We start from the raw sequence: 56290 nt of genomic DNA, 5'->3' as shown, positions 1-56290 counted from the left end.
GAACCACATCCAGTCAGGCACCCGCCATGAGCTGTGCCGGGGAGTCCACGCAGAGCAGAACGCAGTCATCCAGGCCGCGTACTTCGGAGTCAGCATCAAGGACTCCGTCATCTACACCACGAACTTCCCCTGCGTGATGTGCGCCAAGATCCTAGTCAACGCCGGCATCCGGGAGATCGTATACAAGGACGATTACGTCGATGAGCTCTCCCGCAAGGTGCTCGACGAGAGCGGTGTGGTCGTACGGCGTTACGTTCCACCGGAAGGGACGGAATCGGCGACGGAGTAAACAGAGCTTAACCTGGCTCATTGTTAACCCTCATTTTTTACATCTACGTTATCAGGAAAAAATGGCCTGGCTGGACATAAGCCAGCAGGTGATTTCACAACACTTTAAATATCATGAGGCAATACTGAAGAAACCTTCCGGGGAGAGTTCTGTGGGCAAAGCTGAAACACTTCTCCAAGTAAAAGACGCTGAAGCCAAGGCTAAGCAGACGCTCGAGCAGGCAGACGAGAAGCAAAGGAGCATTATTGCTGCCGCTCGCAGGGAGGCCGTGGATAGGTCGCAGAAGGCCGAACAGGACCTTCGCGCCAAGACCGAATCCGCCCTCGCTCAAGAGAGAAAGGCGCTTTCCGCACAGCGGGAAGAGCTGCTCGCCAAGGGCAGGGACGAGGCCGCCAAGATCGACGCTAAAGCCAGCGATCGGATACCCAAAGCAAAGCTCATGATCAAAAAAAGCTTCGAGAGGACATTAGATGCTGCTGCCGGAGCCAATGAGTAAGATCTTGGTCGTAGGGACCAAGGACAGGTTGCCAGCCTCCATCGAACTCCTGTACGGGCTCGAGAACGTCCACGTGGTCGATTTCTCCCCTGACGAGGAAGGGTTCTCCCTAGGGTCACCCCTCCCCGCAGCGTCGGATGCATCCCACAAGCTCCTGAAGCTTCGCTCCATGGAGAAGGACCTCGAGGTCGATGAGGCCGAGTTCAAGGAGAAGGTGCCGATCAGCAAGATCGCACCGACCATCGACACCTCAATCGAGCAGATCGAGACCGAGATGCAGGGAACTGTCGCCTCCAAGGCCGCCAAGCAGGCCCGCCTCACCGAGGCCCAGTCCAAGAAGGCCCTTCTGGAGCCGTTCCGGGCGATCGACCTGGACCTGGCGTTGTACAAGGGCTACCAGAACATCGACGTCATGGCCGGTCACGTTCATACCAACCCTGAGGCCCAGCTCAACGAGGCCTTGGGCGGGGAGATGGAGCTGTTCAGCAACCCCGATGGTAATTTCATCGTCGCGTTCGTTCCCGTGGCCAAGGCCGACGAGGCCCAGCGCATCCTTGTTCAGAACGGTTTCACCGAGGTCCCGGTGCCTGAGGGAACGGGTAAGCCCGAGCAGCTCGCCTCCGCCCTGGAGACCGAGATCAGCGGTCTGGAGAAGGAGCTCGAGGCTGTCGAGAAGAACATCGAGCAGCTCCGGGAGAAGTACGCTAATACTATCCTAGCCTCAGATGAGCATCTGAGCATCGTGGTGGAGAAGGCCGAGCTGCCCCTTAGAATGGGGGCTTCCGAGCACGCCTTCGTCCTCGAGGCCTGGGTGCCAACGGCAGAGGTCGACAAGGTCAAGAAGGCCTTCTCCGACAAGTTCCAGGACAACATCTATATCGAGGTCTTGGAGGACAAGGCCAGAGTGGATGTCCACGAGTCTGAGGAAGAGATGAAGATGGAGGCTGGCTTGAGCACCGCCGAGGCGGTAGCCGTGCCCATGTCCGAGGAGACCCCTGTAAAGACGAGCCACAAACGTACCGTGGATCGTTTCACCTTCTTCACGAAATTACTTTCCACCCCTCGTTACAACGAGATCGATCCCACCATCACGGTGGCCATCTTCTTCCCCATGTTCTTTGGCCTCATGGTCGGGGACGTGGGATATGGAATTCCCTTCACCATCCTCGGCTTCCTCGGTTTGAAGAGGTGCACCAGCAAGGAGTGGAGGGGCATCGCCACCATGTTGTTCTACGGAGGTATTTGGTCCATCATCTTTGGGCTCTTCCTCTACGGTGACATGTTCGGTATCGAGTTCCACGCGGCCCATGCCACCGAGCTTTCATGGTCCGCCCTTCTGGGGATCGAGATTCCCAGGGTACTGTTCAACTTCGGGGACTTCGCACTGCAGCTGGGTTACTATACCAAGCTGGGTTCAGTGAAGATACTTCTCTACATCAGCCTGTGGATCGGAGTCGTCCACCTGCTCATCGGCCTATGCCTAGGGTTCTACAACCAGACCATCAGGCATGGGTTGAAGCATGCCATGGTGGAGAAGCTCTCGTGGATAATGATCATGGTCGGATTCGCCCTGGTGGCTCTGATATTCATGATCAACGTGCTCATCCGTGGATACGACCCGAACCTTACTGACCCCACATTTGTCGTTGGCATAGTGCTGATCGTCATCGGCCTGGTCATGGCGGTCAAGGGCGAGGGCGGGAAGGCCATTATCGAACTTCCCGAGGTCATGAGCAACGTGCTCTCATATACTAGGCTGATTGCTATCGGCATGTCCAAGGCGGGCATGGCGCTGGCTTTCAACTTTATCGCCATCGAGCTGATCGCGTCTTCGGGCGATGTCATTATGCTCGTGTTGGGACTTCTGGTGTTCGTCATCGGGCATCTGATGATCTTCATACTGGCGATACTCTCGGCCGGTCTGCACGCTATCAGGCTGCAGTACGTCGAGCTATTCAACAAATTTTACGAAGGAGGCGGGCTGGAGTTCAACCCCCTCAGGGTAATAAGAAAGCATACAACGGAGGAATAAGAAATGGTAGTATCTGAAGGCGCAGGATTGGTTGCGATTGGTGCGGGACTGGCCGTCGGACTGGCGGGTGTCGGCTCGGCTATTGCTGAGGCCAGCATCGGTGCGGCCGCGGTTGGTGCGATGGCCGAGGACGAGAAGCTGTTCGGTAAGGGCCTTATCCTGACCGTTATCCCCGAGACCATCGTTATCTTCGGTCTGGTCGTAGCTATCCTGCTCTGGCTCAACATGTCGGGATGAGCAGTCAGCGCAAAGAGGCTGGCTCATGGCACTGGATAAGGTAGCCAACGATATCCTGGATAACGCGCGGAAGGAAGCCGACCAGCGCGTCCAGGAGGCTGAGAAGGAGAGAGCGAAGATCCTCCAGGAAGCCGATCAAAGGATCGACAAGATGCGGAAGACAGAGGATAAGGAGCTCCAGGACGGCCTCATGCGCATGAGGAGGCAGGAACTCTCCAGTGCTGAACTGGAGGCTAAGAAGATCGTGCTGAACAAGAGGAAGGACATCCTGAACCGGACCTTCGAGGAGATGCTCAGGGAGCTGTCCACGATGGATTCCAAGGAAAAGTCTGCCCTCTACAAGAAGATCTTGGCCGATGGCAAGAAGGTCATCCATAAGCCCAAGGTCTTCATCCCCAAGGGGGAGGCCGACCTTCTGGCGGGACTTCGGGGATGCGATTCCCTGAACGAGACCGAAATGGGTTCCGGCCTGATCCTGGAGAACGAGGACGGTACCGTCCGCCTGGACTACCGTTTCAAGACCATCCTGGAGAGCATCTGGGACCGGGACATGAAGAACATATCGAACGTGCTGTTCGAGTGAGCGTTAGGTGAACAAATGTTAGGATCAGGCCGCAGAAAGGGTAACTACCCCTATGCCACGGCGAGGGTCAAGGCCAAGAAGGCCCAGCTGTTGACCAAGGACAACTACCCCAAGTTGATGATGATGGACCTCAACGAGATCGGGAGGTTCATGGGCGAGACGGAGTATAAAGCGGAGATGACCGAGCTAGGGTCCAAGTACTCGGGGGTCAACCTCATAGAGCTAGGCACCTCCATGAACCTGGCCCGCACCTACCGGACCATCATCAACTTCTGCGAGGGTGATCTCAAGACCATCCTGGCGGCCTACCTTCGCCGGTGGGATTACGTCAATATCAAGACCATCCTGCGCGGCAAGTTCTCTAACGCTAGCCTCGAGGAGATACAGGAGGACCTCGTCCCTGCGGGCAACCTCAGTGAGGAGTACCTCCTGTCCCTGGTGGCCATGGACGGACCCAAAGAGGTTCTGGACGCCGTCCACAAGAAGCAGGACATCGCCGTTCCCGACGAGGTCCTGACGAACTATGAGAAGACCGGGAACCTGGCGCCCATCGAGGATTACCTCGACAAGGACTACTACGAGAAGCTGCTGGAGGCCGTTCCCCCCAAGGGAAAGCCCCGCGCGCTTTTCCACAGGTACATCCGGAGGGAGATCGACATCGTCAACCTTCGCACTCTGCTCAAGCTCAAGCAGGCCGGGCTGAGCGCGGACAAGATCCGCCCCTACTTCATCGAGGGCGGGCATGACCTGGACATGAAGGAGCTTACCCGACTGTCCTCGGCCGAGAGCTTCGAGCAGATGCTCGACGAGCTGACCAAGCTGAAGTTCTATGAGGACATCAAGGAAGGACTGGAGGTGGCCAGGAAGACCGGCTCCCTCAACGACGTGATGCTAAGCCTGCAGGCTTACCAGGCCAAGCAGGCGGAGAGGTTCTCCCACCTCTATCCGTTGTCCGTTCTTCCCATCATCGACTATGTCATTAGAAAGAAGATCGAGGTCGACAACATCCGTATCGTGGCCCGCGGCAAGGCCACTGGGATGGACCCCGAAGCTATCAAGAAGTTGCTGGTGATCTGATGGAATTCGCGGTACTAGGAAGTGAAGAGTTCGTGCTGGGCTTCCGCCTAGCCGGCATCCGGCGGGTCTATGCCGTCCGGCCGGCGGAGTACGAGCAGAAGTTGCTAGACCTGGTGGCCGACCCGTCCATCGGCGTGCTGGCCATCAATGCCGCTGACCTGTCCAAGGCCTCTCCTAACTCCCGCAAGAGGGCGATGGAGAGCATTTCCCCGGTCGTTGTTCCGGTAGGCGGAGAGGAAGGCGACCTGAGAGAGAAGGTGAAGAGGGCAATTGGCGTTGACCTATACAAGACTGAGAGGGATTGAAAATGGCGAAGCAAGGTGAGATCTACAGGGTGGCCGGACCGGTGGTGACCGCGATCGGGATCTCCCCCAAGATGTATGACATCATGCAGGTGGGAGAAGAGGGCCTGATGGGCGAGGTCATCAAGATCGACGGCGACAAGACGATCATTCAGGTTTACGAGGAGACCTCCGGACTAAGGCCCGGCGAGAAGGTCATTGATACCGCGCAACCTCTGGTGGCCGAGCTGGGACCTGGCCTCCTGAGCAGTGTGTACGACGGTATCCAGAGGCCCCTTCCAGTCTTGATGAGCAGGATGGGCGACTACATCAAGAGGGGTGTCAGCGCCCCCGGGTTGGACCACACCAAGAAGTGGCACTTCACCCCTGTCGCCAAGAAGGGTGACAAGGTAGAGCCCGGAACTGTCCTGGGAACCGTTCAGGAGTACTACATCACTCATAAGATCATGGTGCCGCCCGGAGTGTCCGGAACGCTCAACAGCATCACCGAGGGCGACTTCACCGTCGATGAGACCGTCGCCATCGTCGGTCAGAAGAACCTGACTATGCTGCAGAAGTGGCCGGTCAGGAGCGGCAGGCCTTTCGGCAAGAAGCTCCTGCCGGATATCCCCCTGGTCACCGGGCAAAGAGTCCTGGACACCATGTTCCCCCTGCCCCAGGGAGGCACCGCAGCCATTCCCGGAGCGTTCGGTACGGGCAAGACCGTTACCCAGCAGCAGCTGGCCAAGTGGTCCGATGCCGAGATCGTCGTCTACATCGGATGTGGCGAGCGCGGGAACGAGATGACCGAGGTTCTGGCGACCTTCCCCGAGCTCGAGGACCCCAAGACCGGGGAGCCTCTGATGCAGAGGACCGTGCTCATCGCCAACACCTCCAACATGCCCGTGGCCGCCCGTGAGGCGTCCGTCTATACCGGCATGACCATCGCCGAGTACTACCGTGACATGGGCTACAACGTCTCCCTGATGGCCGACTCGACCTCGAGATGGGCCGAGGCCATGAGAGAGATCTCCTCCAGGCTGGAAGAGATGCCTGGTGAGGAAGGATACCCCGCTTACCTGGCGGCGAGGCTCTCGGAATTCTACGAGAGGTCCGGCCGTGTCGCCAACGCCAACGGGACCACCGGGTCGGTCTCTGTCGTCGGAGCGGTCTCTCCGCCCGGCGGTGACATGTCCGAGCCGGTCACGCAGAACACTCTGCGTATCGTCCGTGTGTTCTGGGCCCTGGACTCCAAGCTCCGTGAGCGCAGACACTTCCCGACCATCAACTGGCTTACCTCGTACTCGCTGTACACCGGCAACCTGGACGCCTGGTACCGGGCCAATGTGGCGGAGGACTTCCCCGCCCTCCGGCAGTGGGCCATGGAGGTCCTGCAGCGCGAGGCCGAACTGCAGGAGATCGTGCAGCTGGTCGGTTCCGACGCGCTGCCCGACGAGCAGAAGATGACCCTGGAGGTGGCGAGGATGATCCGTGAGATCTTCCTGCAGCAGAACGCTTACCACAAGGTCGACACCTACTGCCCGCTCCCGCGGCAGTACAAGGTCATGAAGCTGATCAAGCAGTTCTCCGACCTATCCAAGAAAGCCGTCGAGGCCGACGTCTCCGTCGACGCCATCGTCGAGCTTCCGGTCCGTAACCGGTTGGCCAAGGCCAAGTATGAGGAGAACATCGACCAGGAGCTGGACGCCGTCGGCAAGGAGATGAGCGGCCAGTTCGAAGCCCTGGGGGGTAAGGCATGAGCATCGTTTCCAAAGAGTACCGCACAATCTCGCAGATCGCCGGACCGCTGGTGTTCGTGGAGAAGACCGAGCCAGTCGGCTACAACGAGCTTGCCACCGTGACCATGCCCGATGGCACCCAGAAGAGGGGCCAAGTGCTGGACACCTCTGGCAAATATGTCGTCATCCAGGTGTTCGAGGGAACCGCTGGCGTAGAGCGGGCCGCAGGGGTCAAATTCCTCGGCGAGACCATGAGGATGCCGGTTTCCCGTGACATGCTGGGCAGGATCCTGAACGGGGCCGGTGACCCCATCGACGGGGGCCCCGCGATCACTCCCGAAGAGCGGCTGGACATCAACGGCGCGGCCATCAACCCGTGGGCCCGTGCCGAGCCCAAAGAGTTCATCCAGACCGGTATCTCGACCATCGACGGGATGAATACCCTGGTCCGTGGCCAGAAGCTGCCCATTTTCTCTGGGAGCGGTCTACCTCACAACGACATCGCTCTGCAGATCGCCAGGCAGGCCAAGGTGCGCGGCTCCGACGAGGAGTTCGCTGTGGTGTTCGCCGCCATGGGCATCACCGCCGAAGAGGCGCAGTTCTTCATGTCCGACTTCGAGCGGACCGGAGCGCTGAAGCGGGCGGTCGTATTCATGAACCTGGCCGACGACCCGGCCATCGAAAGGATCATCACTCCGAGGCTCGCGCTGACCACCGCCGAGTATCTGGCCTTCGAGCTGGACATGCACGTGCTGGTCATCCTGACCGACATCACCAACTACTGCGAGGCCCTCAGGCAGATCGGTGCGGCCCGTGAAGAGGTGCCCGGTCGCCGTGGCTACCCAGGGTACATGTATACCGACCTTGCGACCCTGTACGAGCGTGCAGGTAGGATCAAGGGGAAGAAGGGCTCCATCACCCAGATTCCCATCCTGACCATGCCCGGTGACGATATTACCCACCCCATCCCGGACCTGACCGGCTACATCACTGAGGGTCAGATCGTGACGTCCAAGGACCTTCACCGTGCCGGCATATATCCCCCCATCAACGTGGGGGCCTCGCTTTCGAGGCTCATGAACGCCGGTATCGGTCCGGGTCTGACCAGGGAGGACCACAAGGCCGTTTCCGACCAATGCTATGCCGCCTATGCTGAGGGCAGAGACCTCAGGGGCCTGGTGGCCATTGTCGGAAAGGAATCGCTGTCAGAGAGGGACCGCAAGTTCCTCGACTTCGCCGACGCCTTCGAGAACAAGTTCGTCAGACAGGGCCACGACGAGGACCGCGATATCGAGACCACCCTGGAGATCGCCTGGGAACTGGTGGCCATGCTGCCGGAGAACCAACTGTCCAGGATCGACCGGAAGTACATCGAGAAGTACCACCCCGCCCACAGAAAGAGTGAGTAAAGATGCCAAGGATGGAGGTCAAGCCAACCCGCTCGGAGCTGCTCGAGATCAAGAAGAGGATCAAGCTAACGAAGTCAGGCCACAAGATCCTCAAGATGAAGAGGGATGGCCTGATCATCGAGTTCTTCAAGATCCTGGAGCAGGCCAAGCAGGTCCGCTCGAAGATCGTTAAGGACTACGACGAGGCCATGGCCAAGATCGCCGTGGCCCAGGCCGTGGACGGTGCCATCGCTGTCCGCTCGGCCGCCTTCGCTCTCCGCCTCCATCCCGAGGTCGCTCTGCGCTCCAAGAACATCATGGGCATAGTGGTCCCGGAGATCGAGACCAACTCGCTGAAGAGCACCGTGGACCAGCGTGGTTACGGTGTGATTGGCACCTCGACCTACATCGATGAGGCGACCAGGGCGTTCGAGAACCTCGTGGAGACGCTGGTCCAAGCGGCCGAGATCGAGACGACGATGAAGAAGCTCCTCGATGAGATCGAGAAGACCAAGCGGCGTGTCAATGCGCTGGAGTTCAAGGTCATCCCCGAGCTCGAGGAGGCCAAGGCGTTCATCGAGCTGCGATTGCAGGAGATGGAGAGGGAGAACACCTTCCGTCTCAAGCGCATCAAAGACAAGGCCGAGGCCAAAGTTGAGACCGCTTAAAGATCTCATCAAACCCCTTTTCAATTTTCATGATCCCACGGCCCGGGCCCGTCTGCTCCGGCTATTCTGGATGATCAGCCTATTCATGCTCGTGCTGGGCTACGTGATCATCCTGTACATCCTGTTCTTCAATCCCTGAAAAGGTTTTTGACCGGCGGACGGAAATCTGACCGTCATGCTTCCGGCCCTGTCCCTCATCCTGCTCCTGGTGGGGGCCGTGGCCCTATACTTCGGGTCGCAGTGGCTGGTCAATGGCGCGACGGCCTTAGCCATGCGGTACGGGGTCCGGCCGCTGGTGATAGGGCTGACGGTCATCGCCCTGGGAACCTCCTCCCCCGAGGCTGTTCTCGCCATCGTCTCCTCCCTGGAGGGCAGCAGCTCGATCTCCCTGGGCAACGTCATCGGAGCCAACATCTCTAACGGTGCCCTGGTGTTGGGGATCGCCTGCCTGATGGCCCCCTTGGCGCTGCGGCTGAACGAGATGCGCTGGGAGTCGTTCTTCCTCCTTCTGTCGGGTCCCCTTCTCATCGCCCTGTCCTGGGACGGGCACCTGGGGCCGGTGGACGGTGCGATAATGCTCGCCGTCCTGGCCATATTCTCCTGCTCAATGTACCGCGGCGCTGATCGGGGAAAGGCCCGCACGGTGGTTAAGGAGGAGCTCGAGCTGGTCCAGGAGGTCAAGTCCATGACCGGCACCAAGATCGTCACGCTGATCGCGGCGGGCATCGTGCTGTTGTCCTTGGGCGCACAGATCATCGTGGAAGGAGCCTCCGGTTTGGCCATCGGCCTGGGGGTGAGCCCGGAGGTCGTGGGCCTGACCCTTGTTGCCGTCGGTACCTCGGTACCGGAGGTGGCCATCGCCATCACCGCTTCGAGGAAGGGGCAGTCGGAGGTAGTGCTCGGCAACGTCGTGGGCACCATAATCATCAACACCCTGTTCATCCTCAGCCTCGGCGCGCTGGTGGGGGGCTATGACACCACGGGGGCGGAGACGGCAGTGGGGATGGGCGTCATGACCGCGCTCTCGACGATGATCGTCCTCCTCCTCGCCTTGCTGGACCATGGCGGGCGGCGGACCGGGATGGGGTTCCTAGCCATCTACGCCGGATATCTTTTGCTGGTCATTCTCCTCGCCTGAAGCTCAATTGAAATCCATCATCCTGGTCTGCCCCGTCCCGAGGTGGGTGATGGGCATCTTGGCCGGGTCCGGATTGAAGTTATGCATCCTCTGGAAAGGGGTCTGGGATTGCCAGGTGGAGGCGCATATGAGCTTAACCCCACGGTACTCGCTGATGCCCGCCCCGTGCACGTGGCCGGTGATAAATATGTCCGGCACCTCGTCGATGACCAGGAAGTCCTCCTTCTCCGGCGCCAGAGGGGTCCTGCCTCCGTAGATGGGGGCCATGTGCCGGCGCTTGAGCATCTCCTTCATCGCCTCGATGGGATTGTTGTAGCTCAACCCCTGCACGCTTGCGATCCAGTCGTCCAGGCTTCTCCCGTGGTAGGAGAGGATCTTACGGCCCTCGATCTCCATGTAGCAAGGGTTGCCGACCAGGGTCAGGGACGAGTCGAAGAGCTTGGCGATGTCCTTGGGGAAGGTGGGCTGCGGCTCGGCAGGCCTAACAGCGTCGTGATTGCCGGGCTGGACGATCACCCGGATCCCGTCGGGAATGTCCTTCAGGTGGTTGACAAGGGCCTCATACTGAGCGAAGATGTCGTCGATCTCCAGCTCCTCCTCCTGCCCCGGGAACACCCCGATGCCGTCGACCACGTCCCCCGGCACCACCAGGTACTGAACCTCGTCCTTGCCCTCGGTCCGCAGCCAGTGGATCATCCGCTCCCAGGGCTTCTGGAGGAAGGTATTGGAGCCGATGTGCACGTCGGACATGAATGCCACCGAGGCCCACGAGTCAGAGGGCTGCATGGTCCTCCTCATGGGAAGGTCCGGCCGCACCAGCTCGTTCATGACCACCAGGTCGCCTTTGGTGCTTGTCTTCCCCACGATGCCGATGACCTCGTCGTTGACGATGCACTCGTTGATCAGCGGGCTGTCCTTGAGGATGAGGACCGGGCAGCGGCCCTCGTCGTCCTCCACCTCAAGCAGCTTGTGGCCGTTCTTGGTGGTGCGGACCTCGTTGACCATAGCGATCATCTTGACCTCGCGGTCGTACTTGGTGGCCTTGGGCACGGGGAGGCACCCAACCAGCTCCCGGCGGGCGGACAGGATCTTCTTGATCTTCTTGAACCGGTCGTTGAAATACCGGGCAAAGTCGATGATGTTTCCCTCGCAGGTCGAGTTGCCGGTGATGTCCCTTAGGATGCAAAAGTCCCCATCATCGCGGGGCAGGGGGGCCGGCGGCCCGTTCCTGACCTCCTCCAACGCCTTGGGGATGGTGCGGACCACCGGGGCGTCGGCGAACGGCCGGAGGTCATCGACGGTGAGGACCAGCGGCTGCTGCTGCATGGAAGCCAGGGCGGAGCGCACGAAGTCGATGGGGTCGGCGCGGGCCAGCACGAACTCGGCCGCGCTGGGCTCCAGGAGAATGCCCTCGTTGGCCAGGGTGTCTAGAACGCTGTCCCTCATCCCGGCGACCATTATGGTCATGAAGGTAAATATCTTTTCGAGAGACAACTCTTTTTTACGATTGGAGCGATGAGATGGGCATGCTGCAGATCACCGCCACGGCCGCCTGCCGCCCCACCGAGGACCGGGAGAAGGTGCGCCATGCCATTCTCAACCTGATCCCCGACGCCCAGCTCGAGGACGCCGAGGGGAGCCTCGTAGGCCGCTCCGACAGCGGGGAGGCCCTGCGCGAGGCTATCCTCAACCAGCACATCCGCGACACCGCCCGCTCGGTCATGCTGCAGGGGGTCCGGGGCAACGGCACGAGGTTCGCCCTGAACAAGCAGGCGGCGTTCATGGGTAAAGTGTCCTTCATCGAGGGGCCGGTAGCACTGGGAGGGATCGAGGTGACGGTGGAGAGCGACGACATCGCTCGTACCATCGACCACCTGGCCGAGAGCACGGTAGAGGACCGGATGGAGGAGCAGGAATGATCGCGGTGTCCTCCCCGGCGTTCTCGGCCATGCCCTTCGCCCAAGCCTTGGAGACCATCGCCTCCAGCTTCCGGGCGTGGGAGGTGGTGGCCGAAGGTCGGCACGATCTAAGGGAGATCGAGAAGGACTTTCTTGCCCTTACCCCGTCCTACGACCTCGAGTTCAGCGCCCACGCTCCCATGAGCGACATCAACATCGGCTCCCTCAACCCCCGGATGCTGGAGGCATCGGTGGGGGAGATCACCGCCTGCCTGGAGGGCTGCCATCGGCTGGGCATGGGGGTGTGCACTGTGCATCCCTCCTTCCTCACTCCCATCGGCATGGTGTGCAGGGAGAAGGTGATCGAGGTGGCCAAAGCTTCGTTGCGGCGCCTGGACCGCCTGTCCCGGGAGCTGGGGGTGAAGATAGGCCTGGAGAACATGCCCCGAAGCCTCTTCTCCATGGGCACGACCCCCGAAGCCCTCGTCCAGCTGGCCGAGGGCACCGAGATGGGGTTCTGCCTGGACGTGGGGCATGCCAATACCATGGGCCTCCTTCCTCAGTTCATGGATCTCAAGCCGAGGCTGGTAAACCTCCACGTGCATGACAACCAGGGCAAGTTCGACGAGCACCTGCCCATCGGCGACGGGACGGTGGACTTCGACCTCGTGGTCAGCAAGCTAGCCGATTACGGGGGACGGTTCGTCATCGAGTCGCGGGGCATCGCCGATGCGCTGGTCAGCAGGGACCGCCTGTCCGCCATGCTCTAGCGCTTGCTCCCGCACCGGGTGCATACCAACCTGCCATCGGTGTACACCGCCTCCCGGTTTCCGCAGTTCGGGCAGACGTAGGCGTGCCCCTGGTCGGCCTGCGGCAGGGGGGCGCTCTGGTACGGAGCAGGGGGAGCGGGCTGCGGAGCGGGATAGTACACCGGCGCCGGGGAGGCGTATACGGGGTAGTAGGGAACGAACACGGGGGGCTTGGGAACGGCCGGAGGAAGATCGGGCCAAATTCTCCTTCCCAGGAGCCAACCCGCTCCCTTGGAGAAGTACAGGACCATGTACGGCACCCCCACGAACAGCCACACCAGCACCAGCAGGCCGACCACCAGGGTCACTCCCGTGGCGTCTGGCCATACGCTCAGAGGCACGGTCATGAAGTCGGTGGCGAAGTGCAGCATGATCGAAGCGTACAGGCCGATCCTCAGGTACAGGTAAGCGAACGCCAGGCCCGCCACCGCCGCTCCCAGCACCTTGAAGGCGTCCCAAGCGAACACGTGGGCAGTGCCGAACATGAGGCTGGAGAAGACCATCAGCAGCGCTTCCTTGCGGCCGATGGTGAAGCCTCCACCCAGGATGTACCGTGGTACCCTCTTCATCTTGTAATCCGGGTTCTTCATCCGGAGGAGGGCATCGATTATCAGTAGGGGAACGCCGATGAGCAGGATGCGGGAAACGACCTCCTCCCACACGCTAGCCTCGGCGAAGCCGTAGATGAGCTGCCACAGCTCCCTTGTGTCGAACGAGGGGGTGGTGGCGGAGGCCCCCGTGGCTTCGATGAGGAAGTAGTAGATGACGTTGAACGACAGGACGGCGAAGAGCAGCGTGGCCATGGTGTAGAGGGGACTGTGGCCTTCCTGGGGGTACTTCACCTGCAGTTCGGAGGCCAGCGGCCGAAGGCTCTTGTACATCATCCACGCAAAGCAGGCAGTGATGACCGTCACCAGGAAGATGTAGTAGCCCATGAACGCCCCTCCCCCCAGCTCGGCGAAGTTGACGATGAATGGGGTGATGACGAACAGGTAGACGTGCTTGTCCATGTGCGGCCAGACCTGCCCAACGGCCCAGATGGCGATGACGACGTTGACCGCCATGAGGACGGCCAAGGCCGCCGCGCTGTAGCTCCCGAAGCCCATGATGACGTCGTGGGCGGTACTGTTCTTAGGGGGCGGAGGAACGTAAGGGCCGTAGGGCATAACCGGCTGCGGCGGGATCACATGGGCCTTCTGGGGCTTGCCGCAGGAGGTGCAGAAGTTCGAGTCCGGCAATAGTCGGGCCCCACAATTGGTGCAGTAATTGGGTCCACCAGGAGCGGCTGGCTCCGTCCCATCCGGGCACATGTCCGTTCAATGAGCGGCGGGATATTTCTACCTGTCGCACTCCCCAACGCCCATTGGTAGCCTCCCGCGGCCGGCGCTGGAGGCAGTGCAGGGGAAGGCAAAACCTTTATTGTGCTTGCGGGGGTTCCAAACTCCAGATAGGTGTAGACATGAGCGATGGAAGCAACGAGCGCAATGTTCAGTTCGAGGTCGTGGACTCCCAGAGGATCCCGTTCGGGAAGAACAATTTCTTAGAGGTGGCCCGCAAGCGAGCGGTCAGTGAGAGCGGCACCACCGAGTTCATATCGCTCAGCCGGGGCTACACGATGAAGGACGGCTCCGAACGCTACAAGTCCTCCATCAGCATTCCCGATGAGCCGGAGATCAGGAAGTTCCTGGCCGAGCACATTCAGAACATCTGATCACGCCTGGAGCAGCAGCTCCAGGTAGGACCGCCTCTCCGTCCTCTCCAGGCCAAGGTCCCTCATGAGGGCGAAGAGCATCGAACGTCCCTCCTCGACCGGCAGGTCCTGGACCTCCAGTTCAACAAAGCCGCCTAATCCGGCCACGCGGTCGATGGACACCTCCACCGGCCCCAGCCCATAGTTGCGGCGCTTTTTCTTTACTTCGGCCACCGGACGGAAGCCCAATCGGTCCAGCACCAGCCTCATGGCTGCCGGATCGGGCACGGCAGCTTGGATCTCCTCGCGGGTCTTGCTCTGCGGGTCTAGCTTGGGGCCCTTGTAGAAGAGGGCGACGGTCTCCCCCTCCCTCCGCAGGCGCAGGGCCTCATCCGTCACCGCGAAGTCGCGACAGGGGTGTGCAAGGTACAGGTCGGCCTGATCTACCTCGCCATGGAACGAGGCCCCCCGTTCCCTGAGCTTCCCCTCCATGCCGTCAAGGTCATCGCAGGGACACTTGATTTCAATCTCGAGCATGCCTCGGTCAAGGGGGTGCCAGGCTATTAAATCAACGGTGATTTCTATTCTGCTGGAATTAAAATTTCACTTATTTGAAAATCAGAAGTATACATATTTATAGAAATGAGGCGGGTAAACCGTTTTGCGCCGGAGAAGGGGCCGGTGGTGAGTTCATGATAGTCCGTCAGAGCGACAAACCCATTGCTCGGCCATCGGGCCGATTGAGTTCAACGTGCGACCGCTCCCTCAAGTCCGGGTCCTTCCCTAAGCGTAAGAGCTGGAGCCGCTACGGTGTATCGGAGATCATCGGAAACCTGCTGATACTCGCCATCACCGTCACTCTGTTCACCGGTATCCTGTATTTCGTGACCTCCATGCCCGGCCCCAGCGAGAAGGTCTATACCGACTTCACGTCCTCGATCAAGTTGATGGGAAACGCCAACAATGACGCGTACATCAACATCACCCACAAGGGCGGAGAGGAGCTCTACAGCTATCGGACCAATATCTACCTGTTCGTCGACAACGTCCCCTCCACCCTTAAGTTCACCGACGGCAACATCGCCAGTGCTTCCTGGCCCACTGGCATTACCTGGACCTACAAGTTCTCTGGTGTTCTTTCTACCACCGACCTGAGCATCATGATCGTGGACACCGTGGCCAACACCGTGGTGTACAGCGCGCCCCTGCAGGGCGGGTCCCAGGCGGCGACCACCCTCCCCATCATCGCTGACAGGGGTCTCACCCCCACCCCGGTCTACGATGGCACGTCGGTCAGGTTCTACGTCCAGATCAGCGATCCTTACAGCAAGTTGGACAACACCAGCGTGTTCGTCAACGCCTCGTCCCTCAAGCTGGCCTCGGCCATACCGATGACCTATAACTCGACCCTCAACCTGTACGTCTCGGGCTACTTCACCGCGAAGAATGCCTGGGATGGGGCCACCGTACTGGTTTACGCCAGTGACAAATCCGGCCACCGGGTCACGCAGAGCATGACGATAGACATCACCGCCGGCACGGGCATCTCTGACAGCCCCTACGCCAGCTACTCCGATTACCTCACCAATGGTACCTATCCCCCTGACGCCAGCGGCGGTGAGGCCGGGGGTGCTCTGGGCATCACCTTCTACTACATCAAGAGGACCTCCGACGGCTCCATCACCCGCAACTTCAACGTCAGCGAGGGGGTGACCATTGAGGTCTGGAGCGACACCCTCAGCAACGTCGCGGGGAGGAATTCGTTCTACATCTATCAGCCCCTGCAAGGAACCACTCCCATCTCCCCGTCCTCTGATGCGGCCTTCCAGATAGGGAAGACCTACTCGACTTTCCGGCAGTTCGTGTTCAACTTCACCGCCCCCAGCACCGCGTACCGGTACCCGGTGCAGATCATTATGAAAGATAACCAGGGCAACACCTTCAACATCGCCGACTACATCAACGTCAACGGCGCGAGCTATCCTCAGCTGGAGACCTATGTGGCCAGCGGCAACACCCTGGTGAAGACCACCACCTTCAATCATACCGATGACGTGTACCTGATCATCCGGACCAAGGATGTCGACCGCTACACCGATACGGTGTATCTCAGCGGCATAGAGGTCGATGACTATACCGGCAGCTATATCGTCATGAAGGCAGCCACCCCCGTGCCTCCGGTCAATTCACAGCCCTCCTACAGCGCCCCCCTTTCTTCGCTGTACAAGACCAATGGGATCACCATAACCCCGTACGGTGATAACACCATCAACGGCGTGTATACTCTCAAGATAACTCTCAAGGACGCCAACCAGGGCTGGTGGCTGCCCAAGACCAACGCTTACACCCTCAAGATCTCCACCTTCTTCGATACCGGGACCGGCGGAACGACCGGTGAGAGCTACAGCCAGCTGAGCTGTCAGTTCTTCGTCACCGCGCCGCTCACCACCGCCGATGTGGCTGCCGCGCTCGGCTCCGGCTCGTTCACCTGGAGCTCGTCCGGCGCGACCTGGGAGAACAATGCCATCGCCTGGTTCAAGGGCGGTGACCAGTGGAACGAGAAGGTCATCGATTCGAACCCCAGCAAAGGACCCCTGGGCATGTACCTGGAAGATCTCACCGGTGACGGCCGCAACGACCTAGTGGTCGGGGCGCAGGACACCTCGTTGTCCAACCTGTTCTGGTACGAGAACGAGAAGAGCGACGGATCGACATGGTCCAGCGCCCGGTCCATTACCTATCCGTTCGACGCCTACAGCGGGACGCAGACCGCCTATAACTCAGACCAGTATGGCAACACCAACGAGGACGCTACTGTATGGAAGACCTCAGGTACGGACATGTACTATGATGGCTACTATACGACGAACGAGATGTGCACCGCTCTGGCGATAGGCGACTTCGATAATAACGGCTACTCCGATGTGGTCGCCAGCTTCATGCATGTGGTCGTGTACACCACCGCCACCAGCACGGACTCCGCCGATTACACCAACAGCTGGGGCATGTACTTCAACCGCGGCATATATGTATTCTGGAACGACGGGAGCAACAACTGGGCAAAGACCACCCTGTACAGCACCCTGGATTGGAAGACCGCAGCCTCCACCAGCAATCAGGCCAACAGCAACAACAACCCGGCCGCCGGCGACATCGCCGTCGGCGACTTCAACCAGGACGGCTACAAGGACATCGTAGCGGTCTACGAGGACGGCAGCACCAAGGTCTGGCTCAACATGTGGGTGAAGAACGCCGGCTCACAGTCCGGGACCTTCAGCACCTCCGACTCCCTGAGGACCCTAGAAAAGGTGACCGGCAACACTCCGTGGACCCATGCTCAGGTCATGCCCAAGGTCCGGGTGGCGGACATGAACGGGGATGGATACCCTGACATCGTGCGCACCAGCACCCTGTCCACCGACCGCTCGGTGTACATCTATTACACGCAGCAGGTCGCCTCCACGGTGCCTTATAACGGTCCGTCGTACGAGTACCCGGTCGACACGGTCTTCACCGCGACCCGCACCGGTACCGCAGCCAATCTGCTATCCTCCGATTCGTCGGTGGAAGCCCTGACCGAGGTCGACGTTCTCTATGATCCATACGACGCCACTGGCGTCAAGACCGCTGCCGACACGACCGGATCCACGATCGCCAACATCTATGCCGACAACAACGTCTACTATGACGTCGGCCAGGGGACGACCATGGCCCTGGGCACGTTCTCGCTGAACTTCGAGAACCTGACCACCCCGATCAAGACCACCAGCCTGGTGGTCCAGTACAAGGTCGATTCCAACTATACCGGCACGGGCTACATCCAGTACTCGTTCAACAACGGCCTGACGTGGACGAATACCAACATCCAGCCCAAGAGCGGCGAAACCTCGGAGGTGACCGCCACCTTCGCCCTGACCGGCGTGGGCGGTGACTCGTATGCTAACATCACCTCCAACCTCATGGTCCGGTTCGTGAACCCCTCTGGATCGTCCACTGTGCACTTCGACTACGTATGGGCGGAGGTCACTTTCATCCAAACCAAGGCCCTAGCATGGGTCTATCAGATCCCCAACGCCGTGGCTGCCTACCAGCTGCTTACCGTGGTCGGGCATGTGAGCGGCACGGAGGGCTTCCAGATACAGTACTCGGTGGACAACGCCACCTGGTTCGACATCAGCACCATCACCTCGAACAGCGATGTGACGGTGAGCTACAATCTGACCTACACCCCCAACTCGTACTACTACGTGCGCTTTATTGACACGAACCGGGCGGTCACCGATACCACCAAGGATACCCTGACTCTGAACCAGCTCATCGTGAGCCACAACTCGCCCACCGTGCAGTGGTCTAGCGGGGGGCAGCCTAAGTGGACGTCCAGCGGAGGCTACATCTCCGCCCTTGCCGTTGGTGACATGAAGAAATATCTCGGGTCGAACGTGATCAACGAGCCCATGGACATCGTGGTGGGCATCGGTGGTGACACCGCTGCAAACGGCAAGCTGTTCGTCCTGATGCAGACGACCTCGAACCCCGGGGTCTTCCCGCCTCAATCCCTGGACACCACCAAGCTATCCATCATGTGCCCTGCCAGCGGCGCATACGAGATCCATGGCGTGGAGCTGGGGGACATCGACGGTGATCAGGACCTCGACATAATCCTGGTGGTAGGCTCGCAGGTCGGTAGGACCCCCGGGAACGGCCCCTCGCTGTGGGAATACTCCAACAACCAGTACATTTCCGGATCATGGAGGTTCACCGAGACTCCCATAAGTTCGATTGCCGCCAATAGCGAATCGGTCATCAACGTCAACGTCGGCAACATCGACCTGACCATCTTCCTGCCCATCGTGGGCATGGTAGCGATCGTCGCCTCCAGCGAGGCGGTGGGACGCTGGAGAGGGAGGAGGAAGTAATCACCGGCGACAGGTTCGACGTTGTGGTCAGCGGAGCGGGGCCAGCGGGAGCCCGCTCGGCGTGCTTGTGCGCGCGGGCGGGGCTGCGCACCCTGCTGCTGGAGCGCGAGCCGATCCCAAGAGAGAAATGCTGTGCGGGCGGGCTGCTGGAGCGGGCCGCCGGCCTGCTGGACGGCCCACTTCCCGAGGCGGTCATCGAGCAGGAGATCACCTCCGTCGGCATCATTCACCGTGACTTCAGGGCGGAGTTCGGGCTCCCCCGGAGGGCGGCGGTGACCGTCCGCCGCTCGGCCTTCGACGCCTTCCTCGTATCGGAGGCGGAGAAGGCGGGAGCCGAACTGTGGTGCCCCGCCGCCATCACCAGGGTGGGGGAACGGGACGAGGGCGTGGAGATGACGGTGGATGGTCGGGAGGTGTTCTCCAAGGCCCTCATCGTGGCCGAGGGAGCCACCAGCCGGACGGCGTCTGCCCTCTTCGGCCCCTACCCTGGTCGGGACCAGGGGATCGGCATCGCTCTGACCTGCAAGCTGGGCCGCGACCCCGGGGGGAGGATGGAGTACCATCTCATGGGAACGCCGATCGAGAGGTACCCGTTCCGGTTCAAGTTCCCCCTCAACGGGTGGATGTTCGCCACCAAAGGCGGCGCCAACATCGGGGTCACGGGGATGGGGCTCCAGGGCGCGATATACCACTCCGAGCTCGACGGCCTGCGCAGTAACGTCGAGGCGCGGTACGGAGAGGCGAGCGAGGTCCGGGTGTCCGCCCACCCCATCCCCATGGTCCCCCGAAGGCGGGTGCACACCAAAAGATGCCTGGTGGTGGGCGACGCCGCGGGGTTCGCTTCCCCGCTGTCGGGAGAGGGAATGACCAATGCGTTCCTCAGCGCAAGGCACGCCGCGGAGGCGGTGCAGGGCATGATCCTAGGCTCGCATCCCCTGTCCTCTTACCGCAGGGGACTGGCCTCCGACGTCCTGCCGGTGATGCGGGCCTCCCGGGTCATCTCCCCCCAGGCCCAGTGGCTGATGGGCGTCGTGAACACTCCGGTGCTGATGCGGAAGATGCAGGACGATCCCCAGCTGGTCGCCACCTGCCTGGAGATATCCAACGGGGAGAGGAGCTGGGAATCCCTCCTCCGGCTCATCGTCCGCCGTTTCCCCTATCTGTTCTTCTCCTCCCTGACCTAGGTGAGCGCGGGAAGGAACCTCCACGCGGCGTACAGCATGCCCACCAGAGCGATGCCCAGCACGTACCTTGCCCGCCCAGTGCGCAGAAAGGTCACCGAGGCGGCGATGCCCAGCATCGGGAAGACGATGAGATCCTGGACCCCTTGGAACAGGGCCAGGGGGGTAAGGGAGGTGAGAAGCACAAGGGTGGAGACGGTCCTCTTTCCTCGATCCATCCCGAACCTCGTATACACTGTGTGCACCCCGCTCCTGGCATCCTCGGCATAGCCATCGATGTCAGTGACCATGGAGCCTACCACCAGGCCGATGAACATGTATATGCCGAGCACCACCGCCTGCACCGTCAAGGTGGGGAACAGCAGGTTCCAGCTGTCAGGGTACACCAGGGATGGGTCTCCCTGGTACAGTCTCACCGGGCTCAGCGGGGTCAGGAACCCGAAGATAAAAGCGAGGAAAGCCCCCGCGCCCAGCAGCAGCGGGCTCAGGAGGCGCTCCTTGAACCTCACCGGGCGGAAGGAGTACACCGCTCCCAGCAGGAAGATGGCCGCTAGAAGGAGGACATGCTCCCAAGACAACAACGCGGCCATCACCAGGGAGAGGCCCATGAGGACCACCGACCCCTCGGCCAGTTCCCTTCGTCCCACAACCCCGGAGGCAAGGGCCCGGCCGGCGCGGCCGGGGGAGTCCCCGGCGTGGTCGCTGAGGTCGTTCCACATGGTGGTGACCAGCCAGGCCAGCACCGTGCTGAGTAGGGAGAGGATTACGAACGCGAGGTTGACCCAGTAGGGTCGGTCCAGGATGTCGTAGATGTACTCCGGCCCGGCGGCGGTGACCCACCCCGCGGCGATGCCCGCAGCCACCACGCCCGTGAAAAATACCGTCTGCCAGGGCCGCAGGCTCAGTACCAGGTCCTTGAGGGCCCGGGGGTAGTTGATGTACACCAGGGAGGCTAGGACGCCTAGCAGCAGAATCATGTAATAGGCGAAGATGAACAGGTGGTACTGGAAGTACTTAGTAACGTCGAAGCCGGGGAAAGAGGGCACACCGTTCTCACTGCCCACCGGAAGATAGGCGCCGGGGGTGGCCATGAAGAAGAGGGACAGTACGGTGAAGAGGACGAGCAGGGCGACCTCCACTATTACCGCGGCCCGCCCCTCCACCGAGCTGAACCTCGCCCGCTTGACCCATATGACGTAGGAGACCACGGCGAAGAGCACCACGACGATCTCCAGCGCCTGCCCGGGGTGAAAGGTCTCTCCGCTGAAGTGCAGGATGTAGTTCAGGAAGTCGGTGGGCGAGAAGTATGCATAGTTCTGCTGGGAGCCGAACAGGAAATGGTCTAGGAACGGGGGCAGGATGATGATCCAGAAGAAACAGGCGACGTAGTTCACCGCCTTCCTGACGCCCCGCCGGGAGAAGGCGGAGATGAGGAGCACCAGACCGAAGAAGGTGAGGAAGTAGAACGCGACGTGGTGGGCGATGCTGTAGATCCAGGGATGGGGCTCGACCACGAAGGTATGGTCGAGCAGGTAATACTCCGAGATGTCCCGCACCAGGGCCACCGCCAGGACGTACAAGAAGATGCCGATGATGGACAGCCTGTTCCGCTCAAGGCACAGCACCAGCCGATCCACGGCCTCGGTGAAACGGATGCCCAGTGGAACGCGGTCCTGCATGCCCGCCCATCGAGCGGCGATTATTATAAATGTCGCTGGAGAACCACGGCCCCAGGGAACCTGGGTTCACTTTACCGTTTCGGCCTCGCGGTCCTCGAGCAGGGCAAGAATGCCCTCGCAGCGCTCGCACTCCACCACCGCCAGCACCCGGCGGTACTTGCGGGCGAGAATGCGCAGGACGTCGGCCATGTGCCTCTCCCTCGCTTCCTCCAGCTTCCGGAACCCCGACCGATTGACGCGGCGGTCCCAGCTCCGCACGAAGGTAGCGGGGGTGGAGACATCGTAACTCTTGCCGGTGGCCCTTCGGGCGAAGAAGGACTCGCGGATCATGTCGAAGGTGCTGACCTTGTCGCAATAGGTCGCGGTATAAAGCTCGTCGTTCATATCCAGTGGAACGATCACCGCGCCCTGATGCTCGGATATCTCCAGCGCCCGGACGAAGGCCGGGGGTGGGATGCGGACCTCCCCGAACCGCTCGAGGAAGGCCTGGTAGATGATCTCCAGATCGGAAGGCACATACAGGTCGTAATCCTCGCGCTTGCGCAGCGCGTCCAGCTCCTCCCGGGAGATGGATACGGCGATGACCTCGGGATCGATCTCGGAGAACGCCTGAGATACCGCCTCGGCCTCGCTCACCAGACCCTTGACCACCGGGAGGACGGTGACCGAGGCAGTCTGCAGGTCAATGGTCCTCATCATCCTTCCTCGAACCTACCAGCTCGTACAGGATGCACGCTTCGGCGATCTTCCGGAGCTCGTCCTTCCCAATGATGGGCGTGCCTCCGATGTTGTGCTTGCTCTTGGCCTTCTCGATGAAGATGACCGAGCATCGCTCCGTCACTTTGGAGATGTCGGCCACGGCCATGGCTTTTTCCTTGAGCTTGGCGTCGTCCTTGCCCAGGCCGGTGAGGATGAGGATATGCTCGTCCTTGCTGAGGGCCTCGAACGGGCAGCGGGAGGTGGGCATGATGGAGAAGCCCATCCGGGCCAGCTGGTCGAAGACCTCCTGGCCGAACACGTCGGAGGAGCGCGCGGGCGCTCCGTCCCTCTCTCGGGGCTTGGGTGCGGTGCAGTGCTGGAAGGGGTTGACCGGGGTGACGATCGGTTGGTTAAGGAACTCCTCCAGGCGGATGGCCACATCGATCATCGCCCCCATGCCCCCTTCGTACATCTGGATCGTCCGCCGGGACACCCCGGCGATCTCCGCCAGCGTCCCCAAGGAGATGTTTCTCTCCTCTCGCAGCTGCTTCAGCAGATGACTGTCCAGTTTCACGTACAGTCCGCCGGGGGCGGCGAAGATGAACGGAGGGACGCCTTCCAGAAGGTGGTCGGACAGCGTGGTCAGCGAGATTATGGGCACCCCGAACCTCGAGTACACGATGCTCTCGTCGATGTCTCCCGACCCCGAGCGCTCCCCGATGAGCAGCGGTGACGCTCCCAGGGCCTCGCCCAGGGTGAGCATCTCCTCGGCGTTCTCCTTGGAGAAAGCGTCGACGTTGCTGAGTATCTTGACGATGAGAAGGGTATCATCCCGCCTGGCCACCACGTCGAAGCTAATTCCTCGCATGGCCAGGGGTCTGGAGACGAAGAAGCCGGACTTGGTCAGGACCGACCGCACCGCCTCTATGAGCTCGTCCCTCTGCACGGACCTCTATACTCTTAAACTTCTATATGAGCGTTACCGTTGATGAGGGGCGTGCCGATGTGCTATCTGGCCCTCGAGAAAAAAGGTAAGAAAAAGGGAAGGGCCTACCGGCCCTCGATCTTGACTGCCTTGCCTCGCTTCTTGGGGGCGATCCGCTTAAGGGTCACCTCGAGAACACCGTTCTTGTACGATGCCGAGGCCGAGTCAGGGTCCACCGCCGAGGGGAGTTCCAGCTCCTTGGAGAACTTGCGGTCCTCCTTATCCACGGAGATGTCCAGCACGCGGTCCTCGACATGGAGCTGGATGTCTTCTTTGTCCACCCCCGGCAGCTCGATGATCACCCGGACGCGCTCCTTCTCCTCGATGATGTCGGTCAGCGGCTCCCGGGCTCCCCCCTCGCCGGTGACCTCGGGAGAGGTGTTGCCGAACTCCTCGATGTGGGGCTTTCCGTCCGGCCCAACCCGCATGGAGAACCCATAGACGATGGGCTGGTTCGTGCTGGTGTCGATGCGACCGTTCATGAACCCCTCCATCAACGCGTCCATGCGCGCACGCATCTCCTCGAAGTCCTCGTCGAAGCTGCCGAAGAGGTCATCCCAGGAGGTGCGGCGCTTCCTCCTCTTGTCGTCTGCCATGTTCTTCACCTCACATATACGTAATCCTCGGCGACCTTCGGGTACCTGCCCAGGTCGCTGCGGCTGACCGGCTTCACTTTCTCCATGGCCTGGTTGAAGAAGGTCATCGAGATCTTCGCGTCGTTCAGTTCCTCCGGTGCGACGTCCTTGTTCTTGGCCACCAGCGACCGGATGGCCAGCATCACCGCCTCGTTGGTCAGGGCGGCGAGGTCCGCGCCGGAGTAACCGTCGGTCCTCCTTGCCAGATCATCCAGGTCGACGTCCTCGGCCAGGGGCTTCTTGGCGGTGTGGATGCGGAGTACCTGCTTGCGGCCCTCGAGGTCGGGGTTGGGGATGCGGACCAGCCGGTCGAAGCGGCCAGGCCTCAGCAGAGCCGGGTCGAGCATATCCGGCCGGTTGGTGGCGGCGATGACCACCACGTTGTGCAGGCTCTGCAGACCGTCGATCTCGGTGAGCATCTGCGAGATCACCCGCTCGGTGACGTGGCTGTCGGCCTCCCCGCCCCGGACCGGGGCGATGGAGTCGATTTCGTCCATGAAGATGATGCAGGGTGAGGCCTGCCTCGCCTTGCGGAAGGTCTCCCTGACCGCCTTCTCCGACTCGCCGACCCACTTGCTCAGGAACTCTGGCCCCTTGACGTTGATGAAGTTGGCCTGGGACTCGGTGGCGACCGCTTTAGCCAGCAGGGTCTTGCCCGTACCTGGCGGACCGTACAGCAGCACACCCTTGGGGGGCGTGGCGTTCATGTGGCTGAACACTGAGGCATACTTCAGGGGCCACTCCACCGCTTCCTGCAGTTCGCGCTTAGCCTCGGTCAGACCGCCGATCTCCTCCCACCTGACGTTGGGGGTCTCGATGAACACCTCTCTCAGGCTGGAAGGCTGCATCTCCCGCAGGGCGGCAAAGAAGTCGTTCCTGGTGACGGTGATCTTGCTCAGCACGTCCATGGGGATCTGCTCCATCTCCAGGTCCATCTCCGGAAGCACGCGGCGAAGGGAGTGCATGGCCGCCTCCTTGGTCAGGGCGGAGAGGTCCGCGCCAACGTACCCGTGGGTGAGGTCGGCCAGGGTTTCCAGCTCGACGTCCTCCTCCAGAGGCATGCCCCGAGTGTGGATCTGCAGGATGTCCAGCCGCCCCTCGCGGTTGGGCGGATTGATCTCGATCTCCCGGTCGAAACGGCCCGGCCTGCGGATGGCGGGATCGAGCGCGTTGGGACGGTTGGTGGCACCGATGACCACGACCTTTCCCCTCGCCTCCAGCCCGTCCATCAGCGACAGCAGCTGGGCTACGACCCTCCGCTCGGTCTCTCCGCTGACCTCCTCCCGCTTGGGGGCGATGGAGTCGATCTCGTCGATGAAGATGATGGTGGGCGCGTTCTCCTGGGCCTGCTTGAATATCTCACGCAGCCGTTCCTCGCTCTCGCCGTAGAACTTGGACATGATCTCCGGCCCGCCGATGGTGACGAAGTTGGCGTTGGTCTCCCCCGCCACAGCCTTGGCCAGGAGGGTCTTGCCCGTACCTGGTGGGCCGTGCAGCAGCACACCCTTGGGCGCCTCCACTCCCAGCCTCTCGAATAGCTCAGGGTGGCGGAGGGGAAGCTCGATCATCTCTCTGACCCGCTTGACCTCGTCCCCCAGTCCTCCGATGTCCTCGTAGGTGACCTTGGGGATGTTGGATTGGCCCTCCTTCACCGGCTTCTCGCTGATCTTGACCTCGGTGGTGCGGTGCACGAGCACGGCGTCGGAGGTCGGACTATAGGAAACGACGATCAGATCGATCCTCCGGCCCATGACATTGATCTGGATGACATCACCGCGGGTGACCGCACGTCCCTCCAGGCTCTGGCTGAGATACTCCTCGCCGCCCATTATGCGCAGCGGCTCGGTGGGAGCGAAGGTGATCTTGCGCGCCTCCTTGATCGCCACCTTGCGGATGGCGACCTTCTCGTCGATGCTGGTCTGGGCGTTGCGGCGGATGGTGCCGTCGACCCTAATGACCCCGCGGTTGGCGTCCTCGGGGTAACCAGGCCACACGATGGCCACGGTCCGCTTCTTGCCCTCGATCTGGATGACGTCACCGGCGGTGATGCCGAGCACCTCCATAACCGCGGGGTCCACCCGGGCGATGCCGCGCTCAGCGTCCTTGGACTTGGCCTCGGCGACCTTCAATACCTTTTCCGATGAATCCATGCTTCTCCCTCTCTTTGACTACTCTATCAGAGCGGTTATTTAATGTCCGCTCCACTGGAACTGCATCTCGTAGGACGGACCGTCCGCGCTCCTGGCGAACGTCAGGTCCAGCTCGCTCGTTCTCCTCTCCGGCTCATTGAGCGGCCTCCACTTGCGCTTGGGCGCCGGGCTCCGCTCGTTGTCGGGGACATCAGGGTTCATCTAGCCTCCAATTCAGCAGTATACAACTCTAGGTTGTCTACTATCACTCAATGATTGCCCTTCTATATAAATTAATCGCCTTGAGATCACCTCAGGCGATCCCTGACCCGCGCCTCCATCTCCCGTAGCTCTGCCCTCAGGCGGGGGAGCTCGCTCTTCACCTCGTTCACGACGACAGAGGCATGGTTCGCCACGTCCCGGGCTCCGCTCTTGGCCTCGTTGGCCACGGCGTGGTACACCTGGCGGGATCCGACCTCCGCCCGCTGCACGGCGCGATCCATCGCCCTGCCCGCCCCCCGGGCCAGGCGTTCGAACTGGCCGGTTGGCACTCCATCCGTTCTCCGTTCTCCATCTTCCTCGTTCATGTCACTCCTCCAGCCACTCTTTGATGTAGCGCAGGACAACCTCGTCCCGCATAGACAGCTGTCTTGCTATCTCCCGGGGATCGAGGTCCGGTCTGCTGATGAACTCGTACATCGCCCTGCGCGCCTGGTAGTCGGGAAGCTCGGCCGTCAGCCTGGCCACCTCGTCCATGATGCTCTCCTTCTCCTCGATGAGCTCCTCCCTCTGCCGCTGCAGTTCGAGCAGCCGGCGATCAATGTCCGACATCCTCTCCCTGAGCTCCTTGGCCCGGGCCTCTCGGGCCTGAGCCTCCTCCCGATCGACCGGGGCAGGCTCGTGCTCCCGGGTGGTGAGCTCGGCGCGGAATATGTTCGTGCCCACGTCCACGACGATGGTGAAGTTGACCGTAGGATAGTACTTGTTGCGCATCGGCCCTCCCAGATCGCTCTCCTCGCGGAAGCTCTTGACCAGCCCGCACGACTCCAGCACCCTCAGATGCTTCATCACCGCCTGTTGGCTCATCCCCAACTCCTTGGACAGCTGCAATGGGTAGTGGGGCTCCCGGACGAGGGCCTCAAGGATCCTTCGCCGGGCGGGGTTCTCGATGACCGATAGTAAGGCGTCAAGTCCGACCATATGGTTCACCTGCTAAGATATCAACTGTAAGTTGTATACCTTATACGGTACTCATCGGTAGATAAATCCTTCCCCTTGCCTCACATGATACGCGAACAGTCGTCCGAGCGTGGAAAGGGTTAAGAGCAAAGGCCGTTCTGCGAGTACCATGCCTGGAGAGCTGGTCAAGGACAGCGTCATCATCGCCGATCAGACCGAGGCCAGCCAGATCTACAACAAGGGCTACTACGGCTACCCGATGTCCGGCGGCGGCCTGGAGATGGACCTGCTGGAAGCGGTATACCTGGTGGAGTGCGGCCGACTGGAGGTCCGCGAGGAGAGCGATGCGATCTCCATGGAGCGGCTGGTGGCATCGGCCTCGGCCGCCCATCGTGACTTTGAGATCAAGTACATCGTGTATCGCGACCTGAGGGGACGGGGCTACCTGGTCAAGCCGGCGGGGGAGGAGTTCGATTTCCGGGTGTTCCCCCGAGGGGGTACCCCCAATAGCACCCAGACCAAGAGCTGGGTCTCAGCGATCTCGGAGCGCTCGGTGTTCTCCATGGCTCCCTTCATGGAAGTCATGGACCGCTCCGAGCGCACGAGGAAGGAACTACTCATCGCCATCGTGGACGAGGAGGGAGACATCACCTTCTACCACGCCGACCGCAGCGAGCCCAAGGGCACCGCGACCCAGGAGTGGGTAGGGCCGCCGGTGCGAGGGGCGTTGCTAGAGGACCGGGTGATGGTGTTCGACGAGGCAGGCGCGGAGCGGCTGTATGCGCAAGGTTTCTACGGCAAGAAGCTGGGAAAGGCGCTCCAGCTGTCCCTCATCGAGGCTGCCCACCTCATGGAGCGGGAGCGGCTGGATGTATATACCATAGTCTCCGGCAGGGCAGTGAGGTTTGATCGCTTCAAGAAACGGGCGCTCAAGTTCCAGCAGGACTTCGACCTGAGGTTGAAGGCCTACAACGACCTCCGCTCCCGCGGCCTTGTGGTCAAGACTGGGTTCAAGTACGGCTCCCACTTCCGGGTGTACGAGGACGATCCCGAGCGGTCCCACGCCCGGTGGTTGGTGCACGCCGTGCCCGCGGACTACGAGACGACCTGGCCGGAGGTCTCCCGGGCGGTCCGGCTGGCTCACGGGGTAAAGAAGGAGATCCTGTTCGCTCGGGTCATAGAGGACCGGACGGAATATATGCGCCTGTCCCGAGTCCGACCGTGATCAGGCGAACGAAGGTCGGCCCATCTCCGATCGCACCATCTGGGCCCCGGCAATGTCCTCCGGGTCGATGGCCAGCGCCTCGTCCAGGAGCATAGCCGCCTCCGGCTGGTGCCCGGTGTTGATCAGGATGCGCGCGGCCCGGACCATGAAGTTGGTCCGCTTGCGTGGAAAGCTCGTAAGGGCGATGGCGTGGCGGTAGGCTATCACCGCCTCCTCCGGCTGCCCGTTCTTCAACAGGGCCTCGGCCAGTCTAGCGTAGTGCCCGGCCTTCGTTTCAGGCAGATCATTCTCCTGGGTGAGCTTGTGGCACATCTCCACGGTCTTGGCCATGGACGCCGCCTGCATGATCTCGGCACCGCACTGGGGGCATCGGGCCATCATGTCGCCGATCTCCCCTCCGCATTCCCTGCAGACCCGGGGCAGCTTGGTGCCGCAGCACGGGCAGGATCGCCAGTAGGTCTCCACCACCTCGTGGCAGTGAGGGCACTCCGAAGCGCTCTTCACCCTGCAGCTGGCCAGATCGGGACGGTCTCCCTCACGCTCCTCCCGCATGAAGAGGTCGGAATGGAGATACAGGTAGATGGAGAGCACTGCTTCCACCGCCAGCCAGATGAGGTTGAGGTAGAGGAGCCACGCTCCCTTCGAGTCGCTCTCCCAGAACAGCACGGTCCCGCTGCCGGTGAACACTTCGGGCCATAACAGGAAGACGAACAGCAACCTAGCCACCACCGTGACCAGGGAGGCGGTCATGATGCTCCGCCAGGAGCCGACCTCCGATCGCCAGATGGTCCGGCCGGCCGAGAACTCCATGGACCCCAAGAGGGCCAGGAGGATGAAGGCGGGGATGGCCAGTACGGCTCCCAACCTGAAATCGATGAAGGAGACCACGATCGCGCTCACAATGGTGATCAGGCCACCGAGGGCGTACCATGCGCCCATCGGCTTCAGTAGAACGCTCTTGTCCTCCACCGTCGCACCTCTCTACGAAAACTTTCCCTCGCTAGAAATAGGTATTGAAGGAAAGGATGGTCTCCCCGCGCATCGGGGACGACCGTAGAAAAAGGCCGGGGCTCGAGGCCCCGATGCCCGGCCTAGAGCTGGATCTCGATGCCCAGCTTCTCGGTCAGCTCCTTGTAGCGGTTCCGGATGGTGACCTCAGTGACCCCGGCGATATCAGCCACCTCTCTTTGGGTCCGGCGCTCGTTGCACAGGATGGAGGCGATGTAGATGGCCGCCGCCGCCACTCCGGTGGGGCCGCGTCCGGAGGTCAGCTCCTTCTTGGCCGCGTCCTTGAGGATCTCCGCGGCCTTGGACTGAACCTCTCCGCTGAGCTTGAGCTCGGAGCAGAACCTCTGCACATAGTCCTGCGGTCTCGTCGGCATTAGCTTGAGCTTCAGCTCCCGGGTCATGAAGCGGTAGGTCCTTCCGATCTCCTTCCGACCTACGCGGGAGGAGTTGGCGACCTCATCCAGGGTCCTCGGCACGTTGCACTGCCGGCAGGCAGCGTACAGCGACGCCGCCACCACGCCCTCGATGCTGCGGCCACGGATGAGGTTCTTGTTGACCGCCTTGCGGTAGACCATCGCCGCCGTTTCCCGCACGTTGCGGGGCAAGCCCATGGCCGAGGCCATCCGGTCCAGCTCCGACAATGCGAAGGCGAGGTTTCTCTCGGTAGCGTTGGACACCCTGATCCTGCGCTGCCACTTTCTGAGACGGTACAGCTGAGCCCGGTTCCTGGTAGGGATGCTCTTGCCGTAGCTGTCCTTGTTCTTCCATGAGATTTCGGTCGACAGACCCTTGTCATGGATGGTGTAGGTCATCGGCGCACCGGTACGCGCCCTCTTCTCGCCCTGCTCCACGTCGAAGGCTCTCCACTCCGGTCCCTGGTCGATGAACTGGTCATCTAGGACCAGACCGCAGTCCTCGCAGATCAGCTCGCCCCGCTCGTAATCTCTGACTAAGTGCTTGCCGCCGCACTCGGGGCACTTCTCAATCTCTTCGGTCCCTTCTCTTACCTTTGGCATAATGTCCGCCCTCCTCGACGTATACCTGCTTCCCCACGGCTGCGAGCAGGTTGCTCTTACCGGCTGGATCGACCATGATGTACGGTGAGTCAACGGGCCCGAACACCCTTCGTACGAAGCCCAGAGGCTTGCTCCGGTTGTCCACCACCCTGTCCCGGGGTCCAGGAGCGAACGAGCCTCTCACAATGAGCTTGCCGTCAAAACTTATATCCTGGATAACGCCCAAAAGTTTCATCATGCACCAACGGTCCGTAGACCGGTATGTTCAAGTACATTGGAAAATACGTATTTAAACTTTACGATAGGCTTTATTATTTTTTGTTGTCCGAGCGCCGACGCCCATCAGGCCTGAGGAGGGACGGTAGGCAACAACGGTTTTTTACTGCCTCCCCCATCGACCAAGCATGGAGATCTCCAGGGACCATCCTCGCTATCGTTCGCTGGTGGTACGGGAGCGGATGTCAGATCTGGTCAGGCAGGGCGTGGTCGCCCCCACCGGTCTCATCGCTCACGGCCGGGGGGAGGCGTTCGACTACATGCTCGGCGAGAGGACCACCGAAACGGCCGCGCAGGCGGAACGGACGGTAGCGGCGCTGCTGCTGGAGGCCCGCCGCCCGGTCATCACCGTCAACGGCAATGCCGCGGGGCTTTGCGCTGAAGGCCTCCTGTCATTAGCCAGGGCAGTCCCGGCCAAGGTCGAGGTGAATCTCTTCCACCGCTCCCCGGAGCGGGTGGAGAAGGTCGTCTCGTACCTCGAGGGCTTGGGCGGCAGGGACGTCCTGGGCCGGGTGCAGGAGGCGCGCCTGGAGGGCATCGCCTCGGATCGGGCGATGTGCTGCACCGAGGGCATCTACGAGGCCGACGTCGTTCTCATCCCCCTGGAGGATGGCGACCGTGCCGGAGCCCTAGTAAAGGCAGGGAAGAAGGTGCTGGCCATTGATCTGAACCCTCTCTCCAGGACGGCGGTGGAGTCGCATGTCACGGTCGTCGACGAGCTGACCAGGGCGGTGCCCAACATCGAGCGAGCGGTCCGGGAGCTGAGGGACGACCCCGAGGGGAGGAAGCGGCTCATCGGGGAGTTCGACAACGTCGAGAACCTTCGCCGGTCCAGAGAGGCGATGTGCCTTACCCTGAGGTAATGATGGGCGTCACCGTCATTTCTGGACCATCCTCCGGGGCGGAAGTAGCTTGCTGGCGGTACACTTTATAAGGGGGCGGTCCAATCCACGCCCGGTGTTCCATTGGACGAGCTGATCGAGAAGGGCATCAGGCGGCTGGAGTGGGCTCGGGCGCACATGGGCGTGCTCGAGGACATCCGCTCCCGCCTGGTCAGGGAGAGGACGTTGGAAGGGGTCAAGGTGGGTATGGCGCTGCACGTGGAGGCGAAGACCGGCATCCTGGCCCTTACCATCGCCGAGGCCGGGGCCCAGGTGCGCCTGGCCAGCTGCAACCCTCTGTCCACCGATGATTCGGTGGCCCTGGCGCTCAAGCACCACTATGGCCTGGAGACCTACGCCAAGAAGGGCGAGAACAATGAGGAGTATTACGCCAACCTCAACGCCGTCCTGGACATGCGGCCGGACTTCGTCATCGACGACGGGGCGGACTTAATCACTATTCTCCATACCACCCGCCGGGACCTCCTGCCCAATGTGAAGGGCGGCAACGAGGAGACGACCACGGGCGTGGTGCGCCTTAGGGCCATGGCGGCCGAGGGCAAGCTGGAGTTCCCGGTGGTCTCGGTCAACGACGCCCACATGAAATTCATGTTCGACAACCGCTACGGCACCGGACAGTCGACCTTCGACGGGTTCATGAACGCGACCAACCTGCTCATCGCCGGCAAGAACCTGGTGGTCGCCGGCTACGGCTGGTGCGGGCGGGGCATCGCCATGCGGGCCAAGGGCATGGGGGCGAACGTGATCGTCACCGAGGTCGACCCGGTACGGGCTATCGAGGCCCGCATGGACGGCTACGGGGTCATGCCCATGCGGGAGGCGGTAAAGCGGGCGGATATCATCATCTGCGCCACCGGGGACAAGGACATCATCCGGCGGGAGCACCTTGAGGTACTCAAGGACGGCTGCGTCCTGGGCAACTCCGGTCACTTCGACAACGAGATCTCCAAGGTCGGGCTGGAGGCGCTTGCCGGCCATCCGGTCAGGGTCCGGGAGGCGGTGGACCAGTACACTTTCGCCGACGGCCGCCGAGCCTATCTCATCGCCGAAGGCCGGCTGATGAACCTCGCCGCCGGGCAGGGGCATCCGGTGGAGATCATGGACATGAGCTTCTCCATCCAGGCGCTGTCGCTGGAGCACCTAGTGAAGAACCACTCGCGCATGGAGGCCAAGGTCTACAACGTCCCCGAGGAGCTGGACCAGCAGGTGGCCCGCACCAAGCTCAAGGTCATGGGCATCGAGATCGATGAGCTGACCAAGGAGCAGAGGAAGTACCTGCAGGGATGGCAAGAGGGCACATGATCCCCTTCCTGACGGTCTACGGTCACGTGTGCTTGGACCAGATCCTGGCGCTGGAACGGTTCCCCGAACCCAACACCTCAGTGGACATCCGGGAGAAACACCGCTACTTCGGCGGAACAGGCGCCAACATTGCCACTGCAGCTGCCGCTCTGGGCGTGCCCACCGCGCTGGTCTCTTATGTCGGCCCGGACCTGCCGGCCGATTTCCGGGAGTTCATGGAGAGCAAGGGAGTGGACCTCTCCGAGGTCGTCACCGTCGAGGGGTACGAGACCTCCACTGTAATCGTGGTCACCGACTCCAAGGAGGACCAGATAGCCTACGTCTACCAGGGTCCGATGCGGGACATGGGGCGCTTCGAGCCCCGGCTCGACTCCGCCCGCCGTTCGAAGGTCGTGCACATCTCCACCGGCCGGCCGGAGTACTATCTGCCGGTGATGCTCGAATGCCAACGGCTGGGGAAGGAAATATCGTTCGATCCCGCTCAGGAGATCCACCGCATCTGGGACCGCGATACCTTCCGTGAGGCGCTACCGCTGGCCACGAGGTTGTTCGGCAACCGCAACGAGCTGCGGACCGCCCTTAAGTATATGGATGCTGGCGGCCCCGAGGGTCTCCTGGCATTCGTTCCGGAGATAATCACCACCCGGGGGAAGGAGGGGGCATTGGCCTTCACCGGCCAGGGCACTTTGTCGGTGCCGGCGGCCAAACCGTCGGCGGTGATCGACCCCACCGGGGCGGGAGACGCCTTCCGGGCGGGCTTCTACGCGGGACGCTATCGCGGCCACGGATTCCTCGAGTCCATGGCTTATGGCAACGCGGCGGCATCGTTCGTCCTGGAGGCTCCGGGAGCGGTGTCCAACCTCCCGAGCTGGGAGATGGTGGAGGAGAGGGCGGCGGTCGTCCTCGCGTCCCTGCCGGGATAGCCCGATGGCTGTCTGGAGCTTATAGCCAGTAAAAATTTTTTGGGTCGAAACATTTATTATGGCACATAAACTAATGGGTCAGCAAGGTGAGAGTTTGGCAGTGGGGTTCGTCTTGATCAGCACGGCACCGGCCAAGGAGCACGAGGTCTACAATGAGCTCCTTAAGGTCAAGGAGGTCGTGGAGCTCCATCCCCTGTTCGGGGAGTTTGACCTGATCGCCAAGATCGAGGCCGAGGATTTCAACCGCCTTGGCCAGGTGGTGGTGGACCAGATCAGAACGATCCCTGGGGTCATAGACACCAAGACGCTCACAGGCATTAAGTTCTAAAACAGGTGAAAAAATGCAACTGATGGAATTCCTGACCATACTTCTGATGACTTTGGGCCTCTTCCTTGTCCTGGCCGGTGTGTTCACCGCTTACTTTGGGAGTGGCAAGAGCCGCACGATCGGTGTCGTGCTACTGATCGTCGGCCTGCTCATCGGCATCATCTGGGTCGGCCTCCGGTGGATGGACCCCAGTCTGATCGACGTCAGCATCATCGAGACTATCTGGGTGGCCTTCTTGTATATCCTAGCCGCCCTTATCGGCGCCCTGATCGCCATCGGGGTCTTCCTGCTGGCCATCATGAAGTCCTGAACAGGGACGCCAAACTCCTTCCATCACAACCTTTTTTATCAGGTCCGACTTTGCTTGGCTCATGCCTCGTGTCCTTATAGTCCTGGGAAGCAAGAGCGATGCGCCTGTGGCCAAAAAGGCCTCCGATATTCTGAGGGAGTTCGGGGTGAGCTCGCAGACCGTCGTCGCCTCCGCCCACCGCACCCCGGACCGGGTCAGGGAACTGGTCACCGGCAGCGATGCCGAGGTGTTCATCGCCATCGCCGGGTTGTCCGCGGCGTTGCCGGGGGCGGTTGCCGCCGCCACCGTTCGGCCGGTGATCGGCGTACCGGTCAGCGGGAAGGTCAACCTCGATTCCATCCTTTCCATCGTGCAGATGCCGGCAGGGATTCCGGTGGCGGGGGTCGGTTTGGATCGCGGGGACAACGCTGCCCTTCTGGCCCTTCAGATCATGGGGCTCAATGATAAGGAGATCACGTTCAAGCTGGAGAAGCACCGCCGGGAGATGGCCGATGCGGTGGAGCGGGATTCCGAGGAGGTGGGCAAGGATGTTCAATGCTGAGAGGTTCGTCAACGAGCAGATCGAGGAGATGAGGTCGAGGATCAAGGGGAAGGCGATCATCGCCTGCTCCGGGGGTGTGGACAGCACGGTGGCCGCCGTCCTGGCGTCCCGGGCGATGGGCGATCGCCTCTTGACCGTCTATGTAAACAACGGCTTCATGCGCAAGGGAGAGACGGAAGCGGTCGGGAAGATGTTCGACGACCTGGGCGTGAATTACAGGCTCGTCGATGCCAGCGAGGAATTCTTCGCCGCCATGAAGGGAGTGACCGACCCGGAGAGGAAGCGCAAGATCATAGGCGAGCGCTTCATCCGCGTCTTTGAGCGCACGGCCAAGGAGTTCGGCGCCACCTATCTCGTGCAGGGGACCATCGCCCCCGACTGGATTGAGAGCGGGGACGGCGTTCGGGACGTCATCAAGAGCCACCATAACGTCGGCGGCCTGCCCAAGGATATGAACATGGAGCTGGTTGAGCCGCTGAGGGACCTGTACAAGGACGAGGTCAGGGTGGTGGCCCGCTACCTCAACGTGAAGGTCGCCGAGCGGCAGCCGTTCCCCGGCCCGGCCCTGGCGATCCGCGTATTGGGCGAGGCCACCCCGGAGTCGGTGGGCATCGTACGGGAGGCGTGTGCCATCGTGGAGGAGGAGATCGAGCTCGCATCGGCCGCCGGAAAGATGACCTGCCCGTGGCAGTACTTCGCCGTCCTGCTGCCCTGCCAGTCGGTCGGGGTGCAAGGAGACAACCGAGCCTACGGGCGCACCATCGCCGTGCGTTCAGTGGAATCGATCGACGGCATGAGTGCCGCTTACTCCCGTATCCCGCACGAGGTCCTGGAGCGCATCTCGGTGCGCATCACCAACGAGATGAAGAGCGATGTCAACCGGGTGGTCTACGATATAACGAACAAACCACCAGCGACAGTCGAGTGGGAATGACCAACGCTACTCGTAGGTAAGTAACCTCATCCGCCTTTTTGATGCGGTTTTTTACTTCCTTTCGGGGATCTCCCCGGAAGCGCGTTTCTTTTATTCGATCAGTCCCGCAACCTCGTCCAACGTCTGGACGGTGTGGTCGGGGAAGACCCCCTCGGCCTGAGGGCAATAAGCCGAGGACTTCAGCACAGCTCGGATGCCCACGCCCTTGGCCCCTCGGATGTCCTGGGCGATGGAGTTGCCGACGTACATCGCCTCGGACGCGTCCACACCCAGATTGGATAGGGCGATCTTGAACATCTTGGGATGAGGCTTGCGTAGCCCGACGTCGGTACTGAACACGTAGTCGTCGAAGTACGCGTCCATGCCGAAGTGACGGATGTCCCGCATTGGGAACTCTGAAGGCAGCCCCCACGCGACATCCGAGATAAGGCCGACGCTGAGGCCCCGCTCCTTTATCTCCGCCAGCAGATCCACCGCACCGTGGACCAGGTTGCGGTCCTCCAGCAGCACGTTGTAGAACACCTCCATGCTCCTCTGCAGGCTGTCCTCGTCCAGGCAGCCGTATCGCTCCAGACACTCGCCCATAAGCTCGGCAAGGGGGGTCTCCACATACTGGTCGTACTTCATCGATCGAGAATATTGAAGACGCTCCCTCAGGTACGTGGTGAACTCCTCCCGGTCCGTCTTCGGCGAGCACTCGTGGACGATATCATATATCCCGGCGATCCCCCGCTCCTCGGGGCCCTTCCAGTCGTAGTAATAATCGATCAGGGTGTGCCCCAGGTCGAACAGCACCGCCTTCATCGGCCAGACTAATGTCGGGCCGGTAGATAAACCTCCTTTCGCAAGCAACGTCCAAGGCGAATGACAGCTTTTATCTAACCGCGCGCGTTCACAACCATGTATGCGCGTCTACGTTGTGGACAACGGTGGCCAGTGGACCCACCGTGAGTGGCGGGTGCTGAAGTACCTGGACGTGGAGACGAAGATCATACCGAACAACACGCCCTTCGATCAGCTGGACGTCGACGGCCTGGTTCTCTCCGGCGGCTCGCCGCACGTAGCCGATGAGAACGAGCGGATGGGGCGCAACGGCGAGTACCTCGACCGCGCCGACTTCCCCATCCTCGGGATCTGCGCCGGGTTCCACTTCATGACCAACCACTTCGGCGGCAGGACCGCCCCGGCCGGGAAGCCGGAGTTCGGCAAGGCCACCCTGGTGGTCGACCAGGAGGATGATATCTTCCGATCGCTGCCCCGGGAGTTCGTGGTGTGGCAGAGCCACAACGATGAGGTGAAGAAGGTCCCGGACAACTTTGAGGTTCTCGCGCACACCATTGACTGCCCGGTGGAGGCGATCAAGGTCAAGGGGAAGCCGTTCTACGGCCTCCAGTTCCACCCCGAGGTGGAGAACACCGAGCATGGCTCGGACATCTTCCAAAACTTCCTGAGGGTGGTCGAGGAGTGGCACCGCTAACCCCCGAGGACCTTTCGCTGCTCAGGGAAGCTCTGGAGATCAAGCTGCGTAAGGAGGAGGTCGAGCACGCCCTCGGCCGGTTGCTGAGGAACAAGGGCCTCGACTTCGAACGCTATGTGCTGATCACCTCCGAGGTCCGGGGGTCCCGCCATAAGGACGAGAGCACCGAAGCCTGTGCCCGGCGGCTCATCTCAGGGAAATGAATAGGAACAGGAGAAGGACAATGATGGAGAGGGCCGCGAGCAGCGCGAGAACCCCCCGTCCCTCGAGCATCCCCGGAGAACCGAAAACGATGGGAATCGGCCCGATGAGGACGACACCGCCCCACTCTCTCTTGCCCGTCGCCGACGTTATTCCGGCGTCCCGGCCCCCAGGCCTGCCAAACAGGGAAAGGGACAACAGCACCATGCCCGCGAACACCGCGAGGGCGGCGAAGGCCACCAGCGGACCTGTGCCGTAGAGGACAGGAACGATGAGCACCAGGGCCACGGAGACCTGCCCGGCGGCTGCTGCCCAGGCTAGCACAACAATGCCCAACAGCACCAGCGCTGCGCCAGAGAGCTGCATCGCGCGAAAACGGTCCATGAATCTACCAGCCCCATTCCGTGATTTGTCCCTGTCGGTCACTCCACGCGAATTATCAACGGCGTGGTGGGCGTCAGGTTCAATGCCGTGCTCTCCCCTTCCTCGAAGGTTACCGTGATCCTGGCCCCCCCGGTCCAGATGCCGGAGACATACAGCGTGCCGTTCCTGACGTCGTAGCCCGAGTCCATGATCCTGGCTCCGTCCAGGTCCTTCAGGGTGTGATCGCTGAGCCTCACGCTCCGCTCGTTGGTGGTCACCACGACGTCCTTGAGCTTCTTGCCGCCCACGTCGATGCCGATGGTGATCGGTACCTTCCAGTACCCAGCGGCGGTGGGGTCGGCAGTGCTCACGTTGTAGGTCCAGGTGGTGGCGTCCGAGCGGGTTGGATCGAGGGCGATGTCTGTGGACCATCGGCCGTAGATATAGCTGGCGACCTCTCCGTCGGTGGCCTTCCAATTCTCCCGTGAGTAGTTGGTCTTGGGATCGTCGATCCAGTGCAGCAGCTCAGGCAAGGCGATCACCTTGTTTGGGTGTCCGTACACCCGGAGCACTCCGTGGCTCTCCGCCACGCTGTTGACCAGCCCGAAGCTCTGGCTCCAGCTCTGTTCCCCGTCCCAGCTGAGAAGGCGGGCGGCGTCCATGAGGTCGATCGGCTGGTAGGAGTACCACCCCGCCCCGGTGCCGTCGTACCCCCCGGGGTCGTACCATGAGCCCACCTGGGTATGGTTGCCCGGGGCACCTCCACCCTTGTCCGAGGACCGCCCGTCGATGCGGATGCCCGCCTCGTAAAGTGCGTACATCGTCTGGTAGGTGGCCTTATTGCCGGGGTTGGCCATGGAGATATAGGTGTCGCCCTTGCCTCCGTTGGCGGGCGCGTCCCACCGACTGGCATAGTCGTAGGTCTGCTTGAGGAACGTCATCCCGGCGTTGGCCTTGCTCACCCCGTCGGCCCAGAACCGGGTGCCCCCTCCTTCCCAATCGTGGGGGGCGTGGAGGGCTATCTCCAGATAAGGGTAAGTGAGCGTCTGCCGGGACGATCCGCCCGAGTTCATCACGTAGGCGGTCATGGGGTGGTTGTAGCCTTTGTAGATCGCTATGGCGCTGTCCGGCCCCCCGCAGTCATCGACCCCGAACACGCTGACCCAGTCCCAGCCGTTCCACCATTCGCTGACTAAGGCGTTCCGGGCCGAGCTGGTCATGGTCAAGGCCATGGTGTCATTCACCACCACTCCGTCCATGACCACGGTGTAGCCAACGCTCCGCCCCCACTGCACGCTCATCCGCAGATCTGCCTCGTACCTTCCGGTGGTCTCGTTGAAGGTGGCGACCTTTCCACCGATGGTGACCGTGGCATGGGGATACGGAGCGCCGGTGACGAGGACGCCGGTGGGAACACCGGCACCCTCGCTGGCATACTCGTAGAGGGGGCCAGCCAGGGGATAGGAGGCGGTGGCTCCCCGGCAGGCCAGGTCATCGACGAACCAGCCTCCACTATGAGTGTCCACCACCCAAGGAACGGCGGGGTCGGGGCTCTGGTGGGTCAGGACGGTGGAGGTGGTGCTCAGCACAAGCTGGGCCGCTCCTCCCCAGCTCGACGGGATCTGCACCACCCCCCGGCCGACCATCACCCCCGAGGTGTGCATAACGGTGACCACGCAGCGCTGGTCGCCCATGCTCTGGAACGATACCAGATAACGTTCCGGTTCGTAGCCCTCGGCCGGGCCCTTGACCGTGGCCGAGGGCAGGATGACATCGTTGAGGTTGGTGACCTCACCCGTTCCCGCGTCCCTGAGGCGGACATAGTTATCGCCCGGCGTGCCATAGGAAAGGTCCACCGACGCCAGGGCGTTGCCCTGCCGGTCGATGAGCGTGGCGGTGAGGCCGATCTGCTGCCTCCCATATGTCGCGTCGATGGCATCGCCGGCCTGTGGGGCGTAGCACTCGAAGGAGATATTCCACCCCGCTCCCTGGATCGAAGGGGTATAGCGCAGGAGGACGGCGCCGCTGGTGTTGCCCCTCACCATGCACCACACCTCGCCGCCGAGCACCACGCTCTCGGTGGTGTCGGTCTGATGGAAGGACACCTGGTGGTAGTAGCTGAGCGTACCATTCTGCGCCCCGCTGAAAGTCTCCACGTTTCCCCACCGGTCCTCCTCCCGCACCTCTCCGGCGGAGATGGAGGTGAGGTCGACCCATGCCCTAGCGGCCTGGTGGTCCCGGACCACCGGTTCCTCGCTCTTCCCTTGGTTCAGGGATAGCACCGCGACCGTCCCGGAGATCACCAGTATGATGACGATAACCATGGCTGCCATCATCCTGCGGTCCATAAAAATTCTCCCTTCGGCTAGCTATCTGGTCTAAATAATTAAAAGGTCCTATGTGCAAAATTGGGAGCAGGAACAGCCGCCTGGGTTATTTGTAACATCCCTCCCGGAAACGTATTTATGACCCCATCATGATTCCGCCCAGGGTGCACGTTTACGACCTTGGCCAAGCTGGTCGCCGAGATAATGCAGGCCCGTGACTTCGAGGTGACCGAGCGGCAGGACCACATGTTGGCCAGAAAGGACGGGCTGGAAATCGTGTTCTTTCTCATGCCCTCGATCGACCGTCCCGCCGCCGATGCCTTCCTCTCCAGGTTCAAGAGCCACCCAGGCAAGAAAGTCATCGCCACCCTGGAAACGATGCCCCCGGCGTTCCTCGACAGCCTCGACCGATCGGTGACGGTATGGGACCGCAGCGCCCTGGAGCACGAGATCGGGCGGACCCGCATCGAGCGGGTCATGGGAGATAAGGACCACGGGCTGGTCGACGAGCTGGTGGCCGAGGACTACCCCCGGCTGGTATCCCCCGAGCTGCTGGAGGACGTCAAGGACGCGTCGGTGGGCGAGCGCATCGTCCGACCAGTGGTGGGGACGGAGGACATAAGGGAACTGTCGCGTAAAACCGTCTCCGGGTTCCGTTACCGGCTGGAACTGGTGCCTCACTATGTCTATGGCTATATCTGCCCGTTGTACATGGGCGACGAGAAGGTGGGGGTGGAAAGGGGGACCCTGTCGGTCAACGGCCTCACCCACAAGGTGGAGTCGTGGAACGAGCGGACCGAGGTGGTGTATGCGCTGGAGATGACCCACCGCACCCTCGAGCCTGCCATCGCCACCGAGGACGCCCGGCGGATGGCCAAGAGGGAGCTAGTAAGGGTGAACTCCTACGACAAGGAGAGCATCCGCGAGGAGAATCACGTCACCATCACCGAGAAGCGCCGGGTCACCCCTAGGGAAGAGGACATCGCGCTGGAAGACCGAGGCGTGTTCTACATCCCCATCTGGTGCGTGGAGGGCGTGCATGGGATCATCATCGTCAATGCTTCCTCGGGGAAGATAGTCAGCGAGGACTACTACCGGCTGTGAGGACGCGGCCGATCCTCCTCTTGATATCGTCCCAGTGCGTCCCTTTCCAGTATATCTGCCCGCACCTAGGGCAAAGGTAGAACTCTTTCCTGAAGGCCAGGACCCGCTCTGGCACCTTCTCGGCCACCTCTTGGGGGTCCGCCAGCACGAGCCTCCCGTTGCAGACCGTGCACCTGGTCATGGATCGTTCGTTGCTCAGAGCGAATGTCCTGACCACCTGCTCCAGCTGATCGTCGAGGTCATCGCCGGTGATCAGCAGGCCCGTGTTCCCGGCGCGCTCCGCCAGCTGGCGGTCCCGTGTGAGGATGATCCGGTCCTCCGCTCTGGCCAGCTCCAGCACCTCCCGGTCGAGAAGATCCCGGACGTACTCGGTATCATAGCCCAGCATCCTCAGCCACCGCGCCAGTGTACCCAGCATCTCATCGGCCAGGAACCTAGGGGCGGGCATCGAGGACCTCGTAGGTGAGCAGGACGCCGTCGCCCATCCGCTCGCACCCCGCCAGCCTCAGGCGCACCCCTCCCTCCTCCGCCAACCCCTCGCCGTCGGCCGGGGTGGGCGAGGTACGTCCACCCACGACCATGCTGCCCACGAACACCATGTAGCGGTCGACCAGACCCTCCCTGAAGAACGAGAAAATGGTCTCCCCGCCGCCCTCGACCATAAGCGACCTTATCCCTCTGGCGTGGAGGATGGTGAGCAGGAGGCGGAGGTCGATGCGGTCCCCGCCGACACGCAGCGCTTCGGCTCCCACCCATGTCCTCGGGCACCCTTCGGAGGTGACGATGACGGTGCGCGCCCGGTCGTCGAGCACCCGGGCGGAGTCGGGGGTCCGTCCGCGGGGGTCGAGGACCACCCTGAGGGGATTGCGCTCCTTGGGCAGGCCCTTCACCGTCAAGTGGGGGTCGTCAGCGAGGACCGTACCCACGCCGACCAGGATGGCATCGGACGCCGCTCGAAGCTCCCTTACTCTCTGGAGATCCTCCGGCGAGGAGATACGCAGCTGCTTGCGGGACCTTCCGGCGATCTTTCCGTCGGCGGTCATGGCGCAGTTCACCGTCACCGTGGGTCTCATATGGCCCCAAATCCAGCCCCCGACATTAAATCCTTCCCACATCTCTTATTAGCCGGGCGTTGGAATCGAAACACCATGAGCTACATCAAGATCATCGAGATCGAGGAGATGAACCTCCGCGGCGCCTACGTCCTGGACGGTTTCCCGTCGATCGGGCTGGTCGGCTCCATTGTCGCCAACTACGTGGTCAGCTCGCTGGGGTTGCGGCAGATCGCGGTGGTGGATTCCGACACCTTCCCGGCGGTGTCCATGATCAAGAACGGGATACCCAACAGCCCGGTGCGGCTGTACGCCGGCAACGTCGGCGAGGACGGCGACCGGCTGGTCGTCTTCGTGTCCGAGTTCCAGCCTCCACCGCACATCATCAAGGATTTGGGAAAAACGATCATGGACTGGGTCGAGGACCACAAGTGTCGGATGATCATCTCCCCCGAGGGCATCAGCACCAAGCAGAGCGGACGGACCCCCAACACCGATGGCAACGGCCGGGTGCTAGGCATCGCCTCCACGCCTGAAGCGAGGGAGATGCTGAAGAGTAACGAGGTGGATATCTTCGAGGGAGGGGTCATCGTTGGATTGTCCGGCGTACTGCTCAATGAGGGCGTCAACCGTATCTTCGACGTCGTCACCATCCTTTCCGAGGCCAGCAGTGAGTTCCCCGACGCCCGGGCCGCCGCGGCGGTCACCAGGGCTATCAACCGCATGGTGCTTAAGGACTCCCTGGACATCGGCCCGCTGGTCAAGGAGGCCGAGGTCATCGAGGGCAACCTCAAGGACATGTACGAGAAGGCGGGCAAGGAGGATGAGCTCCGGAAGGTCACCCTTCCCGGCATGTATGGTTAGGGAAGACCTCGACCATCGCTCCCTCGCCGCCCTCGGTCACCTTGAATCGGACGGGCAGGAACTGGCGCAGGAGCCACATCTGGGTGTTGAGATGCTCGGTGACCTCTAGAACCCTGAACGCCGACGGCCCGCTGGCCAGGGCCAAGTACGGCAGCAGCTGGTCCGCGGCGTGCACGTCCAACGTCCCGGGCCCCTCCATCTCCCGGCGGAGAGTGCAGCCGGCCTCCTCGCCCACCGTTTCGGCGGGCACCCCCTTCTTGCCCAACCCGTCCGCGCCGAGAACGGTGTTATGGTATCGGGCGTAGAGCGCCGTCCCAGCCCCGGTGGAGTGGCCGGAGGTGCGATGCGCCCGCAGTCTCAGCTCGTGATCCACCAGCACCTGGCGGACGGCGTCCTCCATGCGGTGGGCGACGTGATCGGGCAGGTTCTGGGCGAAGCATTCGCCTCCCACCTCCTCCAGCTTGCCGCGCTCGCGCAGCGACAGAGGCCTCAAGCCAGGGCAGGGGGCCATTGACGTTCTCACCACGCCGCCCCCCTGGGGGTAGAAGCCTCGGGCCACCAGCTCCAGCTGGACATCGTAACCCATCCTTCCCAGGAGAGGGACGAGGACGTGCGAGTAGAAGTCGACGGGCGGGGACATCTGAACATTGGTGCCCCCGCGGACCTCCAGCTCAGTCGTCGTCGGAGCGTGCAAAGAGGCCAGAAGACACGCCTGCAGGACCAGGGTGATGCTCCCCGCCGTACCCACGTCCAGCTGGTAGGCGCCGCCGAGGACCTTGCCGGGGCGGAAGGCGATCGAGGTCGAGCCGACGTAGGCACCCTCGACGTCCCCGTCGCACAGCGTGGCTACGCCCATGACCGCAGTAAGGTGCTGGGCGGCCAATCCAGGCTTGCCCCTCTTGGCCCGGATATTGGTCATGGTGACCTCCCTACCGGTCAGCGCCGACAGCGCCACCGCGCAGCGCAGTATCTGCCCGCCCCCCTCGCCGAACGAACCGTCAATCTCCATCGTCCCTCAGCTCACAGCTCTCCTCCCTACCTCTGAGCCTCCTGAATATCTTTTTGATGGCCTCGTCGACCGCCAAGCCGAGGAGGGCCAGGGGGATGATGTACAGCCACTCCGCTCCCAGGGGGACGGTACGGAATGCGACCCCCAGGGGCGGCAGGTACACCGCCGCCAGCAGTAGAGCGAAGGAAAGAAGGACAGCATACAGCAGGGGGGTATTGCCCCGCAGCCCGGTTACCAGGATCGAGCGCTCCGAGCGGAAGGAGAACACCAGGAACAGCTGGGTGAGGACCAGTGTGCAGAGCACCACCGTCCGGGCCTGGGAGACGTTGTCGTCCATGACCATGCTCAGCTGGAACGCCGCCAGGCCGCTCGCTGCCATCGCCGCGCTCAGAATCACGATGCGGTAGACCGTAAGCCTGGTCACCGGCCCCTCCCGTGGGTCGCGAGGGCACCGCCGCATGACTCCCGGGTTTGTCCTCTCCAGTCCCAGGGCCAGGGCCGGGAAGCTGTCCGTGACCAGGTTCACCCATAGGATCTGGATGGGCAGCAGGAAAGGCAGCAGGTCCGTTTCCGTGAACAGCACCGTGGCGGCGAGGATGAGGGCGATCTCTCCCCCGTTGCAGGACAGCAGGAAGGCCACGAACCTCCGTATGTTGTCGTAGATGCTCCTCCCTTCTTCCACCGCCCCGGCGATGGAGGCGAAGTTATCATCGGTCAGCACGAGGTCCGCCGCCTCCTTGGCCACGTCCGTGCCGGTGATGCCCATGGCCACTCCGATGTCCGCTCGCTGCAGGGCGGGGGCATCGTTCACCCCGTCGCCCGTCATCGCCACCACCTCGCCGTTGGATTGCAGCGCCTCCACGATGCCGACCTTATGCTCCGGAGTGACCCTGGCGAACACGCTCGCCTCCTTGACCCGGGAGGCCAGCTCCTCCTTGCTCATATCGCTCATCTCCCGGCCGGAGATGGCCGGGGTGACGCCATCCCCGATCCCCATCTGTCGGGCGATGGCCTCGGCGGTGCGCTCGTGGTCCCCGGTGATCATGATGACCCTGATGCCGGCGGAACGGCACTGGCCGATCGCCTCGATGGCGTCGGGGCGAGGCGAATCGATCATCCCCACCAGGCCGAGGAAGGTCGTCCCCTCCGACGGAACCCCGTCCCCAATATCCGCGCTCATGGAGAGGGCGAGAACGCGCAGCGCACGGCTGGCCATGGCCCGGTCCTTGCGCATCACCATGTCGCGCATCTCCTCGTCCAAGGGAACGGTCCAACCATCGACCATGGCCGTTCCGCACAGCGGCAGCACGCTCTCTGCCGCTCCCTTGGTGAACGCGTAGCGCTTCCCCTCGCGCAGATGGACGGTGGTCATCCGCTTGCTCACCGGATCGAAGGGCAGCTCGTCCACCCGCGGGAACTCGGCCTTCAGGGCCTCGGTGTCCTCGCCTGCCTTCAGGGCGAGGACCAGCAGGGTGCCCTCGGTGGTGTCCCCGGCAACCGACCAGGCGCCGTCGTGCACCAGCCGGGCGTCGTTGCACAGCGCCCCCGCTCTCACCAGCCAGGCAAGCTCACCGCCGACGCTCGCCCTCCTTCCCCGGTGGCGCAGTTCTCCGCTCGGCCCATAGCCCTGGCCAGTGACCTCGACGGTGCAGTCTACCAATGCGACCTCGGTAACGCTCATCTCCCCCGTGGTCAGCGTGCCAGTCTTGTCGGTGCAGATGACCGTAGCACTACCTAGGCTTTCCACCGAGGGCAGCGATCGCACTACCGCGTTCCTCCTGGCCATGCGCGCGAGGCCCAGCGCCAGGCATACGGTCACCACCGCTGGGAGCCCCTCCGGGATCGCCGCCACGGCCAGGGACACCGCTGTCAGGAACATCTCCAGCACCTCGACCGATCTCAGCAGCCCGATGAGGAAGACGACGACGGCGATGGCCAGGACGGCGATGCCAAGCTGAACGCTGAGCCGGGCGAGTTTCCTCTGCAGGGGGGTCTGCTCGCTCCTTCCCCCCACCAACCCGGCGATCTTACCCAGCTCGGTGTCCATGCCCGTGGCCACCACCACCGCCTGTCCGTGGCCCCGACCCACCACCGTGCCCGAGAAGACCATTGTGGATCGGTCCCCCACCGGAGCGTCCTCGGGCACTCTATCGCCGGCGTTCTTGCTCACCGGGGTGGATTCTCCAGTTAGCGACGACTCCATGGCGTCCAGGTTCACCGCCTCCAGCAGCCGGGCGTCCGCCGAGACCCGGTCTCCGGTCGCCAGTACGATGACGTCGCCGGGGACCAGGGAAGGTGACGGCACTTCGCTCTCCAATCCATTCCGGACGACCGTGGCCTGGGGGGATGCCAGCTCCCTCAGCGCCCGCAGCGTCTGCTCAGCCCTGTACTCCTGGTAGAACCCCAGGGCGGCGTTGATGAGCACGATGACCATTATCACCGCAGCATCGATCAGCTCATCCTCTCTGCGGTCGACAAACCACACCCCGAGGGAGACGATCGCTGCCACCAACAGGATGCCGACCAGGGGATCGACGAACTGTCGTACAAGGATCGTGAGGGGGGATGGCCCTTCCTTCCCTCTAAGCTCGTTGCGCCCGTACCTCTGCAGCCTGGCTTCCGCCTCCTCCGAGGTGAGGCCCGAGGAGGACGTCGACAGCTCGTCCATCACCTGTCCGGGGTCGCAGGAGTGCCAGCTGCTCATCGCACTTCACAATGGGATGAAAGCTAATGTGTTTTTTCCCACACTCCGACCTCACTGAGCAAGGTTAATGTATAACACCCCCTGATACCGCGCGCAGGGATGCACTGGGCCTTTGGGTTCAGAAGGGAGGATAGCGTAGCCTCGCTGCCCACGGGGCAGGGAGGCCCGGGACCTTCCCTCGAACCAGGGTTCGAAGGGGAACCACGGTGACCGAAAGCAACATCATGTTGGAAGTGGGCGTCATAATGTTCGTCGCCTTCCTAGGCGCCGCCCTGGCCAGTCGGACCAAACAGAGCGTGGTCCTCGGCTACATCCTTGCTGGCATCCTCATTGGCCCCTTCATGCGCATTGACATTCTGGGCTTCCAGTATCACGGGGTCATTGCCGACTCCGAGCTGATCACGCTCATCTCCGACCTGGGCATCGTCCTGCTGATGTTCTTCGTGGGGTTGGAGTTCTCCATCTCCAAGCTCAGGAAGGTGGAGCGCCCGGCGATCATACTCTCGCTTGTCAACATCGGGGTCAATCTGTTCACCGGCATCCTGCTGGGCACAGCACTGGGGTGGCCCCTACTGGACACCGTGTTCCTGTCCGCGGTCATAGCCATGAGCTGTGCGGCGGTGGCAATGAAGTCGATCATCGAGCTGGGCCGCCTCAACGCGCCGGAGACGGACTTCCTGCTGGGGGTGATGGTGGTGGAAGACTTCATCTCCGCGGTGTTCCTGGCGGCGATAGGGGGGCTGATGGTCAAGACCTCCGCCGATACCTCGATGACCAGCTTCCTCGTGGGGGCAGCTATCTTCGTGGCGTTCTTCGCCGTCCTCGCCCTGGTGGTCATCCCCCGCACCGTGCGGTACCTGGTCCGGATGAAGAATGACGAGATGTTCGTCATCTTCGCCCTGGGCGTGGTGTGTATGGCCGCCGCGGTGGCCGAGGTCCTGGGCATCCCGGCGATGATCGGGGCCTTCTTTATCGGCATGACCTTCGCCGAGACGAAGATCACCGAGCGCATGGAGGAGAAGATGGCTCCCTTCCGCGACGCTTTCGTGGCGGTGTTCTTCATGGCTTTCGGCATGATGATCGATCCCTCCCTGTTCCCAGCCGTCATCGGCATCGTGGCCGTAGCGGTCGTCCTCGTGTTCGTCGATGACGTGCTCATCACCGCGGTGGTCTCGTACTTCATGGGATACTCCTCGAGGCAAAGCATGGCGGTGTCCACATCACTGTGTGCCCGGGGCGCTGAGTCGGTGATGTACGCGAGCGTGGCCAAGCATTCCGTGGCCACCACCAAGGGTGCCGAGCTATACCCTCTGGCCGGGGCCTTCACCTTCATCATGAGCGCCCTGTGCCCCTTCCTGATGCGTCGCAGCAACCACCTCGCCGACGGCCTGGCGCGGAGGATGCCCCACTTCATCAAGTACTCCGCCTCGCTGGTGGCGAGGACCCTTAGCAAGATCATCATGCCGGGCAGCGGATTCCGCGTCTACCGCGGCTCCCGACTGCTGCTGATGACCGGGGTGTTCTATCTGGGAGCCATCCTGGCGCTTATCGCCACCTCGGGAAGGATCCACTATATCGCCTTCGGAGTGTGCATTCTGGCGGCGGTATTGATGTGGTTCGTCCTCCAGACGGTGCTGACCCCGGTGGTCAGGCAGACCAGCTACAGCAACCTAGGGGCGGAATCGGGCAACCACTCTTACATCAGCCGGTACGTCGCCTCCCTGGTGCTTGTGACCCTGCTTACGTCAGCCTGTGTGGCCTTTATCTTCACCATGTTCTGGCCCGCGGTCCTCGTGGTCCTGGCGGCCTATGTCATGTGGTTCATCCTGTTCATGAAGATCGCTCATGACCGCACCAGTGGCGGATCAAGATACCTCGTCCGGCCTCGCAGCACGGTCGGCTACGGGGTCACCCCCCCGCCCCGGACGGAGACGCACGATCAGCCCCGATTCAACCACCGCCAGCGGTGGAAGGGCCTTTGATCCCGTCACATCTCCGGGCGGATGATGCCCAGGGCATTCCCCTCGGGGTCGGCGATGACCGCGACATCCCCCACGTGAGGTATGTGCATCTTGGGGGACCTCACGCTTCCTCCGTTGCTCACCGCCCGGTCGATGAACTCGTCCACCGAATCCACCGAGATGTAGTTCAAAGGGACCTGGGTCCTCTCCTTACGCTGGTAGATGCCGCCGTTGACCCCCGGCTCCTTCAGCATGCCACGTTCGTCGGTGGGGACGGTTTGGATGGTGGTATACTCCATTTCCGGCACCTCGGTGAACTTCCAGCCGAACACGTTCCGGTAGAAGCCTCTCATCCGGCCGAGGTCGTCCGCCGGGATCTCAAAATGTATGATTGTGTGGTTCATTCTCGTTCCCCATCCTCTTGATAGCTCAGGCTAAAAAATACTTTCGGGGTCAGATGATACTGGCGAAGGCTTGAGGGACCAAGCCGAGCGCATGATCGCATTCCTTGGCTCGGGAAAAAACGCAATAATAAAACCTCCCGAGTGCCCCCTCTGCGAGATTCCTCACGACGGCCCTTGCCACAACTCCCTCTACCCGCTTCGCCGGGAGGTGGGCTCCTGAGCGATCGCGTCTTCGAGGACTGCTGCGACTTCTGCGTCCGCGTCGACGACACCAAGAACGAGGTCGAACCCTGCGGCACGATGACCGAGCGGTGCAAGCGCAGGAGGCGGTCGACGTGAGCTCAAGGGACGGACGAACAGCCCTCGAGGTAATGGGAGGCGGTACGCCCTGAGGCGACTCTCGATCCAAACACCTTCGCCTGAAGATCGACCGAATTATTAATAACAGATGCAAGGAGGGAATGCGATATGAAGACCAAGGGAGGGTTCGCCCGCCTCACGGTGTGGATACCCAAGGAACAGTACAACCAGCTAGTCAAGAGGAAGATGATCAACGGCGTGTCGATGAGCGAATCGATAACGCAGGTCCTGAGCGAACGGACGAACGGCAGCAAGAAGTAACGCATGGTACCATGGGGGCCTGGCCCCCTTTCAAACCATCCGGTTTTTCCATAGTGCCACCGTGGATGTTACCAACATCCAGGAGCACATGGTATTTCCCGGCACGTGCTTCGGCGCTCCGGCGCTATTCTGATAGTAATGGAATGGCCCGCGCCACACAAATCTTCGCGCAGGATGATCTCGCTCCACCCAACTTCAGGTTTCATTCGAGAATGAATGGAGGGGCAATTGTCCAACCAAATCATTTGAATACACATATGGAATAAATTGAATCAGCGATATAAGCAAGGCTATGACTAGCATAACCCTCTCTTTCATTAAGGGATATGATGTCTGACGTCTGATACGGAGATGGTAAATCGAGAAAGCCATTCTCTGGACTGCAATGCTGGTACGCGTGAGCAGTCCCATCATTCATTTGTATCTTGAACTCTAAAGGCCATTCAGGCATCCTTTGAGGTATCCTTTTTCTTAAAAATGCAGGTATAGCGTTGGGGCTCTCTTCAATAGCAACAATATCATCCGCATTGACGTAATATTCATTGATATCTCTTTCATGAGTAGAATATTTACTCTGGAGTCTCTTCCCAACTATGCCTTTTTTTACTAAAACTACATTTTCGAGCATAGTTCCATCCCTGAGCGTTACCTTACACGGGTACTCTCTCTCTTTCCCTGGATCAATCCTGATAAGGTCTTTTTTTAACCGCTTATCAAGGCGTTTTGGACTTGCCCCAGAAATATGATGTTGTTTCCTTCGGATTTCATCTTGAAATGAGATTCTTGTATGTACCGACTTAGACATAGCCAGTTTATTTATCTGATTCATTCTGGTAATCCGATTAACCTTTCGCTCTCCCTCAATGTTCCTTGCCTCATGCTCTGCATATCCTTTTTCAGTAATAGTTGAAAAATTGTGCTCTGATTCAATGGATGATGGAAATACACATATTCGAATGTCTCCGAACTCGATTAATGTAGTTACAGATTCTTTCATTTCATTGAATACCCAGTTTACAGATACAATATCCGATGGATCCTGCCCCCCAGGTAACATAAGGAAATCTAACTGACCAAATTTAATATTCCAACTTTGATTATATATGTTCTCGCCATTCTTGGTTTGAAGATTGAATCTGCGGCGCTCGTAAATGGACATGCTTAAAATATCCTGGACAATCTCTCTAGGTAGCCTCCATTTTGACGGTTTTACACTTTCTATCATATGGAATTCTATGAATACATTATCCCTCCAGTATGTGCTTTTCTTCAACCAATCATAACTGCCTATCTTCTTCGCATCATCCTCGTCAATAAATAACACTCTTTCGTGGTATTCTCCATTCCGACAAATCGCTGCCGCTGGGTAATATTCAAGATCTAAGATTGGATCGAAAGATGGCTGTATATCTGCCAAATCACCTTTTTTTATTGAGGGAGGACAATCCATTCAATCTCACCTTACCGCATCACAATAAACCTATCGGGATCGAACCGTAGTGATTCATTTTATTCGCACTAGCTGGCCTCACCGGGACAGCCTGGGAAGGGGCAGCTGTCGCTGCCCCAGCGTGCTGGCGGCTCAGATCATGTTGACCTTCTTGAGCACTTCCCAGCATGCCCCGATGCCGGTGCCGCCAGTGTTGATGTCGTCCAGGTACACCGCGCCCATGATCTCCTCGAACCGCTCTCCGAGTTTATCGCTCCGCAGGTCGCTGGCCGAGCGCTTCCTGGCCTCGGGCATGACATATTCTCCGAGCCCGATGGCCTCGGCAACGCGGATGTAATTCTCCCGGCACACCCTCGCCTTCCGCTCCCCGTTGATCTGTTCCTCGCTCATCCCCAGGGAGTAGAAGTGGTTGACCACGGTGCAGCATATGACCGCTTGTCCGAGCACCGCTAGTCCGGGGTCCTTTGCCTTGTTCGTCGCCCGGGCGTCGTTCATCGTGCCGTGATGGGCTACGGCCCTCTCCATGAGTTCCGGTTCGTTGAAGGAGTAGCCTATCAGCGTTTCCAGGTCCATTTTCTTTTTGTTGGCCAAGATGGTGCCTCCGAGATGGTCCTCGATGTATTAAATTGTCAATAGAATATAAAATACAGAACGCCGTGGGCCCGCTCCGTGATAACATGCCACGCCATCCAGTGATAATCACGGCGACTGGCCGGGGATGAAGTCAAACAGCGTAATACGGGCGGAGACGGGGTATGAAGAAAGGCCGACTCTGACGGCCACCATATCAATCTTGAAATAGCCACCCAGCGTTCTGCCCCGTACCGGCAGGTTCGAGGTAAAAAACGATGGAAGCGGAAGGCGGTTCAAGGGTCGCGGTGGTGGCGGCCATACTGGGCAACCTGGTCATAGCCATTGTCAAGTTCATCGCCGCGGTTCTAAGCGGCTCGTCGGCCATGGTCTCAGAAGGCATACACTCCTTGGTCGACACGGGCAACGGAGGGTTGTTGCTTCTGGGCATGAAGCGGTCCAAGCGGCCGGCCGACGAGGACCACCCGTTCGGCCATGGCAAATCGTTGTACTTCTGGACGAACATCGTGGCCATCTCCATCTTCGGCATCGGCGGCGGGATGTCGGTCTACGAAGGCATCACCCACATCATGGACGTGACGCCTACCACCGAACTGGGCGATCCCACCGCCGCGTACATCGTGCTCGCGATCTCGATGCTCATCGAGGGCAGCTCGTTCACCATAGCCGTTAGGCAGTTCCTGCGGGCGAAGGGGGAGAAGAGCGCCTGGCAGTTCCTCAAGCATTCCAAGGACCCCAGCCTCTATACCGTTGTCCTGGAGGACTCCGCGGCGCTGCTGGGCCTGATCTTCGCGTTCCTGGGCATATTCTTTGGCCATCTGCTTCACAACCCGTACCTCGACGGGGTGGCCTCGGTGGCCATCGGTCTGCTGCTGATGTGCGTGGCCTGGTTCCTGGCCTCGAGGACCGCCGGCCTCCTACTGGGAGAGGGCGTCTCCCACGAGGAGCTGGTCGACATCCGCCGGAGGGTGGAGTCAGATCCGGCGGTAAGGCGGGCCAACGACATCCTCACCATGTACCTCGGGCCGCACGAGCTCCTGGTGAATATGGGGGTGTGCTTCGTGGAGGGCACCACCGCTGAGCAGATGCACGCGGCCATCCGCCGCATCGAGGCCGACCTGCGGAGCGCTTACCCGGTCGGGAACCGCGTGTACATCGAGGCCGAGTCGCTGTCGCCCTCCGCCGCGAGCGGAGCGTGTGCTTCCGGACCGAGCGGTCACCAGTGAGAACGCCGGCCGGGCCTCATAGCTTGGTCAGCAGTTCACCGTACAACCGCTCCGTCTCCTCCGCGGTTTGCAGGTTGAATGCCAGCACGCCTCCGGAGCGGTGGACGACGATGCAGGCGTCGACGCCGTTGTATCTAGCGAGCACGTAGTGTCCGAACTCCTCGTTCTCGAAGCTTCCGCTGTTCACCTGGGTTCCACCGAAGCCATTCACCCGCCGCCCGTCATCGAAACCATGGCGCAGCTCCACCGAGGTGATGCTGTGATATCCAACATTCTCGTTGACCATGGGGGCGCTGACATGGAGAGAATCGGCGTCCAGGGACGCGGCCACGCTCCCCGAGCCGATGAAGAAGAACGCTGCGACCAAGACGATGGCGATGACGGCGAGGACAGCGATCATGAGCCGCCGGTTCCGTTTCCGGTCGGCCGCGGTTATCAAAGCGCTCGGAGGACGGGCTCCGTCCCTGAGGAACCGCTTCCCGGTGTTCATGTACACGACGCTGGCGGACAGGATGGTCAGGCTTACGATTAGCAGTATCCAGAAGGGGATGGCGGCATCAAAGAGCACGAGGGCTTCCAGCCCCATGAGGAGTATGAACATGAAGATGGTCAACACCATACCCACGAACCTGGCCAGCGCGGCCGAGTCGTAGCTGTCCTGTACCGCCTTGGGAGAGGTGTTGAAGCCCGCGATGAGCATCGCCCCCCTTCCCGTCGCCCACATGTACACCGACATGACGATCAGCGGTAGCATCGCGGTGAGGAGCAGGGCCTGAGCGATCAGCTCCGTGGCCTCCATCACGTCGGCGAACACGATGATGGCCAAGGTCAAAGGGACGGTGAGAGCGACGAACAGGGCGATCAGCAGAAGCTTGGTGCTGCGGTCCACGACGGTGAAGAGGTCTACGGGTTCATTTTCTCTTGGGTCAGGCAAGTAGTCGAGGAGAACCTTTTGCATCGACTTCCCAGGAACGGCTGTGGGAGCAAGCGATGTGAGTGTCGGGGTCCGAGGAACACTCCAATGGCGATGAACCGTCTTTTATTGATAGCCGGTTGACCCACCCGCTAAGTCCGAAGATGATTAACGAAAGGGATAACTCCCGTTAAGCCGTTCCCCAATGGGGTTCGTGCATGGAAGAATCCGAAAGATCAATGGTGCGCTGCCTGTGGCATGCAGCCGACGGTCGCTGCTCGAACTGCAAGGCGAGACGCATACGCAACGATGTCCTGAAGATCAAGGACTACCATCTATGCGAGGGCGAGAGCTTCTACCCGGACTGCGAGTTCTACGTGGCCAAGCCAAAATTGAAGAGATGAGGAACGACCCATATCAAATTTCACCGGTAGTCCGGTAAGTTCCATGGAGATTAGATATGGAGCTTCCAATTCCAATAGTAATCAATAATCGACGAAAGGAATAAGATTCATTCCGTCCATGGATTCATGGGAATCTATGACCGAGTGCGAGGAGCAATCAAGGAAACTCGTTGAGGCCTTGGGATTAAGGAACGAACCGGTGGCCATTACTCTAATCAAGAAGGGGCAATCGCTTCCTGAGGGATATGTGGCGCCGGACAAGCCGATACGGCACTGCCAGGCCATCATGAGGGCTCGGAAGGGTGAACTCTTGGTCGTGCAAGGGGATAAACAAGCATGCCCGGTAGGCGCCTCATCATTGGGGATCGTGCCGGTACCGGAGAAAGTGGTCTCGGGGGAGTTCCACTACAACATGGGCATGTACGAAAGTCAGGAGGCTGCTAGATCGACTATTGCTCAGCGACCGTCCCTGGAAGCAGGGAGCATTGAAGCCACCGCTGTCGCTCCGCTCAGCAAGGCCAAGCTCAAGCCCGATGTGGTCATCGTTTCCGGGATGCCCGAGCAGGTTTTCTGGCTGATCCCAGCGGCGAGCACGTTCTCCATGGGTGGACGGGTCACTGTGAACATGGCTGCGGTCCAGGCTGCCTGCGCCGACTCTACTGTCGTTCCTTACGTAGAGGGCCACGTCAATATCTCGCTTGGATGCTTCGGCTGCCGTAAGACCACCGATATCGGACCCGAGGAGATGCTCGTTGGCATCCCTGGAAGCAAGATGAAGGAGATAGTTGCCGCGGTGGAGAGGATGAAGGAAGGTCCGATACCAAAGTCGAGGGCAAAGTAACGCCGACGCGAAGGGCCATCCACCTAACCTCTCGGCCCTCCGTTTTCTTAAAGGTGACTCTGATGCAAGATGAGACCAGTCAAAAGAAGCAATGGGATAACACCTACACCAAGGCTCAGGATTTCTTTGGCAAGGAACCGAGCGAGCTAGCCGTTAGTGCACTGCCGACACTGAGATCTCATGATGTCAAGACGGTCCTGGAACTAGGTTGCGGGCAAGGAAGGGACACCTGGTACTTCGCCAGGAACGGGATGACGATCACTGCGCTCGATTATTCAGATTCGG

61 protein-coding genes (1 of these 61 cut by a window edge) are annotated in these 56290 nt (G+C 61.2%); 36 read left to right on the top strand and 25 right to left on the bottom strand.

Features of this window, described 5'->3' with window-relative positions; genetic code table 11:
• The 12 genes from SA339_00305 to SA339_00250 form a co-directional block, all read left to right on the top strand.
• Window positions 1-289, top strand: the 3' portion of a protein-coding gene (locus SA339_00305; protein MDW5561639.1) for a cytidine/deoxycytidylate deaminase family protein. It extends 185 nt beyond the left edge of the window; only the last 289 of its 474 coding nucleotides appear in the window; its start codon lies beyond the left edge, outside the window; the stop codon is at window positions 287-289.
• Between the two features lie 61 nt (window positions 290-350).
• Complete coding sequence (locus SA339_00300; protein ID MDW5561638.1) at window positions 351-785, top strand: hypothetical protein; 435 nt, start codon at window positions 351-353, stop codon at window positions 783-785.
• The gene (locus SA339_00295; GenBank protein ID MDW5561637.1) at window positions 760-2817 is read left to right on the top strand and encodes a V-type ATP synthase subunit I; all 2058 of its coding nucleotides are present in this window, start codon (window positions 760-762) and stop codon (window positions 2815-2817) included. Before SA339_00300 ends, SA339_00295 begins: the two co-directional genes overlap by 26 nt.
• A gap of 3 nt (window positions 2818-2820) precedes the next feature.
• The gene (locus SA339_00290; protein MDW5561636.1) at window positions 2821-3054 is read left to right on the top strand and encodes an ATPase; all 234 of its coding nucleotides are present in this window, start codon (window positions 2821-2823) and stop codon (window positions 3052-3054) included.
• A gap of 25 nt (window positions 3055-3079) precedes the next feature.
• Window positions 3080-3637, top strand: a complete 558-nt coding sequence (locus tag SA339_00285) for a V-type ATPase subunit subunit G family protein (protein MDW5561635.1) — start codon at window positions 3080-3082, stop codon at window positions 3635-3637.
• Window positions 3638-3652: 15 nt separating this feature from the next.
• Window positions 3653-4714, top strand: coding sequence for an ATP synthase A1 subunit C (gene ahaC / locus SA339_00280; protein MDW5561634.1), 1062 nt, complete (start codon window positions 3653-3655; stop codon window positions 4712-4714).
• A complete protein-coding gene (locus SA339_00275; protein ID MDW5561633.1) occupies window positions 4714-5019 on the top strand; it encodes a V-type ATP synthase subunit F in 306 nt (101 codons plus the stop codon). Before ahaC ends, SA339_00275 begins: the two co-directional genes overlap by 1 nt.
• Before the next feature lie 2 nt (window positions 5020-5021).
• Window positions 5022-6755: a V-type ATP synthase subunit A gene (locus SA339_00270; protein ID MDW5561632.1), complete on the top strand. Its 1734-nt coding sequence runs from the start codon at window positions 5022-5024 to the stop codon at window positions 6753-6755.
• Window positions 6752-8143, top strand: a complete 1392-nt coding sequence (locus tag SA339_00265) for an ATP synthase subunit B (GenBank protein MDW5561631.1) — start codon at window positions 6752-6754, stop codon at window positions 8141-8143. The genes SA339_00270 and SA339_00265 overlap by 4 nt, the downstream gene beginning before the upstream one ends.
• Window positions 8144-8145: 2 nt before the next feature.
• Window positions 8146-8790: a V-type ATP synthase subunit D gene (locus SA339_00260; protein ID MDW5561630.1), complete on the top strand. Its 645-nt coding sequence runs from the start codon at window positions 8146-8148 to the stop codon at window positions 8788-8790.
• The gene (locus SA339_00255) at window positions 8777-8929 is read left to right on the top strand and encodes a hypothetical protein (protein ID MDW5561629.1); all 153 of its coding nucleotides are present in this window, start codon (window positions 8777-8779) and stop codon (window positions 8927-8929) included. Before SA339_00260 ends, SA339_00255 begins: the two co-directional genes overlap by 14 nt.
• A gap of 36 nt (window positions 8930-8965) precedes the next feature.
• Window positions 8966-9928, top strand: coding sequence for a sodium:calcium antiporter (locus SA339_00250; protein MDW5561628.1), 963 nt, complete (start codon window positions 8966-8968; stop codon window positions 9926-9928).
• A 3-nt stretch (window positions 9929-9931) separates the two neighbouring features.
• Here SA339_00250 and SA339_00245 read toward each other — a convergent pair whose 3' ends face one another.
• The gene (locus SA339_00245) at window positions 9932-11395 is read right to left on the bottom strand and encodes a DNA-directed DNA polymerase II small subunit (protein ID MDW5561627.1); all 1464 of its coding nucleotides are present in this window, start codon (window positions 11393-11395) and stop codon (window positions 9932-9934) included.
• Between the two features lie 53 nt (window positions 11396-11448).
• Here SA339_00245 and SA339_00240 point away from each other — a divergent pair, with 53 nt between their 5' ends.
• Both SA339_00240 and SA339_00235 read left to right on the top strand, forming a co-directional pair.
• On the top strand, window positions 11449-11847 hold the full coding sequence (locus SA339_00240; GenBank protein ID MDW5561626.1) for an RNA-binding domain-containing protein: 399 nt from the start codon (window positions 11449-11451) through the stop codon (window positions 11845-11847).
• Complete coding sequence (locus SA339_00235) at window positions 11844-12596, top strand: sugar phosphate isomerase/epimerase family protein (GenBank protein MDW5561625.1); 753 nt, start codon at window positions 11844-11846, stop codon at window positions 12594-12596. The genes SA339_00240 and SA339_00235 overlap by 4 nt, the downstream gene beginning before the upstream one ends.
• On the opposite strand, the gene SA339_00230 is transcribed toward SA339_00235, so the two are convergent.
• Window positions 12593-13945, bottom strand: coding sequence for a CPBP family glutamic-type intramembrane protease (locus SA339_00230; GenBank protein MDW5561624.1), 1353 nt, complete (start codon window positions 13943-13945; stop codon window positions 12593-12595). The two genes, SA339_00235 and SA339_00230, sit on opposite strands and share 4 nt — an antisense overlap.
• A gap of 149 nt (window positions 13946-14094) precedes the next feature.
• Between SA339_00230 and SA339_00225 the strand changes: the two genes are divergently transcribed.
• Complete coding sequence (locus SA339_00225) at window positions 14095-14346, top strand: hypothetical protein (protein ID MDW5561623.1); 252 nt, start codon at window positions 14095-14097, stop codon at window positions 14344-14346.
• Here the strand turns inward: SA339_00225 and cyaB are convergent, their stop codons facing one another.
• Complete coding sequence (cyaB, locus tag SA339_00220; protein MDW5561622.1) at window positions 14347-14862, bottom strand: class IV adenylate cyclase; 516 nt, start codon at window positions 14860-14862, stop codon at window positions 14347-14349.
• Window positions 14863-15017: 155 nt separating this feature from the next.
• Here cyaB and SA339_00215 point away from each other — a divergent pair, with 155 nt between their 5' ends.
• On the top strand, window positions 15018-19241 hold the full coding sequence (locus SA339_00215; GenBank protein ID MDW5561621.1) for an FG-GAP-like repeat-containing protein: 4224 nt from the start codon (window positions 15018-15020) through the stop codon (window positions 19239-19241).
• A 23-nt stretch (window positions 19242-19264) separates the two neighbouring features.
• A complete protein-coding gene (locus SA339_00210) occupies window positions 19265-20425 on the top strand; it encodes a hypothetical protein (protein ID MDW5561620.1) in 1161 nt (386 codons plus the stop codon).
• Here SA339_00210 and SA339_00205 read toward each other — a convergent pair.
• The 8 genes from SA339_00205 to SA339_00170 all read right to left on the bottom strand — a co-directional run bounded on the left by SA339_00205 (window position 20422) and on the right by SA339_00170 (window position 27749).
• Window positions 20422-22101, bottom strand: a complete 1680-nt coding sequence (locus tag SA339_00205; protein MDW5561619.1) for a UbiA family prenyltransferase — start codon at window positions 22099-22101, stop codon at window positions 20422-20424. The genes SA339_00210 and SA339_00205 overlap by 4 nt on opposite strands.
• 66 nt (window positions 22102-22167) lie before the next feature.
• The gene (locus tag SA339_00200) at window positions 22168-22797 is read right to left on the bottom strand and encodes a hypothetical protein (GenBank protein ID MDW5561618.1); all 630 of its coding nucleotides are present in this window, start codon (window positions 22795-22797) and stop codon (window positions 22168-22170) included.
• Window positions 22784-23746, bottom strand: a complete 963-nt coding sequence (locus SA339_00195; protein MDW5561617.1) for a transcriptional regulator — start codon at window positions 23744-23746, stop codon at window positions 22784-22786. The genes SA339_00200 and SA339_00195 overlap by 14 nt, the downstream gene beginning before the upstream one ends.
• A gap of 104 nt (window positions 23747-23850) precedes the next feature.
• Window positions 23851-24381 carry an archaeal heat shock protein Hsp20 gene (gene hsp20, locus SA339_00190; GenBank protein ID MDW5561616.1) on the bottom strand — a complete coding sequence of 177 codons (531 nt, stop codon included), beginning with the start codon at window positions 24379-24381 and terminating at the stop codon, window positions 23851-23853.
• Between the two features lie 5 nt (window positions 24382-24386).
• Window positions 24387-26570 carry a CDC48 family AAA ATPase gene (locus tag SA339_00185; GenBank protein ID MDW5561615.1) on the bottom strand — a complete coding sequence of 728 codons (2184 nt, stop codon included), beginning with the start codon at window positions 26568-26570 and terminating at the stop codon, window positions 24387-24389.
• Between the two features lie 39 nt (window positions 26571-26609).
• Entirely contained in the window at window positions 26610-26771 is a 162-nt protein-coding gene (locus tag SA339_00180) for a hypothetical protein (protein ID MDW5561614.1), read from the bottom strand.
• A gap of 86 nt (window positions 26772-26857) precedes the next feature.
• Window positions 26858-27136: a hypothetical protein gene (locus SA339_00175; GenBank protein ID MDW5561613.1), complete on the bottom strand. Its 279-nt coding sequence runs from the start codon at window positions 27134-27136 to the stop codon at window positions 26858-26860.
• A gap of 1 nt (window position 27137) precedes the next feature.
• Window positions 27138-27749 carry a helix-turn-helix domain-containing protein gene (locus SA339_00170; GenBank protein MDW5561612.1) on the bottom strand — a complete coding sequence of 204 codons (612 nt, stop codon included), beginning with the start codon at window positions 27747-27749 and terminating at the stop codon, window positions 27138-27140.
• Between the two features lie 148 nt (window positions 27750-27897).
• On the opposite strand from SA339_00170, the gene endA reads away from it, so the two are divergent.
• The gene (gene endA / locus SA339_00165; protein ID MDW5561611.1) at window positions 27898-28953 is read left to right on the top strand and encodes a tRNA-intron lyase; all 1056 of its coding nucleotides are present in this window, start codon (window positions 27898-27900) and stop codon (window positions 28951-28953) included.
• Here endA and SA339_00160 read toward each other — a convergent pair whose 3' ends face one another.
• The 3 genes from SA339_00160 to SA339_00150 form a co-directional block, all read right to left on the bottom strand.
• On the bottom strand, window positions 28954-29922 hold the full coding sequence (locus SA339_00160; GenBank protein MDW5561610.1) for a hypothetical protein: 969 nt from the start codon (window positions 29920-29922) through the stop codon (window positions 28954-28956).
• Between the two features lie 122 nt (window positions 29923-30044).
• A complete protein-coding gene (locus SA339_00155) occupies window positions 30045-30977 on the bottom strand; it encodes a transcription initiation factor IIB (protein MDW5561609.1) in 933 nt (310 codons plus the stop codon).
• Complete coding sequence (locus SA339_00150) at window positions 30943-31215, bottom strand: hypothetical protein (GenBank protein ID MDW5561608.1); 273 nt, start codon at window positions 31213-31215, stop codon at window positions 30943-30945. The genes SA339_00155 and SA339_00150 overlap by 35 nt, the downstream gene beginning before the upstream one ends.
• Before the next feature lie 166 nt (window positions 31216-31381).
• Between SA339_00150 and SA339_00145 the strand changes: the two genes are divergently transcribed.
• The 7 genes from SA339_00145 to guaA all read left to right on the top strand — a co-directional run bounded on the left by SA339_00145 (window position 31382) and on the right by guaA (window position 36493).
• A complete protein-coding gene (locus SA339_00145) occupies window positions 31382-32116 on the top strand; it encodes a phosphopantothenate/pantothenate synthetase (protein ID MDW5561607.1) in 735 nt (244 codons plus the stop codon).
• Between the two features lie 102 nt (window positions 32117-32218).
• On the top strand, window positions 32219-33457 hold the full coding sequence (locus SA339_00140; protein ID MDW5561606.1) for an adenosylhomocysteinase: 1239 nt from the start codon (window positions 32219-32221) through the stop codon (window positions 33455-33457).
• Complete coding sequence (locus tag SA339_00135) at window positions 33454-34380, top strand: carbohydrate kinase family protein (GenBank protein ID MDW5561605.1); 927 nt, start codon at window positions 33454-33456, stop codon at window positions 34378-34380. Before SA339_00140 ends, SA339_00135 begins: the two co-directional genes overlap by 4 nt.
• Before the next feature lie 73 nt (window positions 34381-34453).
• The gene (locus SA339_00130; GenBank protein MDW5561604.1) at window positions 34454-34708 is read left to right on the top strand and encodes an Lrp/AsnC ligand binding domain-containing protein; all 255 of its coding nucleotides are present in this window, start codon (window positions 34454-34456) and stop codon (window positions 34706-34708) included.
• Between the two features lie 13 nt (window positions 34709-34721).
• On the top strand, window positions 34722-35018 hold the full coding sequence (locus SA339_00125) for a hypothetical protein (protein ID MDW5561603.1): 297 nt from the start codon (window positions 34722-34724) through the stop codon (window positions 35016-35018).
• A 61-nt stretch (window positions 35019-35079) separates the two neighbouring features.
• The gene (purE, locus tag SA339_00120; protein MDW5561602.1) at window positions 35080-35559 is read left to right on the top strand and encodes a 5-(carboxyamino)imidazole ribonucleotide mutase; all 480 of its coding nucleotides are present in this window, start codon (window positions 35080-35082) and stop codon (window positions 35557-35559) included.
• Window positions 35546-36493: a glutamine-hydrolyzing GMP synthase gene (gene guaA / locus SA339_00115; GenBank protein ID MDW5561601.1), complete on the top strand. Its 948-nt coding sequence runs from the start codon at window positions 35546-35548 to the stop codon at window positions 36491-36493. Before purE ends, guaA begins: the two co-directional genes overlap by 14 nt.
• A gap of 90 nt (window positions 36494-36583) precedes the next feature.
• Here guaA and SA339_00110 read toward each other — a convergent pair whose 3' ends face one another.
• Complete coding sequence (locus SA339_00110) at window positions 36584-37297, bottom strand: HAD family hydrolase (GenBank protein MDW5561600.1); 714 nt, start codon at window positions 37295-37297, stop codon at window positions 36584-36586.
• Between the two features lie 100 nt (window positions 37298-37397).
• Here SA339_00110 and SA339_00105 point away from each other — a divergent pair, with 100 nt between their 5' ends.
• Together SA339_00105 and SA339_00100 are read left to right on the top strand one after the other, a co-directional pair.
• Window positions 37398-37970, top strand: coding sequence for a GMP synthase subunit A (locus tag SA339_00105; GenBank protein MDW5561599.1), 573 nt, complete (start codon window positions 37398-37400; stop codon window positions 37968-37970).
• Window positions 37958-38173, top strand: coding sequence for a hypothetical protein (locus tag SA339_00100; protein MDW5561598.1), 216 nt, complete (start codon window positions 37958-37960; stop codon window positions 38171-38173). The genes SA339_00105 and SA339_00100 overlap by 13 nt, the downstream gene beginning before the upstream one ends.
• Here the strand turns inward: SA339_00100 and SA339_00095 are convergent.
• A complete protein-coding gene (locus tag SA339_00095; protein ID MDW5561597.1) occupies window positions 38157-38555 on the bottom strand; it encodes a DUF131 domain-containing protein in 399 nt (132 codons plus the stop codon). The two genes, SA339_00100 and SA339_00095, sit on opposite strands and share 17 nt — an antisense overlap.
• Before the next feature lie 38 nt (window positions 38556-38593).
• Window positions 38594-40867 carry a hypothetical protein gene (locus tag SA339_00090; GenBank protein MDW5561596.1) on the bottom strand — a complete coding sequence of 758 codons (2274 nt, stop codon included), beginning with the start codon at window positions 40865-40867 and terminating at the stop codon, window positions 38594-38596.
• Between the two features lie 174 nt (window positions 40868-41041).
• Here SA339_00090 and SA339_00085 point away from each other — a divergent pair, with 174 nt between their 5' ends.
• Complete coding sequence (locus tag SA339_00085; GenBank protein ID MDW5561595.1) at window positions 41042-41965, top strand: hypothetical protein; 924 nt, start codon at window positions 41042-41044, stop codon at window positions 41963-41965.
• Here SA339_00085 and SA339_00080 read toward each other — a convergent pair.
• Both SA339_00080 and SA339_00075 read right to left on the bottom strand, forming a co-directional pair.
• Window positions 41940-42413 carry a Mut7-C RNAse domain-containing protein gene (locus tag SA339_00080; protein ID MDW5561594.1) on the bottom strand — a complete coding sequence of 158 codons (474 nt, stop codon included), beginning with the start codon at window positions 42411-42413 and terminating at the stop codon, window positions 41940-41942. The two genes, SA339_00085 and SA339_00080, sit on opposite strands and share 26 nt — an antisense overlap.
• Window positions 42400-43038, bottom strand: a complete 639-nt coding sequence (locus SA339_00075) for a 2,5-diamino-6-(ribosylamino)-4(3H)-pyrimidinone 5'-phosphate reductase (GenBank protein ID MDW5561593.1) — start codon at window positions 43036-43038, stop codon at window positions 42400-42402. The genes SA339_00080 and SA339_00075 overlap by 14 nt, the downstream gene beginning before the upstream one ends.
• A 75-nt stretch (window positions 43039-43113) precedes the next feature.
• Between SA339_00075 and SA339_00070 the strand changes: the two genes are divergently transcribed.
• Complete coding sequence (locus SA339_00070) at window positions 43114-43881, top strand: PAC2 family protein (GenBank protein MDW5561592.1); 768 nt, start codon at window positions 43114-43116, stop codon at window positions 43879-43881.
• On the opposite strand, the gene rtcA is transcribed toward SA339_00070, so the two are convergent.
• Window positions 43856-44890, bottom strand: coding sequence for an RNA 3'-terminal phosphate cyclase (rtcA, locus tag SA339_00065; GenBank protein MDW5561591.1), 1035 nt, complete (start codon window positions 44888-44890; stop codon window positions 43856-43858). The two genes, SA339_00070 and rtcA, sit on opposite strands and share 26 nt — an antisense overlap.
• Entirely contained in the window at window positions 44880-47594 is a 2715-nt protein-coding gene (locus tag SA339_00060) for an HAD-IC family P-type ATPase (protein MDW5561590.1), read from the bottom strand. Before SA339_00060 ends, rtcA begins: the two co-directional genes overlap by 11 nt.
• A 206-nt stretch (window positions 47595-47800) precedes the next feature.
• Here SA339_00060 and SA339_00055 point away from each other — a divergent pair, with 206 nt between their 5' ends.
• The gene (locus SA339_00055; GenBank protein ID MDW5561589.1) at window positions 47801-49576 is read left to right on the top strand and encodes a cation:proton antiporter; all 1776 of its coding nucleotides are present in this window, start codon (window positions 47801-47803) and stop codon (window positions 49574-49576) included.
• A gap of 5 nt (window positions 49577-49581) precedes the next feature.
• On the opposite strand, the gene SA339_00050 is transcribed toward SA339_00055, so the two are convergent.
• Window positions 49582-49959: a VOC family protein gene (locus tag SA339_00050; GenBank protein ID MDW5561588.1), complete on the bottom strand. Its 378-nt coding sequence runs from the start codon at window positions 49957-49959 to the stop codon at window positions 49582-49584.
• 174 nt (window positions 49960-50133) lie between these two features.
• On the opposite strand from SA339_00050, the gene SA339_00045 reads away from it, so the two are divergent.
• The gene (locus SA339_00045) at window positions 50134-50298 is read left to right on the top strand and encodes a hypothetical protein (protein ID MDW5561587.1); all 165 of its coding nucleotides are present in this window, start codon (window positions 50134-50136) and stop codon (window positions 50296-50298) included.
• Window positions 50299-50427: 129 nt separating this feature from the next.
• The gene (locus tag SA339_00040) at window positions 50428-50580 is read left to right on the top strand and encodes a hypothetical protein (protein ID MDW5561586.1); all 153 of its coding nucleotides are present in this window, start codon (window positions 50428-50430) and stop codon (window positions 50578-50580) included.
• 241 nt (window positions 50581-50821) lie between these two features.
• Here the strand turns inward: SA339_00040 and SA339_00035 are convergent, their stop codons facing one another.
• Together SA339_00035 and SA339_00030 are read right to left on the bottom strand one after the other, a co-directional pair.
• The gene (locus tag SA339_00035) at window positions 50822-52030 is read right to left on the bottom strand and encodes a hypothetical protein (protein MDW5561585.1); all 1209 of its coding nucleotides are present in this window, start codon (window positions 52028-52030) and stop codon (window positions 50822-50824) included.
• A gap of 132 nt (window positions 52031-52162) precedes the next feature.
• Entirely contained in the window at window positions 52163-52621 is a 459-nt protein-coding gene (locus tag SA339_00030) for a hypothetical protein (protein MDW5561584.1), read from the bottom strand.
• A gap of 257 nt (window positions 52622-52878) precedes the next feature.
• On the opposite strand from SA339_00030, the gene SA339_00025 reads away from it, so the two are divergent.
• Window positions 52879-53847, top strand: coding sequence for a cation diffusion facilitator family transporter (locus SA339_00025; GenBank protein ID MDW5561583.1), 969 nt, complete (start codon window positions 52879-52881; stop codon window positions 53845-53847).
• 16 nt (window positions 53848-53863) lie between these two features.
• On the opposite strand, the gene SA339_00020 is transcribed toward SA339_00025, so the two are convergent.
• Window positions 53864-54805, bottom strand: coding sequence for a DUF3784 domain-containing protein (locus tag SA339_00020; GenBank protein MDW5561582.1), 942 nt, complete (start codon window positions 54803-54805; stop codon window positions 53864-53866).
• 173 nt (window positions 54806-54978) lie between these two features.
• Here SA339_00020 and SA339_00015 point away from each other — a divergent pair, with 173 nt between their 5' ends.
• From SA339_00015 to SA339_00005, 3 genes are all read left to right on the top strand, one after another.
• Window positions 54979-55164 carry a hypothetical protein gene (locus SA339_00015; protein ID MDW5561581.1) on the top strand — a complete coding sequence of 62 codons (186 nt, stop codon included), beginning with the start codon at window positions 54979-54981 and terminating at the stop codon, window positions 55162-55164.
• A gap of 136 nt (window positions 55165-55300) precedes the next feature.
• A complete protein-coding gene (locus SA339_00010) occupies window positions 55301-56005 on the top strand; it encodes a DUF169 domain-containing protein (GenBank protein MDW5561580.1) in 705 nt (234 codons plus the stop codon).
• A 62-nt stretch (window positions 56006-56067) separates the two neighbouring features.
• Window positions 56068-56290 (top strand): hypothetical protein (locus SA339_00005; GenBank protein ID MDW5561579.1); only part of this gene is annotated, 223 nt, incomplete at its 3' end.

The sequence above is a fragment of the Methanomassiliicoccus sp. genome (assembly GCA_033485155.1).
Lineage (GTDB): Archaea > Thermoplasmatota > Thermoplasmata > Methanomassiliicoccales > Methanomassiliicoccaceae > UBA6.
The sequence above is the reverse complement of the archived record's forward strand: the minus strand, read 5'-3'. Positions and strand labels throughout refer to the sequence as shown.

Bases quoted from the DNA above. Each gene is read 5' to 3' on its own strand.
- SA339_00095 (MDW5561597.1), bottom strand. From the start codon at position 38,555: ATGGACCGTTTTCGCGCGATGCAGCTCTCTGGCGCAGCGCTGGTGCTG.
- SA339_00070 (MDW5561592.1), top strand. From the start codon at position 43,114: ATGAGCTACATCAAGATCATCGAGATCGAGGAGATGAACCTCCGCGGC.
- SA339_00135 (MDW5561605.1), top strand. From the start codon at position 33,454: ATGATCCCCTTCCTGACGGTCTACGGTCACGTGTGCTTGGACCAGATC.
- SA339_00270 (MDW5561632.1), top strand. From the start codon at position 5,022: ATGGCGAAGCAAGGTGAGATCTACAGGGTGGCCGGACCGGTGGTGACC.
- SA339_00180 (MDW5561614.1), bottom strand. From the start codon at position 26,771: ATGAACCCTGATGTCCCCGACAACGAGCGGAGCCCGGCGCCCAAGCGC.
- SA339_00230 (MDW5561624.1), bottom strand. From the start codon at position 13,945: ATGTGCCCGGATGGGACGGAGCCAGCCGCTCCTGGTGGACCCAATTAC.
- purE (MDW5561602.1), top strand. From the start codon at position 35,080: ATGCCTCGTGTCCTTATAGTCCTGGGAAGCAAGAGCGATGCGCCTGTG.
- SA339_00110 (MDW5561600.1), bottom strand. From the start codon at position 37,297: ATGAAGGCGGTGCTGTTCGACCTGGGGCACACCCTGATCGATTATTAC.
- SA339_00235 (MDW5561625.1), top strand. From the start codon at position 11,844: ATGATCGCGGTGTCCTCCCCGGCGTTCTCGGCCATGCCCTTCGCCCAA.
- SA339_00240 (MDW5561626.1), top strand. From the start codon at position 11,449: ATGGGCATGCTGCAGATCACCGCCACGGCCGCCTGCCGCCCCACCGAG.
- SA339_00090 (MDW5561596.1), bottom strand. From the start codon at position 40,867: ATGGCAGCCATGGTTATCGTCATCATACTGGTGATCTCCGGGACGGTC.
- SA339_00170 (MDW5561612.1), bottom strand. From the start codon at position 27,749: ATGGTCGGACTTGACGCCTTACTATCGGTCATCGAGAACCCCGCCCGG.
- ahaC (MDW5561634.1), top strand. From the start codon at position 3,653: ATGTTAGGATCAGGCCGCAGAAAGGGTAACTACCCCTATGCCACGGCG.
- SA339_00130 (MDW5561604.1), top strand. From the start codon at position 34,454: ATGGGTCAGCAAGGTGAGAGTTTGGCAGTGGGGTTCGTCTTGATCAGC.
- hsp20 (MDW5561616.1), bottom strand. From the start codon at position 24,381: ATGGCAGACGACAAGAGGAGGAAGCGCCGCACCTCCTGGGATGACCTC.
- SA339_00245 (MDW5561627.1), bottom strand. From the start codon at position 11,395: ATGACCATAATGGTCGCCGGGATGAGGGACAGCGTTCTAGACACCCTG.
- SA339_00250 (MDW5561628.1), top strand. From the start codon at position 8,966: ATGCTTCCGGCCCTGTCCCTCATCCTGCTCCTGGTGGGGGCCGTGGCC.
- SA339_00125 (MDW5561603.1), top strand. From the start codon at position 34,722: ATGCAACTGATGGAATTCCTGACCATACTTCTGATGACTTTGGGCCTC.
- SA339_00050 (MDW5561588.1), bottom strand. From the start codon at position 49,959: ATGAACCACACAATCATACATTTTGAGATCCCGGCGGACGACCTCGGC.
- SA339_00020 (MDW5561582.1), bottom strand. From the start codon at position 54,805: ATGCAAAAGGTTCTCCTCGACTACTTGCCTGACCCAAGAGAAAATGAA.
- SA339_00025 (MDW5561583.1), top strand. From the start codon at position 52,879: ATGGAAGCGGAAGGCGGTTCAAGGGTCGCGGTGGTGGCGGCCATACTG.
- SA339_00150 (MDW5561608.1), bottom strand. From the start codon at position 31,215: ATGATGAAACTTTTGGGCGTTATCCAGGATATAAGTTTTGACGGCAAG.
- SA339_00075 (MDW5561593.1), bottom strand. From the start codon at position 43,038: ATGAGACCCACGGTGACGGTGAACTGCGCCATGACCGCCGACGGAAAG.
- SA339_00035 (MDW5561585.1), bottom strand. From the start codon at position 52,030: ATGGATTGTCCTCCCTCAATAAAAAAAGGTGATTTGGCAGATATACAG.
- SA339_00015 (MDW5561581.1), top strand. From the start codon at position 54,979: ATGGAAGAATCCGAAAGATCAATGGTGCGCTGCCTGTGGCATGCAGCC.
- SA339_00275 (MDW5561633.1), top strand. From the start codon at position 4,714: ATGGAATTCGCGGTACTAGGAAGTGAAGAGTTCGTGCTGGGCTTCCGC.
- SA339_00105 (MDW5561599.1), top strand. From the start codon at position 37,398: ATGCGCGTCTACGTTGTGGACAACGGTGGCCAGTGGACCCACCGTGAG.
- SA339_00200 (MDW5561618.1), bottom strand. From the start codon at position 22,797: ATGAGGACCATTGACCTGCAGACTGCCTCGGTCACCGTCCTCCCGGTG.
- endA (MDW5561611.1), top strand. From the start codon at position 27,898: ATGCCTGGAGAGCTGGTCAAGGACAGCGTCATCATCGCCGATCAGACC.
- SA339_00060 (MDW5561590.1), bottom strand. From the start codon at position 47,594: ATGAGCAGCTGGCACTCCTGCGACCCCGGACAGGTGATGGACGAGCTG.
- SA339_00215 (MDW5561621.1), top strand. From the start codon at position 15,018: ATGATAGTCCGTCAGAGCGACAAACCCATTGCTCGGCCATCGGGCCGA.
- SA339_00300 (MDW5561638.1), top strand. From the start codon at position 351: ATGGCCTGGCTGGACATAAGCCAGCAGGTGATTTCACAACACTTTAAA.
- SA339_00260 (MDW5561630.1), top strand. From the start codon at position 8,146: ATGCCAAGGATGGAGGTCAAGCCAACCCGCTCGGAGCTGCTCGAGATC.
- SA339_00175 (MDW5561613.1), bottom strand. From the start codon at position 27,136: ATGAACGAGGAAGATGGAGAACGGAGAACGGATGGAGTGCCAACCGGC.
- SA339_00010 (MDW5561580.1), top strand. From the start codon at position 55,301: ATGACCGAGTGCGAGGAGCAATCAAGGAAACTCGTTGAGGCCTTGGGA.
- SA339_00040 (MDW5561586.1), top strand. From the start codon at position 50,428: ATGAAGACCAAGGGAGGGTTCGCCCGCCTCACGGTGTGGATACCCAAG.
- SA339_00290 (MDW5561636.1), top strand. From the start codon at position 2,821: ATGGTAGTATCTGAAGGCGCAGGATTGGTTGCGATTGGTGCGGGACTG.
- guaA (MDW5561601.1), top strand. From the start codon at position 35,546: ATGTTCAATGCTGAGAGGTTCGTCAACGAGCAGATCGAGGAGATGAGG.
- SA339_00080 (MDW5561594.1), bottom strand. From the start codon at position 42,413: ATGCCCGCCCCTAGGTTCCTGGCCGATGAGATGCTGGGTACACTGGCG.
- SA339_00265 (MDW5561631.1), top strand. From the start codon at position 6,752: ATGAGCATCGTTTCCAAAGAGTACCGCACAATCTCGCAGATCGCCGGA.
- SA339_00295 (MDW5561637.1), top strand. From the start codon at position 760: ATGCTGCTGCCGGAGCCAATGAGTAAGATCTTGGTCGTAGGGACCAAG.
- cyaB (MDW5561622.1), bottom strand. From the start codon at position 14,862: ATGCTCGAGATTGAAATCAAGTGTCCCTGCGATGACCTTGACGGCATG.
- SA339_00155 (MDW5561609.1), bottom strand. From the start codon at position 30,977: ATGCCAAAGGTAAGAGAAGGGACCGAAGAGATTGAGAAGTGCCCCGAG.
- SA339_00205 (MDW5561619.1), bottom strand. From the start codon at position 22,101: ATGCAGGACCGCGTTCCACTGGGCATCCGTTTCACCGAGGCCGTGGAT.
- SA339_00225 (MDW5561623.1), top strand. From the start codon at position 14,095: ATGAGCGATGGAAGCAACGAGCGCAATGTTCAGTTCGAGGTCGTGGAC.
- SA339_00185 (MDW5561615.1), bottom strand. From the start codon at position 26,570: ATGGATTCATCGGAAAAGGTATTGAAGGTCGCCGAGGCCAAGTCCAAG.
- SA339_00145 (MDW5561607.1), top strand. From the start codon at position 31,382: ATGGAGATCTCCAGGGACCATCCTCGCTATCGTTCGCTGGTGGTACGG.
- rtcA (MDW5561591.1), bottom strand. From the start codon at position 44,890: ATGGAGATTGACGGTTCGTTCGGCGAGGGGGGCGGGCAGATACTGCGC.
- SA339_00285 (MDW5561635.1), top strand. From the start codon at position 3,080: ATGGCACTGGATAAGGTAGCCAACGATATCCTGGATAACGCGCGGAAG.